Raw genomic sequence first — 57671 nt, forward strand, 5'->3', positions numbered from 1 at the left:
AGCCGGAACAGATGATGAGAGCGCGTGCTTGGGGGCCCCAAACGACCGAGGGGATGCCCGACGTAACGATCGAAAGTGCTCCTCTCCCGCGGGAGCCTCGTAACATAGAGAAGCGGAGTCCAGCGCGACCACGGATTCTATCAACCCTCCCCTATGACCGATCCGAGCAGTTCTCCGTGTGGAAATCGCGCATTAGCTCACTCAGCGATGTTGGCCTCCCCAACGATGCCAGCTCTGCGGAGGGGTTTGAAATCGAGTACATGCATTGCGACATGGGTGAGGTCGTTTTCAATTCCGGCTATTTCGCCACTCAGACGCTCAGGCATCTATCCCGCCGGCCGCGTAGCTCGGCCATCAATCAATGGTTTCTATTTCATTTGCGATTTGGTGAAGCCTGGTTCGATACTCGCGGGCGTCGGCTTCACGCTCGTCCGGGCGCGATGTTCCTGATTTCCCTCAATGAAGAATTTCAAGGCCAGATCATGGGCTATGAGGGCCAGCTCCTCATTCTGCCGCGTGAGGCTTTCGCGGGCGTTGCAGGAGACCTAGACGGCCTATCAAATACGCTTCTCTCCGGCAGTTTGGCGGAACTGCTCGCTACTTATCTGAACAGTCTGGAAACACACATTCTACGCATGTCTGTCGATGAACTCAGGGTAGCGGGACGTGCCACTGCCGAACTGATTGCAACTTGCCTCCGACCATCCCTCGACAAGCTTGGACAGACATCAGGCCAGGCTGAATCCGCCCTTTTCAGGCGCGCCCGCGCTTATATTCAACAGCATCTGAATGATATCGATCTCGGGCCGGAGCGCTTAATGTCCCAGTTACGGATTTCGCGTTCAAATCTTTATAGGGCATTTGAGGAGCTTGGGGGCGTCGCGGCCTATATCCAGCGCCAGCGCCTCCTCTCCGCCCATGCGGATCTTGTCGCCAGCCCGGAGATGCAGGTGCAAGCGATCGCCTACCGCTACGGTTTTAGTTCTGCCTCCGATTTTGCACGCGCATTCCGCCGCGAGTTTGGCCACAGCCCACGGCAATTGCGTCACCGCTGAGACCTTCGGGCGGCCGGCGCCTGCGGTACGTCAGGTCGAGTGCAGTGAATAGATTTTGTGCAAAATATACGGCTTTTGAGATAATAGTTTTCTTAAAGAGATACTTCTTTTGAGACTAAATGCATACAATTGGGACTATCTGCTCGGTGACTCTGGCGTGATCGTGGCTATTATCGAGCGGCATCATGACTAGGGTCGCTCTGTTAGGGCAACTGGACTGATCGCCACGAAGCGGCAGCCTTTAGCTCAATTCGAGACACCGATGGCTGGAATTTGCATGTGATCGTGCCTCGCACGCGCACGCTGTCTGGTTATGTCTCCGCGGCGGCGTGCCATTCACTCGCGACGCGGCGCAGCGCGGCCTTCGAACATGAGCAAAAGGGCATCAGCGAGGGGCGACATGGCGGTCGTACGGACTTCAACGGTTTCAACAATCTTAGGGTACCGCGTGGGTTTCATCCGAAATTGGTTGGCTAATGCCGATCCAGGCTGTCGCTCGCTTCGGCGCCGGTTGATGGCCTCGCTGCGACTTGCCCACCGCACGCTCGGTACCAAGCGTGGACAATTGGGGCTGGGGATACTGATAAGCGGTGGTGGAGCCGTCACGGCGACGCTCGGTGCGTTTGCGCTTCTTGGCGCTGTTGCTTCCGCCGCGAATGCAGCCCCTCTGAGCCTGGGCGGGGGAACCGTAGGCGGCAATGGTGAGCAAATCGCCATCGGAACCTTCTCTCAAGCTGTCGCAGGGGGGACCGGTGGTTCTCCGATCGCCATCGGTGTGGCCGCCAATGCAAGCGGGACGGCTCCTCCCGGCTTCACCTTCGAGGCAGTGGCAATCGGCAATTCGGCGATTGCGACCGGTCCGTGGGCAACGAGCGTTGGCACCAACGCCAGCGCGACGGGAACAGGTGGCAGTGCGTTTGGCACATTTGCCAATGCATCGGGAAACCAGGCGACGGCGATCGGTAATGGCGCGACCGCGACAAACACTCAGGCGACAGCCATGGGATATCTCGCCAATGCGAGCGCCGTCGATGCCACGGCGTTGGGCAGTGGCGCGACCGCGACTGCGACAGGCTCCACGGCTCTCGGGGCGCAGGCGAAAGCGAGTTTCAATTACTCGACAGCCCTCGGCGCCGCGGCCAATGCGAATGGCATGTATGCAACGGCATTGGGCATTAATAGTACAGCAACTGGCGATGGTTCGATTGCCGGTGGTTACTATAGTGTAAGCAATGGCCTCAATGCGATGACGCTGGGGGCGTTTGCGAAGGCAACCGGTATCAACACAGTTGCTATCGGGCCGGCCGCCAATGCTACCGGCCAATCGGCGACGGCCTTTGGCGTCAACAGCGTCGCAAATGGTGTCGGTGCCGTGGCTGTGGGTCCTGGGGCCAATGCCACAGGTACAAATGCCGCGGCCTTCGGACCTAACAGTCTCGCCAACGGCGTTAACACGACCGCACTCGGCAATGGCGCGAATGCCTCTGCTCAGGCAGGTGACGTGGCTCTGGGGGCGGGGTCGACAACGTCGACCGTAGTGAACACCACGGGAACAACCATCAACGGAACGACCTATACTTTTGCCGGGACGGATGCCAAGAGCACGGTCAGTGTTGGTTCGCTGGGCAATGAGCGCACGGTGACCAATGTTGCCGCCGGCCAGATTTCGGCGTCCTCGACGGATGCAATCAATGGTTCACAGCTCTACGCAACCAATCAGGCCGTCAGCTCGATCGGCAACAATGTCAACAATCTGGGTAATTCGGTGGCGAGCGGCCTCGGCGGTGGCTCGAGCTACGATCCCTCTACCGGCACGGTTATTACGAGCCTCAACTATGGCGGCGATACCTTCAACTCGGTGCAAGGGGTCATCGACAAGATCGGCGGCGCCATCAGCGGCGGCGGCATCAAGTATTTCCATGCCAATTCGACGGATCCGGACTCGATCGCCAGTGGCCAGAACGCCGTCGGCATCGGCCCCAATTCGGTAGCGAGCGGAGATAATTCCTTCGCGGCCGGCAACGGGGCACAGGCAAGTGGGGCCTCCTCGGTTGCCACGGGAAATGGCGCCACCGCCACTGGTAGCAACTCGATTGCGACCGGTACCGGCGCGAAGGCGAGTGGCAGCGGCTCGATCGCTTCGGGCAATGGCGCGCAGGCCGGCGGTAGCAACTCGGTTGCCGTGGGTACCAATGCCAATGCGGCGCAGGACAATGCGGTGGCTCTTGGCAATGGGGCGGATACCTCCGGCGGCCAGGCCGGCGACGTGGCACTGGGATCGGGGTCGAAGACCTCGACAGTGGTCAACACCACCGGCACGACGATCAACGGCACCAACTACACTTTCGCGGGTACCAACGCGACCAGCACGGTCAGCGTGGGGTCGGCTGGCAATGAGCGGACGGTGACCAATGTCGCGGCCGGCCAGATTTCGGGTAGCTCGACGGATGCGATCAACGGCTCGCAGCTCTATGCCACCAATCAGGCAGTCGCGGCAGCCAACCAGCAGGTCACCCAACTCGGTAACAACGTCAACAATCTGGGCACGTCGACGGCTTCGACGATCGGCGGCAATGCAAATTACGACCCCAATACGGGCAAAGTAACGATGCCGTCCTATACGCTCAACGGCTCCAACGCGACATATAACGACGTCATGTCAGGCGTCCAGGCTATTGCCAATGGCGGCGCAGGCCCTGTCCAATATTCCAATCCGGCAAGCCCCTCGACGCCAAACGGCGGTACACCAACCAATAGCCTCACGCTGGTTGGGACGGGCGGGCCGGTGACCATCAGCAATCTTGGGCCGGGCCAGGTCTCCGCAACCTCTACCCAAGCCATCAACGGATCGCAGCTCTATGGCACGGCCCAGTCCGTCGCCTCCGCGCTCGGTGGTGGATCGACCGTCAACAGCGCAGGCCAAGTCACGGCACCAAGCTATTCGGTCGGAGGCAATTCCTACAATAATGTCGGAGGCGCCGTTACCGCTCTCGACCAGCGCATCAATAACATTGGCGGCAACGTCGCCAATCTGCAGAGCCAGGTGTCCGACAATCTCAAGGAGGCCAGGAAGGGCATTGCCTCTGCCTTGGCGGCATCGGCACTACGCTATGACGACAGGCCGGGTAAGGTCTCGGTTGCAACAGGCATGTCTGTCTACCACCGGCAGGTTGGCCTGGCTGCGGGTCTCGGCTGGACGTCGGAGGATGCCAAGTGGCGAGCCAACGTGGCGGCTACCTTTTCGCCGGGTAGCGGTAAGTCCGATTTCGGTGTGATGGGTGGTCTGGCCTACACCTTCAATTAGTCTTAGCCGAACGGCGGAGGCCCGCCGATTGAAGCATCCGTCTCACCAAGTCATATCGTTGAGGCGGATGTATGCTCCTGGCACCGGGGTGTTCGTTGATGAAGAAGTTTGTGTTGATCGCCGTTCTCATGTTGGGACTCGTAGCGGAAGCTACGGCTGACGAGGCGAGAGTAACGAGATATGGTCAGGCTCAGCCGGAGGCTGCTACCACGACAAGTCGCGCGGTTTGGGGGGCGATCGCCTATTCACCGTCCCGTGGTAAAACTGGGATCTTCTACGGTGCGCCAACGCGCGATGAGGCGCGAGACACGGCCTTGCGCCATTGCCGAAATGCAGCAAATCAGCGTCAAAACGTAGCAACCGACTGCCAAGTTACGGTCATCGTTTATAATGATTGGGACGACCGTCGGATCGGCCGACGTTCTTCCCCGCAGGACAGGGCCCCGCATTGCGGAGCCGTCGCGGCGTCACGCGAGAAAAACTTTGCGTCCGTCCGGGCAAGTACGCTCGATGCAGCCCGAGATGGCGCTCTTTCCCAGTGTCAGCAAAAGGGACAGGAATGCAAGATCGTGACGGATCTTTGTACCTGAATCCAGCCGGATTAAGACTGCAACAACCGGTGTAGTTTGTCTATATGTGCGTTATACATAGATTTGAGGTGCATTTACGTTTTAAATTTTTGGATATATTGGCAAGGCATCCACCTCGCCGACGAGAGATGTGCGCGATCATCGAACCAATGGAGAAAAGAGTGAAGCCCTATGATCTCTTTGCCCTCTCAACTCGTGTCATGAGCGGGATTGGCTGGGATCGCGAACTTGAGACCGACATATTCCGAGCGACAGAAGTCAATATCCGAACGGTACGACCCCGTTACACTTTCTTGACGCGTTCACTTGATGCGGTCGAAGAGCTGCGTCGGCGCCTGTTACCGCAATGTCCTATCGCGGTTGGAACCTCCGCTGACATTGGCTGGGAGGCAGCCATCAACGGCCATACGGTTCACGCGTCTACCGAGCCGCGTGCTCGCCTGGCTGCGCTCCTGCGTGCCTATGCCATCGCAAAGGAGAGCCTGGAACGCCACCAAGAGTAACAATGTCTGCTCAACGATCAGATCGCTCCAAAGACTCATTTGTAAAATGCAGCTCCTTTGGAAGATGAGCAGCGTGCCGATCCCAACAAGAACCTGGAATCCATGAAAGTTCCTCCTTTACAGATAAGGCCGACTACTCTGCTCACTCTTGCTATGGCAGCAAGCCTGGCTCTACCGGCCATGGCGCAACAGCAACCGGCACAGGCCCCAGCATCGGCCGTACCTGCTCCGGCCAACGCGGCATCGGTTGGGCCACAGACGGCGAATCTTGAGCCTAAGACGGTGTTAGTGTTGGTGCGCTCCACTTTGATCGCGCTCGATCAGGCCAACAAGACCGGCAATTATTCCGTTTTGCGCGATCTCGGCGCGCCAGATTTTCAACGAGAGAACAGCAACGCCAAGCTGGCCGAGATTTTCGCCGCGCAGCGCAAAGGAAGACTCGATCTCGCGGCGGCGCTGGTGCTTGAGCCAGCGATCACCCTCGTACCCCAGGTCGAGAAGAACGGCCTGCTGCATCTTGCCGGCTTCTTTCCAGTGGATGCTGAAACGAAGCTGACCTTTGAGCTCTTTTTCCAAGGCGTTGATGGGCGTCTGCTGCTCTATGGTCTCACCGTGAATATTGCACAGGTCGGCGCCACACCGAACGACGGATCGCATGCTGCACCGATTCCTGCGCCGACTGCCTCGGCACCACCGGCCGCGCCCGTTGCAGCACCGATTCAAGCTGCGGCCTCTTCAACCAAGCCCAAACCTAAACCGAGGTCGACAGCCAAGCCGAAGATAGAGCCCGCACCGGCGCCAATTCAACGAAATCCCTGAAACCGATAGGAACGCGGCTGTGGACTCTACCACCGCGCTATCCGGTCTTCTTGCGCTGCCCGTCTGACCTTTGTCGTGATAACAAATCGTGAGCTGGCCGACGTATACGCCCATCTATTATACTGTAGGAGGCTGGCCTTATTTCTGCTGCGTGGCCGTTGGCAGGATCTCCGAGCTTGGAGGCATGACCGGAGCAGCATGCGGCACGATGGTGTCTGGCACAGGTGCGGGAGCCGACGGCATCTGAGCGATCGACCCGGGACCGGAGTTGGAATCGGCGGAGACGGCGATGCAGGTCTTGTTCACACCCGGCAGTAGGGAGATGCGCTTGCCGTTGCGGTTGATCATGATCTGGGACCGGGATCGGGCTAGCACCGGTTGAGCGCATATAGGTTTGCGCCGTGGAGCAATCGCTGGCGAGCGGGAAGACCTGCATGGTCACCCCGTCGCAGCCGCCCGATGGTGTCGGCGTAGCGATGATCGCGGCCAGGCCGTTGGCTGGCGATTCCAGCCCGACTGGACATCATATCTGGCATTGAGGGCGCCGCGTGACATCTGGTCGACAAGGCCGTGCATTGTGTCAATCCGAGCTGGTTGACCTGTTGGACGAGCAGAGGTGTTTCCGGCAATATCACCGGAGCCTGGGGAGCCGGCTTGCCTGGCAAAGTACCGCGCGGCTTTTTTTAGAAGATCGCGCTCCTCTTCGACCCTGCGTATCTCAGCGCGCAGCCGAAGGATCTCGCTTCTGGCTTCCAGCAACTCCTTCGATTGCTGCTCGGATCTGTCGGGTGAAGCGGCCTTGACCCACTTGTAAAGGCTGTACGCCGAGACGCCCAGGCGCGCCGCGACATCGGGCACGGAGTAACCCCGCTCGGCGACCTGTCTGACCGCCTCCTCCTTAAATTCCGGTGCAAATCTCTGCGAACTCATGACCAACCTCCTATGCTCAAAGGATAGGTCGGCTTTGTCTAACGGATCGGGGGCAGTCCACTCCTCGCGAATTCATTGCTGCCCGTTCACCCCCTAAGAGGTGTTCGTCTTTTGGGTGCCACACCACTTGCTGTGTGGATAGCGCGGGCGTTGCTTGGCTCCTCGAACGGTCATCGCCGCTGCACGACTATCATCAAATCGAAGAGTTGCGGCTCGGTACGCGTATGGTCGCGCGTAGACCATCCGACGATTTTTGGGTCACGAGATCGAAACGATACCAAAGTATGTAGTTTCGATACTTTGGTATAATCGAATTCGACGTGTCTTCTAATTCCCAGCTAATTTTCGATGGTGTATGTCATGCGCGCTCTCGCAGAAGAGCCGGAGGCCCGGATGACAACCTCAGCAAGGCGTCCTTCCCGGGCCTCCCCCCCAATATAGATATCCGTCAGTCCCACCGATTTGCCGTAGTTTAGCATAGTCTCAACGAACAGGTTCGACTTGTCCGGTCTTCATGGTGACGCGTTGTTCCTTGCTATGCACGTGGTTGTCCACACGGTCGGTCTTTGCGCCTTTGCCATCGGCCTTCTTCTTCAACAAGGGCGACCTGGCAGGCTGCTGAGCCGACAGCGGACCCGCCCGGTTTTGCCATCGATGCTGGCGGCCTTCGACCTCGGCGCTCATGCCTGCCGCTCGCCGCGTTGTAGCGCCAAATCTCGCGGGCTGCACTGGAAACCTGCTCTTTGCGGTAAGGTGTTCGACACTGGCGCCGTACAAGCAACTGCTTGCCATCCCGGTCCCAGCGCCCAGACCCAGCCGCTTATGGTCCATTCCTGGAGTGAATGAGATCGCTCGGATGGACGGTAGAAATATTTTGTTGCTGGCAGATGAAGGCACTACGGCATCCGGGATCGAATGGCCGTAGTGCCGTGGACGATAACCGCCTCTACTTCTTCCCGTAGGCCATGATCGTAAAGGTATTGGGATAGAAGGTGTTGGCGTAGAAGGGCGAGACCGCCGTCAGAATCTTCTTGGAGGCGTCGGCGCTGCCTTCGGCCGTGACCGCGTAGATCGTCTTGGTCGTGCGGTCGATCGCCATGGTGCGCATGCCGGCACGCGTACCCAGCGTCTCCAGCGGCTTGTAGCTGTCGGCGCCGCCGACCTCAAAGACGTTGAGGTTGGCGCTGATGCCATTGGCGGTGAAGATGCGCTTGAGATCGGCATCGTAGATGATGCTGTCGGTGCCGCCTCCGATTTCGGCGCTGTAAGCGACCTTGCCGTTGCTGCCGTCTAACACGATGAGGGAGGGCTTGATGGCATCGTGGCCGCGACAGCTGACATAGACCCGGTCATCGGCCCCATTCACGGTCACTGCCGTGGGACGGCCGCAGGCTGGCGTCGTGTCATAAGTGGCAGCGATCTTCCCAGCCTTGGTGTCGATCTTGTAGACCTTGTCGAGATCCTGGGCAGCGAGGAAAAAACCGGCCTTGCCATCGCTGTCGGCACCTTCCACCTTCTTGCTCGGCACTTTGAGGCGACCAACCTCCCTCAGGGACGGCATGTCCAGCATGATCAGTTCCGTGCCATCGGCTCCAGCGCCCATGTTCAAGACGAGGCGCTTGCTCGAAGGGTCATAGTGGCTGGTGTCGAGATCGCCGCCGACCTTGACCGGCGCCTGGGCCGCCAGGGTCGAAAGCTTGAACGGCGTGAGCGTGCCGTCCTCATTGTTGGAAATTCCCAGATCGAATTCCGGGATGAGCACCGCCCCGTTGGAACTGTCCTCCGCCGTCTTGTCGATGACCTTGATCACCTTGTCCGTTTTGGGATCGTAGACCTGGAGGCCTTCCTTGCGATGCCCCAGAAAGACGTGATGCGTGGCCGAATCGACGGAAACATAATCCCATCCCGAGGCCTTGCCCTCGATCATCGTGGCTTTTTGCAGATGCCAGCCGTCGAAAGCCAAAGCCGGCATCGCCCCCATACAAGCCAGCGTCGCGACGGAAATTGCCAAGCCGAGCCTAGTCATTCGTTACCTCCCTTTCAGCCCGCCCGCCCCGCAGGTTCTGTGCGTGGCGACCATAAGACACGAAGCTTTCAGGTGGCTTGCCTTTTCGCGAAACGTGTCAAATCGCATTCAAACGCAACCCTCTTTTCGCTTTGAATGCTGGGTCTGTCGCAACCTCGCTGACGCCTGGTGTCATTCAGCGCCGATCAAACGGGCTGGTGCGACTTCTTCATGACACAGGGGCTTCCTCCCATCTGTCCCTCTTTTTTTAAACCCAGAGGGGTCAGTTCTCAGATTCGACGGGGGGGCAGCTTCTCATTTCGCCTGACACTCCGAGCCAAGATGGGTTCTAATCAGGTCCTTGGTACGCTCTTCCTGCCAGGGGGCAAGTGTTCCTTTTGTTCGCTGGGCCGGCATTGCCTTGCCATATTTGGCAGTCACGTGGGTAGCCACGGCCGCCAGGATGTGATCGAGGGCGACAGGTTGGGAAGCGTTTTCTTCCTCCAGGACGGGCAGGATTGCCAAGCCCAGGTGACGTGCCGGCGGATTAAGAGATGTTAGCATCGAACTCGCGGCTGGCTTGGATATCGATTGGCATGGCACCCTCATCGGCATTTCAATGGTTTCGCGGGATTGTGATGCCCGAACGTCGATATCGATCCTTCATGAGGAGATCGATGGCTGGCTACGGCAAGAGATCGTTCGACTGTCGTCCGTAGGTCATTCCTCGCTGTTGCGAGACGGCCCACTGTTTGTGCTTCCACAAGGTGTTTGGACGGCCTGGTAGTAGATCGACGTTCAGTTGAAGTGATCGGTGGCGAACGTATATCAGTACATTCAATATTTGCTGAAGAAGTGATACGCTACGGCGCGCTGCCAATAACCACAAGTAATAACTAAGCCCTGCTTCTGAAACCAAATTACACTCAATAGCGCGATCTCGCCGCCAAAACGGTGATATGGTACGACAAAGGTGGGCTCAGTCATTCGCTTGGCGGAGCCCTGCTTCTAAGTCTCAGCTAATTCTGTACTTGGAGTATAGCACGCGGTCTCAAACGCGTGAACAAGGGTAGAACTAGTTGGTGCAACTCAAACATCCGTCCATATTTATGGACTCACTCACACACGAAGAGCCTCTTAATTCCGTGGTGTCAACGGTTGCAGGATGGGACAAGCCGACATCGGTCGTCACCGATGAGGAATGTCTCGCCGGCCCGTAGGCCTTCAACGCGCTTGTTGAGACCACGCGAATGATGAGGTCACTCACCTCAAGTCATGGGCCGCTGCGGCAGAGATGCAACCTGTAAGGTTCGTGCAACGGTACGGCTACCCCAAAACCCCGGCCTACAAACCGATGATGGTGGATCTGTGGACCTCCCCACCTCGTGGCACACGTTTCGCTATGACCTCAGTCGCAGCAAACCGGCGCCTCGTTTTTCTTGGTGGCCGCACGCGCCGCAGGATGAGTGTCAACAATGAGTACAGCAAACGCGCAGCGCAAGCCAATAGATAATCAAAGCAATAAATATAAAATATGGAATTTCATTCAAATATTAATTGAAATCTATCCATATTCAGAAATATTTTCAAATAATTTCAATTTAGGCGCAAATAATTCGAGAAATAATTTTATACGAGTGTTAGTATGCAAGAAGGTGTGCCAATAATGATGCTCCGGCAGATTGAGCGACAGGTTGCAGTGTCAATCATTGTGCCCACACTCGACGAAGTCGACAATGTCGATGCGGCAGTGTCATCGATATTGTCCCAGTCCTCGGACGGACTGGGGCTGGAGATTTTGGTGGCGGACGGTGGTTCTCGGGACGGCACCATCGCAAAGGTACGGGCGTGGGAGGGTATCGCCCCTGTTCGACTTGTGCTCTCGGACGGCAAGCGCGGCCTCGCCGGCGACGTGCTGGCGGCAGCACGCCAAGCGGCTGGACAGGTCGTCGTCGTCATGGATGCCGATTTGAGCCATCCCCCCGAGCACATCAACGACCTCGTACGACCCATTCTTGATGATGCCGCCGATTTGGTCGTTGGGAGCCGCTACGTGGCCGGCGGCGCAACCCATGGCTGGCCGGTCTCGCGGCAGATCCTGTCGCGCCTCGGTGGCTTGCTCGCGTGGCCGCTGACCGAATTGAAGGATCCGATGTCCGGCTACTTCGCCGTGCGCAAGGACCGGCTGCTGACGATCGACCCGCAAGCGGCCGGATTCAAGATCGGCCTGGAAATCATCGCCGAAGGAGGCGGCGCACTTCGTTTGAACGAGGTACCGATTGTCTTTCGCGACCGTGAGAACGGAGAGTCCAAAATTGGCTGGAGGCAGATGGCAACCTACGCCCGGCGCCTGGGGGTGTTAGCCGGCGGGGCAGTCTCACTGGGAAATATCTGGCGCTTCGCCGCTGTTGGATTGATCGGGGTCCTCGTCGACCTTCTCGTTTTCGAACTTCTCCTCAGCACCGGCCTTTCGCTGGCTGTCGCCCATGTTGCTAGCTTCGTCGTCGCGACATTATCCAACTATGTGCTCAACTTGAAATGGGCGTTCGCGGACCGCGCACATAGCCGGCCGGAAAAGAGTTGGGTGCTTTACCTTCGTTTTCTCGCGGTGTGCATCCTCGCGCTTTCCCTGCGCGGCGGCATGCTGGCGGGCGCCGTCGAACTCCTCGGCTGGCCTGCCCAGGCAGCCATCGTCCTTGGCATCGGTGTGGCCGCATTCGTCAACTATTTCGGCTGTGCCTTCTTCGTCTTCCCGTCTTTGAGTTCCCGCGTGCCCTCCGACATACGCTGGCGCGTTGCCGCAATGGGCCTGGTTGCCTACGTTCTCGTGCTGCGGTTGATCTATATGGGCCTCGTCAACCTCCTGCCGGAAGAAGCCTATTACTGGAACTATGCGCAGCATCTCGACATCGGCTATCTCGACCACCCACCGATGGTGGCCTGGCTGGTCTGGCTCGGTACAAATCTATTCGGCAACACTGAATTTGGCGTGCGCGTCGGCGCGACCCTTATGTGGCTTGCCACAGCCTTCTTCACCTTCCGGCTCACGCGTAATCTGTTCGGCAAGTCTCCGGCCTTCGTCGGCGTGCTCTTCATCGCCACGCTGCCCTTCTTCTTCACGATCGGCCTGACGATGACGCCCGATGCGCCCTTGACGGCAGCCTGGGCCGGTACGCTCTGCTTTCTGGAGCGAGCGCTCATCGCAGGACAGCGCCGCGCCTGGTGGGGCGTCGGTATCTGCATGGGACTGGGCCTGCTTTCGAAATATACGATTGCGTTGCTGGGGCCTGCGACGCTCCTGTTCATGCTCGTCGAACCCCAATCAAGGCGTTTGCTCGCACGGCCGGGACCTTACCTAGCTGGCATACTCGCGGCATTCCTATTTTCGCCGGTGATCGCCTGGAACGTGCAGCACGGCTGGGCATCCTTCGCATTTCAAAGTACGCGGCGCCTGCAGGGCGCGAATGACTTTGCCCTCCCGTCCCTGATCGTCGCGATGCTCGTACTTCTGACGCCGCTCGGCTTGCTTTCTATCGGGTTCGCGCTGCGCGCCGTCAGGCGGCTGACTGGAAACGCGTTGACGCCGGAGGCCGGGCGGCGCTCGCTCTTCGTCCTCATTTATACATTCGTTCCACTCTCGGTCCTCGTGGCCTTCAGCCTCTTCCACGCGGTTAAGCTCAATTGGACCGGTCCTCTGTGGCTCGCCGCGCTACCTGCCGTGGCAGCAGTGGTTACAGCGACGGGCAAAGTTGCCACGCGTTCCGACATTCGTTTGCAATGGTGGTGGGCTCCGACTGTACTGGTTCTCGTCGTCGTCTATGGTCTGAGCCTGCATTACCTTGTTCTGGGTTTTCCGTTGGTGGGGCATGGTGGTGGCTTGCGCCCCCTTCCAGTGGGTTGGAAGGAGTTTGGACAAAGGGCCGCCGCGTTGCGCAATGAGATCGGGCGCGACGAGGCCAAGGAACCGGTCCTTATCGGCACGGATGCTTACTTCCTCGCGAGTGAGATGGCTTTTTACAGCCGGAGCGACAGAGGAACTGCAAGCTCGGTTGGTCGCGGTGCGCTGGGTGGGCACAGTCTCATGTACAATTACTGGTACAAGCCAGAAGATCAGCGCGGCAAGACTGCCATATTATTCGCGCTGAAGCGCGAGCAGGTCGGGGATCCGACGCTCAATGGTCGATTTGCCCGTTTGGGAGATATTGTCGAGGAGAAAATCCTTAAGGACGGAAAAGGCATTGGTCGGTTCTTTTATCGGGTCGGATATGATCTTCGTCCGGTTACCGATGAAGAAGCCCAGTCGGGCGCTTTCGACGCGCCTTCCGATTGAGGGGAAGGCTGAGAGCTCATGCCTGTCGACGCCGTGAGCGCAAATCGCAGGTCACGTCGAAGGGAGGGATGGCTAAAACATCCTGCGGGACGCCGGGAATGACGGTCGAAGCGGTGGATTTGGCGGGAGCTGGCGACGCTTTTGGCGGGACGCTGACCTGGTGCTTGTCTCAGCGCTGGGCATTCGAGGATGAGCTGGGCCTCGCGCTGGCTGGCCGCGGCTTCCCTGTTGGTGACCATTCATTGGCCGCGCTGGGGAAAAGTCGCCTTGGTGTGGAGGCGTGTCGTTGACGCGGCTTTACACGTTTTATGCGGTCAGCTCGAAGATAATGGCAAGTCCATGGGCTTGCCGACGAGTTTTTCGCGGGTTTGATTGAGGGCCTCCAGGCTTGCCATCGTCTCGCTCGGACGCTGCTTGGCAAGGCAGACCAGCAAGGCCTCGAGCACGCCAAGTGTTCCGGTATGAAGGCTGAGCATGTCGGCCCGTCCCCTCGGGACCTGCAGGACCAGGCCGACCCGAGGCGCAAGCCTCGCCGCCAGCGTATCCGTCAGCAGTATGGATCGCAGTTCAAGTCGTTCAATCTCATCGAGCAGCGCAGAGAGTTCGGTATAAACTCGGCTATAGGCGAGCATTGCGATTAGGTCGCCCGATCGCAGTTTGCGTAGATCGTCGGCAAAGGTCAGCCCGGTATTGCACAGCCTTACAGAATCGAAGCCGAAGCGCGCCAACTGGAAGACGAAATACTCTGCGATCGCGCTCGATGGACCGATGCCGAACACCAGCACGCGCTTGGCACTTGCGAACTCGTCGATTGCCTGTTGCAGCAAGGTGGGAGTGACTGTCCGGCGAATCGCGCCAAGCGCTTCTATCTGTATAGTGATGGCCGCATCGAAGGCGTCCGAGAGCGTGTCGCCGATGCCGTCGAGTGTTCTGGCGAGCCGCTGGGCTGGCAGGAGAGACTGACGTAGTTCGTCAGCAAGGGCATGGCGGAGCTCATCCAGGCTGGCAAAGCCGAGCGCATGCGTTGCTCGCACGACTGTCGCATCGCTCGTACCAGCCTTCTGGGCAAGAGAGGCAGCCGAAGTGATCAGCACTTCTTCACGATGTGCCTGGAAGTAGTCGGCGACGCGTCGCTCGGCCGGACTCAAGCCAGCCAAGCGTGCCGCCATCCTCTCATCGAAGCTCAACCTTTGTGACATTCGCATCTCCAGTGTAAGTTTTGTCGTATATGCTACCACAAAAATGGCATAATGTAGTATACACTACGAACCCGCCGCCGCATGATTTTAGAGGTCGTCATGGATGTGAGTTCGTGGAGTGTTGCGACGCCTGCGGTCGCAGCCGCCTTCCTTGCTTCACTCGTGGAGGTCGTCGAGGCTTTTACCATTGTGCTTGCCGTCGGTACCCTACGCGGGTGGCGCCCGGCGGCAATTGGAGCCGGTGCAGCCATTGGTGCTTTGAGCCTGCTCGTCATTTTTCTGGGTCCAATGCTTGGGCGGGTGCCATTGGGCGATCTTCAATTGGTTGTCGGCGTCTTGCTCATGCTGTTCGGCTTGGGTTGGTTGCGCAAGGCCATCCTTCGCAGCGCCGGCGTGATTCCGCTGCACGATGAAGATGCCATCTTTGCCAACCAGACGGCGGGGCTCGCCGCGCAGGACTTAGCAAAATCCGTCGACTGGATCGCCGGCTTCACAGCCTTCAAGGCTGTTCTACTCGAGGGCCTTGAAGTTGTATTCATCGTCATCGCGGTGGGTTCTGCGCCGGGGATGCTGCTCCCAGCAGCTCTGGGAGCTCTGGCCGCATGCACGTTCGTCCTGGCCATTGGGGTTGCCGTCTACAAGCCGCTGGCCCATGTGCCGGAGAATGCCCTCAAATTCGGTGTCGGCGTGATGCTGTCGGCCTTTGGCGTGTTCTGGGTCGGGGAGGGGCTGGGCGTGCCCTGGCCGGGCGAGGATGTCGCTCTCATCGGGCTGGCTGCTGTGTTCCTATGCGCCGGTATCGCTCTGGTTTCCTTCTCCCGTTGGTCATTGCTACAGGTCAGATCATGAAGACGCTCATAGAAGTCGCCAAGGAACTTATTGGCATGTTCGTCGCCGACGCTCGCCTCACGGTGGCCGTTCTGACGCTGGTGACCTGCAGTGCCTCCCTTGTGATTGGACTGCGAATCGATCCGCTCTGGTGTGGTGCGCTTCTATTGCTGGGCAGCCTTGCCATTCTCGCCGAGGCGGTGCTCAGAGGTGCGCGAGGGCGCTGGAGGCCCTAGATGTTCCGTGATTTGACGGGGTACGCCATCGGCTGGCGACCCTCAGGATATTGGGAAGGCGACTCGCGCAAGATCGATGCCGATATCAGCTTAGCAAAGGCGAGATAGATCATCGGTGTGGTGAAAAGCGCGAGCATCTCGGAAAGGAGATGTCTCCGCCGATGGCGTGACGAAGGGAGCTCGCAGTTCAGATCCAGGTCCGGTGCCCAAGGCCGGGGGTAAGGCGCCGAACAACGCTGCAAGCCTCCTCATCATGATCGGACGAAGGCGCAGGTGCCAGGCTTGGCGTATCGCTTCCACGGGTAGCAGGCCTTATACGCGCTCAGCATCGAAAGCAGCGTGGAGATGATCGTGAGGGGAATGGGTCGTGCTCCCATTGAGGACCCCCAAGACGATGTATTTACGACACGATCACAGCCGCCAGGATCGGCCAGGTGTGGTCTGAGGAGGGATCAAAAAAACCTTGGCGGTGCCTGAAACGTCGTCGTCAGCGCGATCGGTGTGGGCGACTGAAGTCCGGCAGCATGGACCTCACCAGCCGTGATGCTGTGGCGCAATCATCGCGAAGGCCGTCGCCGAATCTGGTTTCGTGATATGTCCGCCTCGATGCGGCCGGCACTGAGCCGCCGATGTTGCCTCAGCCTTTCGGCCAGCAGCAAGCATGCCGCCAGCGAGGCCGCGCCGTAGGCGTAGATGGCAAAGCTTGAATCGTCCGAGCCGGACAGACCGCCGAGAACGGACAGGAGGATCAGACCACCCAAGGCAATCAGGGAAACAAGATTCTCGCGTGAGAAAAGTGCAGCCAGCAAGGATCCGACTGCCCTCCGAGTCACCAAGGTCATGACGAGATCCTTTGTCCTATTTTGTCGAATAGAGAAGAATATCTTCTCAGGCCATGGTTAGGTTGTGAGAATCAAGGATATACTGTAGGGTAACTAAAGCCGCGTCATCGTATCCATTGTCGATTGCAGATCGCCCATCGCCTGCTTGCAGGTTGCGGGATCGGGCGTATCTGCCCGGAGCGCCTCAAGAGCCTTGTCGATGGCTTTGTCAATCTTGTGCCAGTCGGCAGCCGCTCGGGGTTTGAGGCCGGCCTCCGCCTCGTCCCATTGGGCCTCGAGAACTCTGATGCGTGTTTTGGCCCCTGGGAGATCGCCCTTGTCGACTAGAGCCGATACATCCGCGACGATGGTCCGAAATGCGGCAAGGTCACCAAGCCTTGAAGCTGCCGAGGCTTGGGATAAGAACGGTGCACGGATGTTGCCGTTCACAAGCGACTCGCTGGCGACCATTGCCATGGCGCCGATGATCATTGCCCCAATCGTCTTCTTCATGAACAACTTCCTTTGCTGCCAAAATTAGTGCTGAAAATATCTAGAGAGCAGGTCATCATTCTGCGGGGCGAAGTCTCTCGCCGTTGTTGTCGGCGACGGTGATCCATGTGACGAGAGCCACGATCACAGCCAGGAAAACGACGCTGGTGTAAATGGTGCCAAGGCCCATCCCCCCATATTCGCGCGATTGGGAAAGCAGATCGCCAAGCGAGGCCCCAAGCGGGCGCGTGAGGATGTAGGCGAGCCAGAAGGTGAGCACCGGATTGGCGCCCAGGGCAAAGGACCCCGTGATCACGGCGATCAGCGTCCCGAACACGATCACGCCCAGCTGGAAGCCCATGCCCAGCGCTTCCGTCGCAAGGTCACCGGCCGCCGTCCCCAGAGCGAAGGTAAACAGAATGGCCGTCCAGTAGAACAGCTCTCGCCGGGTGGTAACGATGGTATGGATCGACAGCGTGCGCTCGACGGCATACCAGACGGCAAAGGTGAGCGTCAGCGCGCAGCCGAAGGCGATCGTGCTGTTGTAGAGGCTGACGTCGAGCTTGTCGGTGAGGAGATCCGTGATCTGGGTGCCGACGATGCTGACAAGCACCACCGTCAGCCAATAGATCCACGGGACATATCGGCGTGCCCGCACTTGCAAGAGCAGGGCTGCGATAAGGAATGCCGCCATGACGATGTCCGTTGTCGCCGTGCCCAGGCCAACATGGACGGCAAGGTAATCGGCGCCGGTCTCGCCAACGGTTGTCGAGAGGATCTTGATGATCCAGAAGATCAGCGTGACTGCCGGGACTTTGTTGAGCGTCGAAGGGTGGGATGTTGATGTTTGTGTCGTGACAGTCACTACGCAACCTTTCGCGTATCTAACCCGCCCGCCGAATTTTCCGGCCTCTAAATTAGCTGGGCCTTAGAAGGTGAGGAGGATCAGGGGGCAACGGTTGGGGGAGATGTGATCGAGGCCGAGGCCGGATCGCCGCAGGCGCGGCGCATGGTCGGAACAGGGGTTATTGTGCGGTCTTGATATTCGTCACTACCGTTCGTCCGTTCTTGGTTGAATAGACGATCGTCACCTTCTCGCCGACCCTGAGCGTTTCAGCCTCGATCCCTTCCGGAAGGGTGAATCTCTTGCCGTCGGCCAGCGTGACGGCATCGTGCTTCTTGTCGATCGTCCGGACAGTTCCAGTTGTTTGCCCGCCGAAAGCGGTCGTCGAGACAGCGATCATCGCCATCGTGAGGAGGGTGGTTGCATTTTTCATGCGAAGGCTCCCATTTGCTACGGCCACTGCGATGCGCGGGTGCTCCGAACCTGCAGGTGGCACCTGCGATTCTCCGCGTCGAGGAATGGCTGGACCTTGAAGGGCGCAATTTGCGGCCGCATTGCCGCGACTATACAAATTCGTAAGCTGACGGCGTTACTATGACGTCTGCCGGGTCTGTCAGAAGTCGAGCTTAGAGATCCCTCATATTCTTGGTCTCATGGCCCGATCGCGCTGCTGCAACCTGGACCGCCGTGGCGACAGCAGCGACGACAAATAAGAACACGACTACCAGGTAGCTCCAGGGGATCGCGAGAGCGGCAGGCGGTGGATCGAAAACGCCGGTGAGCAATTTCACCAGCATCCAGGCGATCGCGATGCCGAAGGTGACGCCGAAGGCCAGGCCGCCGAAGAGCATGACAATACCCTCGCTCCATAAGAATGCCGCGAGTTGCGCCTTTGTGGCTCCGATCGCGGCCAGGATCGCGGAATTTCTGCGCCGGTCGAGAAAGCCCAATGCCAGCACGAGGCCGCCCGAGGCGGCGGCCATGACAATCGCAAAAAAGAGCTCGATTGTCGTCAGGCCGGCAAGGTCGATCGCGGTCAGGCTTGATCCGATCAGATGGGCGGCCTGGCTGATATCGGAGACTTTCAGGCCGACATCGGCGGCAAGAGCCGACGAGACCTGCTGTGCCAGGGCGGCAGGATCACCCTTGGCTCGCATCAACACATATTCAGAGGTCGGCGAAGCCGTCATGTCGGCGATGTAGGCGGCGTTGGCGACAAGAAAGGAGTTTTTGGGTGCGGTCGGGAATTCCCGGACTACTCCCACGAAGGTGAAGGGCACCGGGTGATACTGGTGGTCACGCGCATTCAGGAGCCGAAGGTTGATGGTGTCACCCGGCTGGAGCTGAAAATCCTGGACTGTCTCTTCGGATACCAGCACGCCACCGCGGGTCGCCGCGAGTTTTGCGAGGCTTGCTTGCGTGTTGGCGCTGCCGAAATAGGCATCCGAAAGGCCTGTCGCGTTTCCGATGCGCAAGGGATCGATACCGTAGAGATCCTGCAGATCAGCGCCGACATAGGCGAAGCGGTGCTGCATTGGCTCGGCGTTGGCCACGGCCGGGAGCATCGCTAGCGTTGCTAAATGGGAGCCCGCCGGTCTTTCGGCGGTACCGGACACGGTCACGTCCGAGCCGATCGTCAGTTCGGCGTCAACCCGTGACTGCGCCTGATAGGTGGCATTGAAGACGGCCGTTGATGTTGCAAAGGAAATCGCCAGGGCCGTCATGGCGATACCAGCCGTCAAGCGCGGTGCTTGCCGGGACAGGGCCGCCGCCACCACGGGCGTCAGCGAGCCGGCAATCGGCCTAACGAAGGCGCGTAGGAGGCCGCCGCCTCGACCTATGACGATGTTCGAAAGCCGGCGTGTCAGAAGCGCCGTTCCCAACCAGAACAGTGCCGGGGCGATGAAGGCCTTGTAGTCCACCGCTGTTGCGGCTACGCCCTCCGGGGCAAGCACGATCTGATAGCCGGCGCTTGCAGTTTGCCAAAAAAACAAGGCGGCGGCGAGGAGCAGCAGCGCGTCCAGCCACAATCGCCGCCACAATGGGGCGAGGCCTGCCGCGATGGTGCGACGGCTCGCATTGACGGTGCTCCGTCGAACTGTGCGCCAGGCCGGGAAGATATAAGCACCGAAGCCGGCAAAGAGGCCGATAAGCGCCGCCAGTACCAACGGCAGGAGGGGCGCGCCCGGCGTCGTCGCCATTCCGGGCACTAACCGAGCAAATGCCACAGCCAGCCCAAGACCCGCTATCGCCCCGCCGGTTGCAGCAACAGCGGCCTCTTGGCCCGCCAATGTGAGGATGGTTCGAACGGACGCTCCGCGTACCCGCAGCAGTCCCTGCTCCTGGTCGCGCCTCGCGCCGCCCGACGCCGTAACGGCGAATGTCAGTGCCAGGGCCAGGGCAACGCCTGGAAGGCCCAGGAACAGGAACAGAACCGTGGCATAGAGGGCGTCTTCTCGAACGGCGCCGAGGCGGGAGGCGAGATTATCAGCGACCAGCACCTGCCCAGCCGCTCGGGCCTCGAAATTCCTTGCAGCGCTAGCTACAAACGCAAAAGCAGAGACAGGGTCGGCCGGAAGCGCCGCGCGGGTAAGCCGCGCATGCAATTGCAATTGTGTGCTGTCGGTCCTTGTCGATTGCTGAGGCGCAAACAGTTGTCGCCAGTCGGTCGGAGGAACGATAAGCACGTTGTCGGGCGGGGCTTGAGGTGCTGCCTGCGACGGTAGCCCGATCGCCTGGAAAAAGGCGTCTGCGTCAGGAAGGTCGACGACACCGCCGATCGGCACTATTATCGGCGCCTGGCCGATGCGCCGGATCACCACATGATCGCCAGGTGCGACGTGAAGATTGGCCGCGGTCTGTTGCGCGACGAGAACGCCCTCCAGGGTGCCTGACAGCAACCTTATCTCGGCGGAAAAATCCCGCCAATAGTGTTCATCGACGGCAACGACTTGGCCCGGGCCCGTTGTTTGAGTGGTGCCGCCTGCGGTGGCCTCGAAACCGTCGACGCCGGCATAGCGAACTTCGTGTATGGCCTGTATGGGGGCAGCCTTCTGCAAGGCTTGTCGGAGCGTCGCCGGGTCGGCGCCCGGGACGATTTTCACCTGCCAGTCGATCGGCACTGCAGAGACGGCGTGGGCCGTCATGCTGGTTTGCGCAGCCGAGAAAAACAATGCCAAGGCCGCCAACAGCGCGACGGTGAGGCAAATTCCCGCCATCGCACCCGCCACACGGGAGAAGCGGTGAACAAGAACCCCGCGGATCCACAACCAATACATGGGTATCATTCCGTCGCCAGATCAGCCGATTGCCAATCGTCCATGGTTGATGGTCCACCGCGTTGCCAGACGGCCGGCGACATTCTCGTCATGTGTCGCCAGGAGCAATGCGCAGCCGCTGCCTTCAAGATGGTTCAAGATCGCATCCATCACACTATCTGCGGTGGCGCTATCGAGTTGCCCGGTTGGTTCGTCGGCAAGAACAAGCCGGGGACGCAGAAGCAGCGCCCGCGCGATTGCAACCCTTTGGGCCTGGCCGCCCGATAGATCCTCTGGCAATTTCTCCGCCAGGCCTTGGAGGCCAAAGGCACGCAGCAGAGCAAGGCTCTTGTCGCGGTCCGGCGTCTCTCCGACGAGAAGAGTTGGTAACTCGACATTTTCCACCGCCGTAAGGGCTGGAAACAAACTCGGCGATTGGAACACCACGCCAATCCCTTGGGGCCTTAGCCGAGTGGCGTGGTTGAGACCAGGCCACTCGATGCTGCCACGGGTCGGTTTGTCGATCCCGCCAAGAATGTGCAACAGCGTGGTCTTGCCGGAGCCCGACGGACCGACGAGGCCGATGCGGGCACCTGATGAGATGTCGAAGTCAATGTCGTCCAAGACCTTGACTTGGCTCGCATTGCCGGCGAAGTCGTGGCCAAGCCCTCTGGCGATGGCCAGTACCTCAGACATCTACGACCCTCCCATCGTGCAACCGGATGATGCGATCCGCCTTTTGCGCCAACGCGGGGCTGTGCGTTGCAAGTAATGTCGCCAACCCAGCCCGGCGCCGGGCTTCGAAATGATCGATCAGCCGAATTTCGGTGTCTCGGTCGACCTCCGCCGTGGGTTCGTCGGCGACAAGGATCGGCGGATAGGCGGCCAAAGCCACCGCTAGACCGGCGCGGGCGGTCTCGCCGCCCGAAAGCTCCATCGGAAGGGCTCTGGTGCGGCGCTCCAGGCCGACCGTCTCGATCAACTGGCCGATGCGCGTCCTGCCGCCTTTGCCGGCCAAGAGCAATTGGAAGCGGATGTTCTGTTCCACGTTTAAATGTGGAAACAGAATGCTGGATTGGAGAAGAATGCCGAATTGCGTCGCCCGGATCTTTGCCCGCTGTGCCTCCGGCCGCCGCGTGAGTCGTTCCCCCGCAACGACGACGTGACCACCGTCCGGTTCGTCCAATCCCGTCAGACATGACAGCAACGTGGTCTTGCCGCTGCCCGATGGTCCGATCAGGGCAACGAACTCGCCCGATGACAAGTTAAGACTCACGCCCCGCAAGGCGAATATCTCTTCCTCGGCGGTATGGAAAAACCGGTACAGCTCATGGGCGACCAACGCCGACATGTCATCGCCATCCAAACGAACGCGACATCAACTGCCATTGGTCGACATTGTCGGCACCCTTAGGTGCGTAGAATTCGAGCGTGACGAGCTTGCCATCTTTGAAATAGAGATAGCGTTCATTCTCGAGGCGGACCTGCCTGCTACTGACAGCGTTTGGTTGGGAGTTTGATGTGTAGACGATACGAATGGCGCTGCCTGCTGGCAGCCTGACGGCACTTACACTGGCAACTTTCACCGCACGCTCGCTTGCTTCGAGCCTGGGCAAATAATCCTCCTTCGTGCTCTCGGCGGTGGGGGCGGTGTCCGCCTTGACGACGGAAAGGATAACGCCGTCGAGCTTGTCGACAAACTTGGCGCCGTCCGTCTGGTCCGTGCGTGCCCAGCCTTCTGGAACTTTGAGTGTGAAACCAGCGGGCGAAACATAGTCGATGAAGACCTGTGTATCGGGGATATCGCCCGGCGGATTTTTCTCAGCCGGAGCGGGCTTCTCCGCTGAGAAGGCCGCCGAAGCCGGGAGAGCAAGCGACGCCATGGCGAGGCCTGAAATGGCAACGCCGATCGCCAAGACGCCGTTCTTGAAGGCATTTGACGGGGCGGTTTTCATCGGTGCAATTCTCCATCAAGGACGGAATGCACCTAGCTTAGGCCGTGTTGTTTACCGGCACCTCGCCGCAACAATACGGATTGGTAAGCCCGATTTCGGATCACACCTCATGCACAGTCGGAAAGCTGATGATGACCGCCAGTCCCGGAGACATGTCCTTAAGCACAATCTTTGCGCCGTGAAGTTCGGCAATGGCATGGACCAGGCTCAGCCCGAGGCCGCTACCAAGCGTACTACGGCTCTTGTCGAGCCGATAGAGCCTGCGGAAGACCTTTCCATGTTCGGCCTGAGGGATACCAGGACCGTCGTCGGCTACCGTGGCAACGACGGTGTCACGATGTTGCATGAGCGTCAATTCGACGGACGTCCCCGATGGGCAATGGCGAAGCGCGTTTTCGACGAGATTGGCGAACATCTGGGTGAGGAGTTCGGCGTCACCATGGATGCGCCGGGCCGGACCCTGGAGGGTTTTGCGCAACAATAGTGACATGTCGCTGTCCTCGGCGACGCCGGTGTAGATTTCGGCGATCGTTTCGATGACCTCTTCGAGATTAATGATCGTGAAACGCGCCTTGCGGGCGCCGGCCTCGATTTGCGCGATGCGCAGCAAAGCGTCGAAGGTTTCGTTGATTTGTCCGCTTTCTGCTTGAGCGTCGAGCAGTTCGCGGACAGTGTTTTTTCCGGCTGCAGCCTTCTGCCTGGCATCTTCAAGAATCAACTGCAGGCGGTTGAGAGGCGTCTTCAAATCGTGGGCAATGTCGCTGGAGACCTGCCGCATCCCTTCTATCAGCGCAGAAAGCTGATCCAGCGCCAAGTTGATCTGGGCGGATACGCCATCAATATCGTCGCCGTTACCGATCAGCGGGATACGGGCCGCAAGCTTGCCCTGGGAGACATCCCCCATGGTGGCCGCTATCGCGTCAAGCCGGCGCTGAACCCTAAGAGCAAGCAATGCGCCCCCACCAAGAGCAAGGATCGCGACCAACAGCGTCGCCCAGCCGAACCCGATGAGGACGATGCGTTCCAAATCCCGTGTTTCCGACAAGGCCAAGGCAATCGCGAGATCGAAGGGGCCGACCTTGCCCGAATAGGCACGATACGCATTGCCCGAGGGAACACCGAGAGCGCCTTCCTCGATGACCGAAAAGCCGGCCGAAACGCCCTTTGCAAGGAAGTTGCCGGCAAGTTGAGCCCCATTTGCATCCGTCAGGGAGAATAGTTGGTCTTTTGCGGAAGCCAGCCTGGCGTGGCTGTTCACGGTTGCGATAAGATCCTCCAGATCGGCACCGGCATAAGTGGCGGCAACGACGGTGAACGTCTCCTTCGCCGATTGGTCCAGACGGTCAGCCAGATTGGCGCGCATGAGTTGGTAAACGACAGCCCCCGACAGGATGAAGGCGATGATGAACAACACTGCAAAAGTGAGGGCCAGACGAAAAGGCGTGCTGCGCAGCAGGCTAAGTTGGCGCATGCAGACTATAGCCCATATTGCGAATAGTGTGGAGGAGCGGTATCGCGAAAGGCTTGTCGATTTTCGTTCGCAGCCGGCTGATATGGGTCTCGACGACACTGGTCTTGGGGTCGAAATTGAAATCCCAGACTTGTTCCAGAAGCATGGTTCGCGTGATGACCCTTCCTTCCGCCCACATCAGCACCTCGAGCAATCTGAATTCGCGCGGCTGGAGTTCGATCACCTGCCCCTGCCGAACCACCCGTCGCTTGATCAGGTCCATCTCAAGGTCGCCGACGCGTAGGACACTTTTCTGACTGTAAGCTTGAGGGCGCCGGCTGAGCGCGTTGAGGCGTGCCAGGAATTCGGAAAAAGCGAAAGGCTTGACCAGATAGTCGTCCCCGCCTGCCTCAAGACCTTCAACCCGGTCGTCGATGCCGCCAATAGCTGTTAGAAACAGCACCGGTGTGCGCACGCCAGCTGCTCGGATTGCCTTTACCAGCGCCAAGCCATCGAGCCCGGGGATCATCCGATCGGCGACTATGATGTCATAGATTTCGCGGGTTGCTGCGAACAGAGCATCGCGGCCGTCGGTGAGGCCGTCGCAAACGTGACCGGCTTCCGTTAGCCCACGAATGACGAATTCTGCCGTTCTTTGGTCATCCTCGACGATAAGAAGTCGCATCTACGAGTACAGCCTTTCCAGTCGATCTTCCGCCCGCAGGCTATCACACTGGCGGCGGAGCAGGGAGGCGGGGGGCAACTAGGGCCGCCACGGCCTCCACCGCATGAATATGAACAATCTCGGTTCATCGAGGGTCTCATCATGTCCATAACAGCGACATCGCTTGCCTGGCCGCGGCCAAGAGGTTGTTAGACCGTCCTTCGTAGGTCATTGCTCTCTGCAGTTCGATGACCCGAATTTGTGCTTCCATTGGATGTTTGGAGGAGCCAAACAATCGTAGTCGTACAGTTGAGGTAATCGATGGCGAAGAAGCATCGGTACATTCAATGCCAGCAAACGAGGAAGCTACGCCGCAGTTCGAAATAATCCGCTACGATCATCGACAAGCAGAGTTTCCAGTACGCTACGGTGCGCCTGCAGTGATCGCAAGTAATGATTAAATCCTGCCCCCGCAACCAATTCTGTCATAAATCAATTACCGTCCTGATATGAACGTCAGGGCGGTTTTTGCGTTTGGAGGGCGCTCGTAGCAGCGACGGGGCCCTCGATGTAGAAGTTCGAACCTTTTCCGGTACGGCCTGACGACCGGCCATGGCAATCGCGGGACACGACAGGTCACACCATAGAATCCCTGTCTTCCGGCCGGCGCCGGACGGGAACGAACCATGGCTCAACCTGAACAACGCAGCTCGCCTTCTCGGCGTTGCACCCAAGACCCTTAGGCTCGCCGCTGAAGCCGGCGAGATCGAAGGCGTTCACCCCCTCCCGGATGGTCCGTGGATCTTCAGCCGATCCGAATTCGACAAACCACATGCTCTACAGGTCGCGCACCGCGCGCGACAGAACCCAAAATACCCCACGGGATCGCATCCCGATCAGCAAAACGTGTTCCCGTCAACGACATAGACAGATGGGTGTTATGAAGCAGAATTGTAGTCCCTTCGCCAAGCCTTCGCTCGGGCGTCGTCAAGGGGCATGTGAAAACGCTCTTGGCAATGGCCTGCTCCGATTCGTCGGGGCGCACTTTGTTGCATCTTACGAGAGCTGGCAATCAAGTCATTCCTACCAAGGCAAATACGTTTGTCCTAAGGAGCTTTTGAACCGCATTTCTCTAGCCACGATGTGCGCAAACCAAGGGCCGTGAAAACCATCTACCGCGAAGCGGAACACCTCACCATTATTGTTGTCAAATAGGCGCTGGCGCACTTCGTCCGGCAACGTCTCCGGTGAAGGCTTAGAGAAGACCTCCTTGCCCGTGTCGGTCTTCCAACTGATTGGGCAGTCGATGTAGTCCACGCCGATGAACTCAATGTGCAGATGGTAGCCATAAGTTATATCCAGCGTGCCCCTGACCAGTGCGCCGGTCTCGTCAAGACTCACAAGATAGAAATCCATCCATGGGTGCTCCATGATGGCTACGTTCAGCGCCTGCCCGTCAGTTCTATAGTCCATGGCTATCTCCAAATCGAAGCCTTGAACAAAACAGAGCTGCCCAGTCAACCTTTCTCCACGAGCGTTAGCCTTGAGGTGGGCAGATCGCTAATCGCCTCTATCGTAGCATGTCGAGGTAAATCGTGAATTCGAGCACTGTGGCGTGCCGCGGAGCAAGGCTTGGTTGCTGTCCCCCGCAACCAATTTTGTCATAAATTAATTACCGTCCAGGTTTGATCACCTGGGCGGTTTTTGCGGGTGCCGGAGCTCACCAACAGGGCCGAGAATTCGCGTTTGTCGCTGCGAAAATGAGAACTGGCGATGTAAGATTTTCGGTCCTCACAGTTCCGCAACGGCTCGTCACCATCTTTTCCGTCGTCCCGCTTGGTCTTGTCACTCCGCCCTTGCCACCCGTCTTCATCGTCTGGCTGTCATGGCGCAGCGTAAAGCCGTCACCGCCGCTTAAAAAGATACGAGGAGGTGCACAATTCGTTCTCGGTGCACATCGACGGTAACGTGGCGACGCCGTCTTGAAGGGGTATTACTCGGGGATATATTACATGAGTATGTTTCGGTGCGGTTTGATCGCGGCGGGAAGGTCATCATTTCCGAGGAGTGCGAGCATTTCCCGTTCGATCGTCCGCTTCAAGGCATCTAGCGGCAATGCGTTCGGCTCCAGGCCGAACGGGTCCTCGAGTTGGTGGCCGAGAGCGTCAAGGCCGAAGAAGGTGTAGGCGACGAGCAGAACGGGAAGTAATGCCCACCAATCCAGCGTACCGGCAAGGGCGAATGGCAGTGTCACACAAAAGACGAGAGCCGTTCGGTGCAGCAGCAAGGAATACGCAAAAGGAACTGGTGTGTAGGCGATGCGCTCGCACCCACCCTGCACCTCGGTCAGTGCGCTGATCTGCTGTTCGATGACCGAGTAGTGAATCGGATCTATCCGCCCCCTATGCATGAGTGTCAGGCAATATTTGCCGATTTGGTCAAGGACGGCATTTGTCAGATTGGGATTGTTTGAGGCGGTGCCGATATCGAACCAGTGCGTGATGGCCTTCCACACATCTTGACCCCGCAGATGGGCGGCAAGCCCCGCGGAGAAAGCGCATAGTCCCCGGAGCAGGAAGCGCCGGTCATCCGCCTCCAGGGTGGATGTCTGGCGCGCGAGCGACCGGCAGGCGATGATCAATTCGCCCCAGAGCCTTCGTCCCTCCCACCAGCGGGCATAACAGGCATTGTTTCGAAAGCTCATGAACACCGAGAGTGCGATGCCGATCAGCGTGAAGGGAATGGCGCTGATCCGTGTGAAGATGCCCGGATGCTCCTGCGCCGCATAAATCGCCAGCACGCTGATGAGCGCGATTGCGATGAGATGGGGCGCGATGCGAGGCAGGATTGAGCCGTTGACGGCAAATACGATGTCCCTGAAGCTGGGCTTTGAACGCAGGATCATGCAGCCGTCCGTGTCATCGCGGTCTCCCCTCAGCGCAGGCCCTGACCCGCAGAAATGGATGCCGTCGATCTCGGATGAGTTCGGCGCTTCGAGACCATTGCCGTGGTCGAGATGACCATTGCTGCTGGGGAGGCCTGCGACTTTACCGATCTAGGGCGAGGTTCTGCAAGCATCATTCGTGCCATCTCCGGTCCGGACGAAACATCAATGGCTTGGTACCCAAGGCCTCCGGTTTCCCGGACATTTTGTCCGACAGAAATGGACAAAATGTCTATAGATTTCAAATAGATAGCGTGTTTTACTATGTGCTCGATGGTTCTTTCGGAGCGGTTGAGAGCATGGCCGACAATAAGCCTCAATATAAGACGTACCATCATCCGGCAGGGGGCTGGGGCGCTGCTGCAGCGACTGCCAAGGTACTGCTGGAGCAGAGCGTCATCACCAAGGGGTCGCGCGCGTTGCTCGCCATGAACCAGCCTGGCGGCTTCAAATGCCCCAGTTGCGCCTTTCCCGATCCCGACCACAAGAAGACTCTCGAATTCTGCGAGAACGGCGCCAAGGCGCTGGCCTTCGAGGCGACCAAAAGAAGGATCACGCGGGAGTTCTTCGAAAGGCACAGCGTGTCGGAACTCATGGAGCAGTCGGATTACTGGCTCGAAATGCAGGGCCGGCTGACCGAACCCATGCGCTACGATGCGGCCTCCGACCGATATGTCCCCTGTAACTGGGAAGCTGCCTTTGCGCTGATCGGCCATCACCTGAAAGCGCTCGAAAGCCCTCACCAAGCGGAGTTCTATACATCGGGGCGCACGCCCAACGAGGCCGCCTTCCTGTATTCCATCTTCGTTCGGGAATTCGGCACCAACAACTTTCCCGACTGTTCGAACATGTGCCATGAGCCGACGAGCCGTGGGCTGCCTGCCTCCATCGGGGTCGGGAAAGGGACGGTGGTGATGGAGGACTTCGAGCATGCCGAAGCCATTTTCGTCATCGGCCAGAACACCGGCACCAACTCGCCGCGCATGATGACCAATCTGGTCGAAGCCCGAAAACGCGGCGTGCCGATTGTAGCCGTCAACCCGATGCCGGAACGAGCGCTCATACGCTTCACCGAGCCGCAGGATGTCGTGCAAATGGCGACATTCGGGTCGACGCCGATAGCGAGCGAATTCGTCCATATCCGCATCGGGGGAGATCTGGCCCTGTTCAAGGGCATGATGAAGGTGATCTTCGAGCGCGAGGCGCAAGGCGAAAACGTCATCGATACCGATTTCGTCAACCGGCATACCGTTGGCCTGGAGGCGATCCGCGCCGATGTCATGGCACAGGAGTGGACGGACATCGTGGCGATCTCCGGACTGGAGGAGGACCAGATACGCCGCTGCGCCGAGATCTACATTCGTTCGCGCGCAACCATGATCTGCTACGGCATGGGCCTCACCCAGCATCAGGAGGGATCGCGCCTGCTCCAGCAGGTCGTCAATCTGCTCCTGCTCCGGGGTAATTTCGGCAAGCCGGGAGCGGGGATTTCACCCATTCGCGGCCATTCGAACGTGCAGGGAGACCGCACCGTCGGCATCGACGAGAAACCCTCACAGGAGTACTTGGACCGCGTGCGCGATGTGTTCGGCTTCGAGCCGCCCCGTCATCACGGGCATCACACGGTCGAGTCCGTGGAGGCGATGGAAAAAGGTACCGCCAAGGTCTTCATCGGGATGGGCGGGAATTTCGTTCGCGCCATCCCCGATACCGACAGATCCTATGCGGCGATGCGCAAACTGGCCCTGACGGTCGGCATCGCCACCAAGCTCAATCGAGGCCATCTCGTTCACGGACGCGATGCGCTGATCCTGCCTGTGATCTCTCGATCCGAGGTGATCCATACGGCGGCCGGCGAGCAGTTCGTGACGATCGAAGACTCCATGTCGAACGTCACCGCCTCGCGCGGTGTCCTGACGCCCGCCAGCGCCCATCTCTTGCCGGAAGTGGAGATCGTCTGCCGGATGGCTCTGGCGAGCCTGCCCAACAGCAAGGTCGCCTGGGCGAGCTACATCCACGACTACAATCTCATTCGTGACAAGATCACCGAGGTCTATCCGGACATCTACGCCGGCTTCTCGGAAAAGGTGAAGAACCCCAAGGGTTTTCATCTCGATGTGCCACCGCGGCGCCTTGTCTGGCCAACACCGAATGGCAAGGCGAATTTTCTGCTGCTGCCTGGTCTCGATGTGAACGTGCCGGTCGCTGACCCGTCGATGTTGCGGCTGGCCACGGTCCGTTCGCACGACCAGTTCAATACGACCATCTACAGCAACAATGATCGTTATCGCGGCGTCTACAACGACCGCATGATCCTGTTCATGAATGCCGAGGACCGTGCGGCGCGAGGCCTGGACGCAGGCTCCCGCATTGCGCTGGAAACGATCAGCGACGATGGCGTCATGCGTCGCGTGGAGGGCCTGACAGTGTTGGACTATCCGATGCCCCGAGGGGCGGTCGCGGGATATTACCCTGAGCTCAATCCGCTGCTGCCCCTCGAATATTACGACAAGATCAGCGGGACTCCGGCCGCCAAATCGATACCGGTGCGCGTCGTCGGGGCCTAGAGCAAAGTGCGATTTCTCCGAACCGAACTTTGCTCTAACTCTTTGTTTTTAAAGCGTTTTATTGAACGAAAAGTCTATCGACTTTTCTGGAAAACGCTTCGGCCGTCCCGCATCATTGGGAAAAGGATCCCCGGCGTCAGCCAATTCCGAGGACGGTATCTTTCGGCTTGTTTGAGAGGAGGGGACGTTGCTAGGGCAACTGGATGCGGTGATCTTGGCGCGTGCGCAGTTCGCCTTCACGGTGTCGTTCCACTTCATCTTTCCGGCGTTTTCCATCGGGCTTGCGAGCTATCTGATGGTGCTGGAAGGGCTGTGGCTCAAGACGGGCAAGGGCGTCTATGCCAATCTCTATCGCTATTGGCTGAAGATCTTCGCCGTCGTGTTCGGCATGGGCGTCGTGTCGGGCCTAGTCATGTCCTACCAGTTCGGCACGAACTGGTCGGTCTTCTCGACCAAGGCGGGCCCGATCATCGGCCCGCTGATGGCTTATGAGGTGCTGACCGCCTTCTTCCTGGAGGCCGGCTTCCTCGGCGTGATGCTGTTCGGCATGAGCAAGGTCGGCAAGGGGTTGCATTTCTTTGCCACCTGCATGGTTGCGCTCGGCACGCTGATCTCGGCGACCTGGATCATCGCCGTCAACAGCTGGATGCAGACGCCGGCAGGGTTTGCCGTCAATGCCAATGGTCAGTTCGTACCGGCGGGGTCCTGGCTGGCGATCATCTTCACGGCCAGCTTTCCCTACCGTTTGGTCCACACCGTGATCGCCGCCTATCTCACCACAGCCTTCGTGGTGGGAGGCGTCGGCGCCTGGCACCTGCTCAAGGACGGCGGCAATGCCGGCGCGCGCAAGATGTTCTCGATGGCCATGTGGATGGCGGCGATCGTGGCGCCCATCCAGATCCTGGCCGGTGACGCCCACGGGCTGAACACACTGGAGCATCAGCCTGCCAAGGTGCTGGCCATGGAGGGCGACTACCAGCCCAGCCCTAATGGCGCACCGCTTGTGCTGTTCGGCCTGCCGGACAATGTGGAGGGGCGGGTGCGCTATGAAGTGACGATACCGCATATCGGCTCGCTGATCCTCAAGCACGATCCCTATGCACCGCTTCCGGGTCTCACCGATTTTCCGCGAGACCAATGGCCTCCCACGCCGATCATCTTCTGGTCGTTCCGGATCATGGTTGCGCTCGGCTTCGCCATGCTCGGCATCGGCCTGTGGAGCCTGCTCGCACGCATGCGGGGCAGGCTCTATGACTGGCGCTGGCTGCATCGCGCAGCCGTTGCCATGGGACCGGCAGGCTTCGTCGCCGTGATTGCGGGCTGGGTGACGACGGAAGTCGGGCGGCAACCCTTCACGGTCTATGGCTTGCTGCGAACGGCCGAATCCCATTCGCCGCTCGCTGCGCCGGCCGTTGCCGCCTCGCTCATCGCCTTCGTGCTGGTCTATTTCAGCGCGTTCGGGGCCGGCACCTATTATCTCCTGCGCCTGATGGAGAAGGCGCCCGGGCGTAGCGAGAGCCAGCCACCGAACCTGCCGCAACGCGCGGCCGGTATCACGCCCGCAGCAAGCGTCGGCGTTCCCGTGCCGGCGAAGGATTGACCGTGATGGGCAGCATCGATCTCACCATCTTCTGGGCGGCGGTCATCGGCTTTGCTGTGATGGCCTATGTCGTCATGGACGGTTTCGACCTCGGTATCGGCATCCTGTTCCCCACCTTTGCGGTGGGCGAGGAGCGCGACCAGGCGATGAACTCGATCGCGCCGGTGTGGGACGGCAACGAGACCTGGCTGGTGATGGGCGGCGGCGGCCTGCTTGCGGCCTTCCCGCTTGCCTATGCCATCATCCTTCCGGCGACCTATCCGCTGATCATCGCCATGCTGCTCGGGCTCGTCTTTCGCGGCGTCGCCTTCGAGTTTCGCTGGCGCGATCCGCGCCACCGTCCGTTATGGGACGCGGCTTTCAGTCTTGGCTCGTTCGTCGCGGCGTCGGCACAGGGCGTGACGCTCGGTGCGATCCTGCAAGGCGTCCACGTCGAGAACAATGCCTATGCCGGCGGATGGCTCGATTGGCTGAGCCCCTTCAGCCTGTTGACGGGGCTGGCCGTGGTGACCGGCTATGCCTTGCTGGGAGCCTGCTGGCTGATCTGGAAGACGGAAGGGACGAGCCAGCGCCATGCCCGCCGCCTGGCGTTCTGGCTGGGCTTGGCCACGCTCCTCGCGCTCGGCGCTGTCAGCGCTGCAACGCCGTTCCTACATTATGATTATTGGCGACGCTGGTTTGCCATGCCCGGCGTGCTGCTCACGGCCCAGGTGCCCCTGCTCGTGGCGATCTGCACCGCGACCTTCTTCTGGAGCCTGCGGCGCGAGCGGGAGCAGTTGCCCTTTCTGATGGCCCTGGCACTGTTCCTGCTCGGCTTCATCGGGCTCGGGATCAGCATCTATCCCTATGTGGTGCCGCGCGCCGTGACGATCTGGGAGGCGGCGGCACCGCCCGAGAGCCAGGCCTTCATGCTGGTCGGGGCCCTCGTCATCATCCCCCTCATCCTCGTCTATACCGGCTGGGCCTATTGGGTATTTCGCGGCAAGGCCGGCATCCATGGCTATCATTGATGGCGTCGAGAACACCCTTCTGGAAACGGCTCGCCTGGATGGTCGTGATCTGGGCCGCCAGCATCGGCGTGCTCGGGATGGTGGCGGCCGCGATCCGGCTATGCCTTCTGCGCTAGTCCGGGATGGATCTTCTCGAGCCGGATCGGCGTTGGACGATCAGGCATGGGCTCGCGCAGCCCACAAGTCTCTGCCTTCGGGGATTACAGCATAGCGGCATTCATCTGAAAGCATCCGACAGGGAGGCGAAATGACCAGAAGAGCCAAACCCGAGAACGACATTCATGGGGCACCGGAGCCGACAAATGCGCCGGGGCCGACAGCGAAGGCGACGGAGCAGTCCGATCCATCTCCGGCCGGATCAGCCGACGATGCCGCTGCGATCATCGCTAGGCTCGAGGCTGACAATGCCGCGTTGAAGGATCGCTTGTTGCGGGCGCTGGCCGAAACAGAGAATGTGCGCCGCCGTGCCGAGCGTGAGCTGAATGATGCGCGCCAATATGCTGTCGCGAAATTTGCCGGCGACATGCTGGGGGTGGCTGACAATATCGAGCGCGCCATCGCCAACGTGCCGGCGCAAGTCCGCGAAGGCGACGAGGCGGTCAGGACGCTGATCGAAGGGGTAGAGCTCACGGAAAAGGAGCTGCTGCGTTCCCTGGAAAGACATGGCGTCAGGAAGCTCGATCCCCTGGGAGAGCGCTTCGATCCCAATTTCCATGAAGCGCTGTTCGAGGTGCTCGATCCTTCGGTGCCGAGCGGCACCGTCAGCAAGGTCATCGGCGCCGGGTATTCGATCGGAACGCGCTCCTTGCGCCCGGCCAGGGTCGGCGTTTCCAGCGGTGGGCCGAGGCAACCCGCGGAATCCGGGGTCGGAAGGCAGCCCTGACGGCGCGACTGGCAGCGATAGCCGGCCATCGAACCTGTCGGTTTCTGGCTCAGCCGGCTCTGCCTGCGGACACTTTGTCTGCGGTTGCACGGACATGTTGTCCTGATCAACCGGGAACTCTCGCATAAGCCTTTGATATCGCTGTGTATCCAGTCTGGCACGTCTGTTGCTGTCACATCGAGGCCGGCGCTCGGCGGCAGCGCCACAAACAGACGGGACATCATGGCATCGTACTCGACGATATCCGGCCGCCCGCATGGCCATCCGGAACAGCCAAGTCAGGGCTGGTCCTGGGCGAGCCAAAACGCCCAATGCCGTCTCTCGGAAGAGAGGCGAACTGCCCGCTGTCGGGCAGCAAATCCTCCGCCTGAGACATCTCGACCGCGGCAATCACAACAAAAGCGGCAACACATATTCCAGCAATCAAGTAACAGGGAGCATCTTCATGGCTACGATCATCGGAATTGACCTGGGAACGACCAATTCATGCGTTGCAGTCATGGATGGCAAGAATACGCGCATCATCGAGAATGCCGAGGGTGCGAGGACCACACCGTCGATCGTTGCGTTTACAGGTGATGGCGAGCGTCTCGTCGGGCAGCCTGCCAGGCGGCAGGCGGTGACTAACCCGACCAACACGATCTTTGCGGTCAAGCGGTTGATCGGCCGACGCTACGACGACCCCACCGTCGAGAAGGACAAGGCCCTCGTCCCCTACAAGATCGTCAAGGCGGCCAATGGTGATGCCTGGGTGGAAGCCCAGGGCAAGGCCTATTCGCCTTCGCAGATCTCGGCGTTCATCCTGCAGAAGATGAAGGAAACCGCCGAAGCCAATCTCCGTGAGAAGGTCACGCAGGCCGTCATCACGGTTCCCGCCTATTTCAATGATGCGCAGCGGCAGGCGACGAAGGACGCCGGCAAGATTGCGGGCCTCGAGGTTCTGCGCATCATCAACGAGCCGACGGCAGCGGCGCTTGCCTATGGTCTCGACAAGAAGAAGCAGGCCAAGATCGCGGTCTACGATCTGGGCGGCGGCACGTTCGACATCTCCATCCTCGACATCGGCGACGGGGTCTTCGAGGTCAAGTCGACCAATGGCGACACCTTCCTCGGCGGCGAGGACTTCGATATGCGCCTGGTGAATTACCTTGCCGACGAATTCCAGCGCGAGCAGGGCATCGACCTGAGAAAGGACAAGCTGGCCCTGCAGCGATTGAAGGAGGCGGCGGAGAAGGCCAAGATCGAGCTCTCCACCATCACCCAGACTGAAATCAACCTGCCCTACATCACGGCCGATGCCAGCGGTCCCAAGCATTTCCAGATCAAGCTGACGCGGGCGAAATTCGAGTCCCTGGTCGAAGATCTCGTGCAGCGAACCATCGAGCCATGCCTCAATGCGTTGAAGGATGCGGGACTGGCGGCCAAGGACATCGATGAGGTCGTGCTGGTCGGCGGCATGACCCGGATGCCGAAGATCCAGGAGATTGTGCGCAAGATCTTCGACAAGGAGCCGCACAAGGGCGTCAATCCAGACGAGGTGGTTGCGGTCGGGGCGGCAATCCAGGCGGGCGTGCTGCAGGGCGACGTCAAGGACGTCCTGCTGCTCGACGTCACCCCCCTCTCGCTCGGGCTGGAGACGCTGGGCGGTGTGTTCACGCGCCTCATCGAACGCAACACCACCGTTCCAGCCAAGAAGAGCCAGGTGTTCTCGACCGCCGAGGACAATCAGAACGCCGTCACCATCCGTGTCTTTCAGGGTGAGCGTGAGATGGCGGCGGACAACAAATTGCTCGGCCAGTTCGATCTGATGGGTATCGCGCCGGCCCCGCGTGGCGTGCCCCAGATCGATGTGACCTTCGACATCGACGCCAACGGCATCGTCAACGTCTCCGCCAAGGACAAGGGGACCGGCAAGGAGCAGCGCATCCAGATCCAGGCGTCCGGTGGCCTCTCCGAAGCCGACATCGAGCGGATGGTCAAGGATGCCGAAGCCCATGCCGCCGAGGACAAAAAGCGCAGGGAGACGGTGGAAGCGAGGAATACCGCCGAAGCGCTTCTGCATGCGACCGAGAAGGCGGTTGCCGAGCATGGTGGCAAGGTGGCCGAGGCGGATCGCCGGGCGATCGAGAATGCCATGGCCGATCTGCGCGAGGCGGCGAAAGGCGAGGATGCGGCCGCTATCGCCGCAAAGACGGGCACCCTGCAGCAACTCTCGCATAAACTGGCGGAGGCGGCCTCTGCGCAGCCGGGCGCGTCGCCCGATACGGGCTCTCGTGCCGGCGGCGATGATGTGGTCGATGCCGAATTCAGCGAGGTGGATGACAATGATGCGAAGAGATCGAGCTGATCCGGCGGCAGAGCCTGTCACGAAAGGCATTTTGACCGAGACGCGGAGCCTTCCTGACTGACCGCGAAAAATGATCTAGCATCGAGGGCCTGCGCCGGGTTGAGGTCCCGGCGCTTTCAGCATCGACCGGAGGCGCGATGGGGCGCCCCCTTGAAACCTATGAGCCAAACCGCAAAACGCCGTGGAAATGCTATCGGAGTAGGTTGTGAGAAATCCTTACGAGGTTCTAGGTGTTGCCCCGACGGCATCTTCGGCCGAGATCCAGAGCGCCTATCGCAAGCTTGCGAAGAAACTGCATCCGGATCTCAATCCGGGTGACAAGAGCGCCGAGGAGAAGTTCAAGGAAGTCGCTGGCGCCTATGACCTGCTCAGCGACGCCGACAAGCGCAAGCGCTTCGACAATGGCGAGATCGACGCGAGCGGTGCGGAACGCCCGCCGCAGCATTTCTACCGTGAATATACAGAAGCCGATCACGACCATCCCTACGCCGATACTTCCGGTTTCGCCGACTTCATGGACGGGGAAGATGCGTTTGCCGAGCTGCTGAGGCGCGGCCAGCGGGCGCGCGCGAACCGGCGCGGACAGGATCTGCACTATCGGCTGCCGATCGAGTTCGTCGAGTCGGTCATGGGGGCGAACAAGCGCCTGACCCTGCCGGATGGCGGCACGCTCGACGTGAAGATTCCCCCCGGCCTGGTGGATGGACAGACCCTGCGCCTGAAAGGCAAGGGAGCGCCGGGCGCCGGTACGGGCGGTCCCGGCGACGCCTTGATCGAAGTGGAGGTCCTGCCGGATCGGCGCTTCACGCGCGAGGGCGACGACATCACGCTGGAATTGCCGGTTTCGCTGTCGGAGGCCGTGCTCGGAGGACGCGTGCGTGTTCCAACCCCTACCGGCGACGTGACGATGTCCGTGCCGAAAGGGTCGAACACTGGCACGACCCTGCGTCTCAAGGGAAAGGGGGCGCCCCGCCGGGGCGGAGGGCAGGGCGACCAGTTCGTCAAGCTGAAGATCGTCCTGCCGAAAGCGCCCGATCCGGAACTCGAAGCCTTTGTTTCGAACTGGGCCAAGGGCAAGGACTTCAATCCCCGTGAGGATAGAGCATCATGAGCATGAACAAGCAGGAATTTCTGGCGAGTTCCGGCATCCAGGTGCAGACGCTGGAAGTGTGGCTCGAGCAGCGCTGGCTTATTCCTCGACCGACCCCGACTGGCGTGCAATTCACCGAAATCGACATTGCCCGCGCACGCCTGATCCACGAGCTGAAGAACGATATCGGAGCCAATGACGAGGGTATCGACGTCATCCTGCATCTGATGGATCAGCTTCATGGGCTGCGTCAGGCTCTGGCGCAACTGCGCGGGGATATACAGGAGCGTTCGTAGCTAGAGGGGGAGAGTGGAATGAGTGAAAGTCCAATCGCGTCCGAGCAGGGGATCGATGTCCTCATCCTGCAGGCCCTGGTGCGCAAGCTCGTGGCCAAAAGCATCCTTTCGCCGGACGATGTGCGTGCCTTGCTGTTCGAGGCAGCAACCCGCCTCGACATCGACGGCAGCCAGCAGACGCCTCAGGCGGCCCGGGAGATGGTGGAAGAGAGTTTGGCACCGGCGTTTCTGGGCGGCTGACGGTTCTCCGCGTCTGGCCAGGGTGAGGTTGGGAAGGAGTGTTGATGTCTGAGGATCCAGCTCGCGATGCTGCCGGCCCTGCCGCAGATCCACAGTTCGGGCCGTGGCTCGCCCAGGCCTCGATCCTGGTCGTCGACGACGAGCCGGGCATGCGCAATTTCCTGGTCAAGATCCTGGGGCCGCGCTGCAAGCTGATCGCCGAGGCTGCGGATACCAAACAGGCGTCCCAGAAACTCGACCAGCAGCATTTCGACGTGGTCATTCTCGACAATATCATGCCGGGACAGAACGGCCTGGATTGGCTTGCCGAACAGCGTGCCGTCGGGTTCTTTGCCGATGTCATCCTGATGACGGCCTATGCCGATCTGGACACCGCGATCGGTGCCTTGCGGGCCGGCGCCGTCGACTTCGTGCTCAAGCCATTCCGCTCCAACCAGCTTCTCAATGCGGTCGCCCGCTGTCTCGACCGGATCAGGCTGCAGCGCGAGAACGACGTTCTGCATCATGAACTGAAATCGCCGGGCCACCAGATCTTCCTGCGGAACAAGTTGCTCGGCGACTCCAGGGCGATCCAGAATGTGCGCCAGACCATTGCACGCGTTGCGCCCTTGCCGACTTCGGTCCTGCTGACCGGCAAGTCGGGGACCGGAAAGGAAGTCGCGGCGCGCTCGCTTCATTTGCTTTCCGGTCGCTCCGACAAGCTTTTCGTGCCGATCAATTGCGCTGCCATCCCGGCGGACATGATCGAAAGCGAACTGTTCGGCCATTTGAAAGGGGCCTTCACCGGGGCGGGCAGGGCTCGGGAAGGGCTTTTCATGCATGCGCAGGGTGGTACCGTGTTCCTCGATGAAATCGGGGACCTGCCCTTTTCGCTGCAGACCAAGCTGCTGCGCGTCCTGGAAGATCGACGTGTCAGACCGGTCGGCTCGGAGCGCGAAGTTCCCTTCGACGCCCGCTTCATCTTTGCCACCAATGCCGATCTTCCCAAGCGCGTCGAGGCCGGCAGCTTTCGCGCCGATCTCTATTTCCGCATCAATGTCATGCAGATCCATCTACCGCTGCTGAAGGATCGCGGCGACGACGTGCAGGAACTCGCGGCTCTGTTCATGCGCGAATTCGCCCAGCAGCTCGGCATGCCTCCCGTCACCATCGACGACAGGGTGCGCGCTGCGCTCGCACGCTATGATTGGCCGGGAAATATCCGGGAGTTGCGTAACCTGATCGAGCGGACCGTGATCCTCGGCGGTTTTCCGGAAGATATCGAACGCATTGCCAGTGACGGCGATGACGACAGGGGCGGCCAGAGCCTGGCCGAGGTGGAACGGCGCCACATCCTGTCGGTGCTGCGCGAGGTCAAGGGCGATCGCGAGGAGGCTGCCCGCCGCCTCGGCATCTCGCGCAAGACCATCGATCGCAAATGCGTCAGCTGGAATGTCTAGGGACCAAGCCTCGAAGGCCGGACGAAGAAGAAGATCGGTGCGCTATCGCTTGCTGGCGATTGCGCTCGTACCCATGCTCGTGATCTTGCCATTGCTGTTGGGTATCAGCCTCTACCGTTGGAATGCCCGGTTCGATGCCCTGGCAATCTCCAAGGTCAATGACGACTTGACGATTGCCCATCAATATCTGGCCCGCATTCTCGAGAACACGGATTCTCGACTGGCCTCGGTGAGTGAATCGGCACGTTTCCACGACCTCCTTCAGAAAAACGACTATCCAAGTTCGGCGTTTACCTTGCTCCTCAAGGAGACTGCACAGGCACGCCAGTTTGATTTCCTCTACATCGTCGGCGAAGACGGCAGGATCCTCACGAGTGCCTATGCCACGGCGTCTTCCTCCGTGCGCTCGAGCTGGCCGATCGTCCGGTCGGCTCTCGAAGGGCATTCGAAGACGGCTATCGATGTTTTCGAGGCCGAAGAGCTTGGTGCCTTCTCTCCCGATCTCGCCGCACGCGCGCGCATCGAGATCGTACCCACCATTGGCAGTACTGCCGCTACGCTCTCCCAGGAAACTCGCGGCCTGGTGCTCCAGTCGGCCACCGCTTTGACATTGCCGGATGGTCGGCGGGCGGCCCTGGTCGGCGGCACGCTCCTCAACCAGAACCTAGCCTTCGTCGATACGATCAACGACCTGATCTACCATGAGGCTGGCTTGCCCGAGGGAAGCCAGGGTACGGCTACCTTGTTCCTGGGGGACGTGCGTATCAGCACCAATGTGGGGTTGTTCGAAGGGCGGCGGGCGATCGGAACCCGCGTTTCGGAAGTCGTTCGCAACGCCGTGCTCGGTCAGGGGCGGACATGGCGGGGTAGCGCCTTCGTCGTCAGCGACTGGTTCATCTCCGCCTATGAGCCCATCATCGACAGCTATGGCCGCCGGGTCGGCATGCTCTATGTGGGTTTTCTGCAAAAACCGTTCACACAGGCCAAATATGAGACCTTGCTGACGATTGCCGGGGCGTTCCTGGTGGCGGTGGCGGCTACGGTTCCCCTGTTCCTGATCTGGGCAACCAACATTTTCAGGCCCTTGGAGCGGATGACGGGCGCGATTAGCCGCGTCGAAGGCGGTGACCTGTCCGCGCGAACCGGTCATGTGAAGACGAAGGACGAGATCGGCCAGGTGGCTTTTCACCTCGACCATCTCCTCGACTTGCTCCAACAACGCGATGCGCAATTGCGCCGCTGGAACGACGAGCTCAATCGCCGTGTCGAGGAGCGGGCCCACCAACTGCACCAGGCCACCCTGCAGCTGGAAAACACGACCAGGCAGCTCGTCATGTCGGAGAAGCTTGCCGCGATCGGGGAGATCAGTGCCGGCATTGCCCATGAAATCAACAATCCGATCGCCGTGATGCAGGGCAATCTCGAGGTGATCCGCGAGTTGATGGGCTCCGACGCCGAAAAGGCCAAGGTCGAGTTCCGTCTTATCGACCAGCAGATGGCGCGTATCGGCGAAATCATCACCAAATTGTTGCAGTTTGCCAAACCCCAGGAATATGCCGGCTACACCGAGCATTATGCCGTCGCCACCATCGTCTCCGATACGCTGCCGCTTGTTCAGCATCTCATCAGGAAGACGACGATTACCCTGGAGCGGGAGGATCGCGCATCCCGCCTCATCGCGATGAACCGCACCGAGTTGCAGCAGGTCCTGGTCAACCTACTGGTGAATGCCATCCATGCCATGCCGCATGGGGGGCGACTTTCCCTGCGAAACCACGACAGCGACATGGATGGTTGGGCAGGGGTAGCCATCAAGGTTGCGGATACCGGTGCCGGCATTTCGGCCGACGTGATCGAAAAGATCTTCGACCCGTTCTTCACCACCAAGACGCGCGATGGCACCGGACTTGGCCTCTCGATCAGCCAGATGCTGGTGACACGACAGGGCGGCAGGATTTCCGTGTCGAGCGAACCGGGTAAGGGCACGTCATTCCTCGTCTGGCTGCCCGAAGCAAGCTGACGCCGCCGCAGTGATGCGGACATTTTGTCCGCCAGGGCTTCGACATAGTGTCCGCCGCCGTTGGATGCGAAGTTCTATCTGATTGATTTCGCTTTCCTTTCAAATTGGCACGCCAGTTGCTCCTGGAACTGGGCAGCCGTGCCGGACATTCGCGCCGGCGGGTGTGCGGCGGCAGTGAGGAAGAGCAGAGCTATGAGGAGGACGCCGTGCCACGGCATATGGGATCTGCATGCGACCTTCATGCTCGTGGCCCGTCGAGGAGAGGCGCGTGCATTTCGACCGCTTTCGTTTTGACCGGATATCGTTGCCGTGAGGGATGGCTCGATGAACGTTGATAAATACACCGATCGCGCCAGCGGCTTCATCCAGTCGGCGCAGTTCCTCGCCTCGCGCGAGGGAAATCCGCAGCTGACGCCACTCCACCTCCTGAAAGTCCTGCTCGACGACAAGGAAGGCCTCGTTTCGGGACTGATCGACCGATCGGGCGGCAATTCGCGTGCGATTCTGCAGGCGACCGAAGAGGCTTTGGCAAAATTGCCGAAGGTTTCCGGTACGGGCGCTGGACAGATCCATCTGGCCCCCGAGACGGCGCGCCTTCTGGCTGCCGCGCAGAGCACCGCGGAAAAGGCCGGCGACAGTTTCGTGACGGTTGAACGCTTGTTGCAGGCGCTTGTCGCGGACAAGAGCGGTGAGGTCGGCAAACTGCTCGCCGAGGGTGGTGTCGACCCCCGTAACCTCGGTGCGGCCATCGATGCACTGCGCAAGGGCCGGCCTGCCGACACTGCCTCGGCCGAGAATGCCTATGATGCCTTGAAGAAATATGCCCGCGACCTGACCAGGGCGGCGCGGGATGGCAAGCTCGACCCGGTCATCGGCCGCGACGAGGAAATCCGTCGTACCATCCAGGTATTGTCGCGGCGCACCAAGAACAACCCGGTGCTGATCGGCGAGCCGGGGGTCGGCAAGACGGCGATCGTCGAAGGCCTGGCGCTGCGTATCATCAACGGCGACGTGCCCGAGAGCCTGCAGGACAAGAAGCTGCTCGCGCTCGATCTCGGCGCCCTGATTGCAGGCGCGAAATATCGCGGGGAGTTCGAGGAGCGGCTCAAGGCCGTGCTGCAGGAGGTGACGAGCGCCGAGGGCGGCATCATCTTGTTCATCGACGAGATGCATACCTTGATCGGGGCCGGCAAGACCGATGGCGCCATGGATGCTTCCAATCTGCTCAAGCCGGCCCTGGCGCGCGGCGAGCTGCATTGCGTCGGCGCGACCACACTCGATGAATATCGCAAGCATGTGGAGAAGGACGCCGCGCTGGCACGGCGCTTCCAGCCGGTCTTCGTTCCTGAGCCAACGGTCGAGGACACGATTTCGATTTTGCGGGGCCTGAAGGAAAAATACGAACTTCATCATGGCGTAAGGATCGCCGACTCGGCTTTGGTCGCGGCAGCCACGCTGTCGAACCGGTACATCACCGATCGCTTCCTGCCGGACAAGGCGATCGACCTCATCGACGAGGCCTCGGCTCGCCTGAAGATGCAGGTGGATTCCAAGCCGGAGGAGTTGGACTCGCTCGATCGCGAGATCGTTCGCCTCAAGATCGAACAGGAAGCGCTCAAGAAGGAGAAGGACGCCGGCTCCAGGAGCAGGCTGCAGACGCTCGACAAGGACCTGGTCGAGCTCGAAAAGAAGTCGGCCGACCTGACTTCGCAATGGCAGGCCGAAAAGAGCAAGCTTTCCGACGCCCAGAAGATGAAGAGCGAGCTGGAACGATTGCGCACGGAACTCGCCAATGCCCAACGCAAGGGCGAGTTTCAGCGGGCCGGCGAACTCACCTATGGCAGAATTCCGGAGTTGGAGAAAAAGCTGGCTGTCGTCGAAGCCAGCGAGAATTCGTCGATCAGCGAAACCGTGACTGCGGACAACATCGCGCAGGTGGTTTCGCGCTGGACGGGCGTACCCGTCGACAAGATGCTGGAAGGCGAGAAGGACAAGCTGCTCCATATGGAGGACATGCTCGCCAAGCGTGTCGTCGGGCAGGCGCAGGCCGTACGTGCCGTCTCGACGGCCGTGCGGCGCGCGAGGGCGGGCCTGCAGGATCCCAACCGGCCGATCGGGAGCTTCATGTTCCTGGGGCCGACCGGTGTCGGCAAGACCGAACTCGCCAAGGCACTCGCGGAGTTCTTGTTCGATGACGAAACAGCGATGATCCGTATCGACATGTCCGAATTCATGGAGAAGCATTCGGTGAGCAGGCTCATCGGCGCGCCTCCGGGCTATGTCGGCTATGACGAAGGCGGTGCGTTGACCGAAGCCGTGCGGCGGCGGCCCTACCAGGTCGTGCTGTTCGACGAGATCGAGAAGGCCCATCCCGACGTCTTCAACGTGCTGCTGCAGGTGCTGGATGACGGGCGCCTGACGGACGGGCAGGGCCGCACGGTCGACTTCCGCAACACCCTGATCATCATGACCTCCAACATCGGCGCGGAATATCTGGTGAACCAGGCCGAAGGCGAGAAGACGAGTGCTGTGCGCGAACAGGTGATGGCGATGGTGCGCAGCCACTTCCGTCCCGAGTTTCTCAACCGGGTCGATGCCGTCATCCTGTTCCACCGCCTGCAGAAGAGCGAAATGGGACGGATCGTCGAGATCCAGTTTGCCCGCCTGCGCAGGCTCCTGGACGATCGCAAGATCGAGCTTTCGCTCGATGCCAAGGGGCGGAACTGGCTGGCCGACAAGGGGTGGGACCCCGCCTATGGCGCCCGTCCGCTCAAGCGCGCAATCCAGCGCTACGTCCAGGATCCACTTGCCGAGATGATCCTGGCGGGCGAGATCGGCGACGATATGAAGGTGAAGATCTCCGCAGGCAAGAAGAGCCTCATCTTCAATGGCAAGGCTCCGGAAATCATGGATGAGGACGAATTCGAGGCAGCCTAAAGCAGCGCAATGTCATCCGATCGATAGCTGTATGGCGCATGGGATCAACAAGGGAGAAGTGTGATGAAGGACCAGATCAAGGCACATATGGACGTAATCGGAGCCGATGGCGTGCATGTCGGGACGGTCGATCGCGTTGTGGGCGATCGTATCGAGCTCAAATTGAGCGACAGCTTCGGGGCGCATCGAGGCCACCACCACTATATCGAGATCGGTTTCGTGGCTGGGGTTGAAGGTGAGAAAGTCAGGTTGTCCGCCAATGCCGACATTGCCGTGACCCTCGAAGAAGAAAAATCCGGGCGTCCGGTCGATTTGGGCTGAGGCCGGCAACCGGATGGATAGCCGTATGGAGTCGAGTTTGCCCTCTACCGTTTCGCAGCCGGTCGTTGCGCCCCTCTCGCGTTCAGCCATTTTCCTGGTGGTAACCGTCAAGCCCGGCGGGGAGTCGGAGGCGGCGGTCCGGGCGCTGTGCGCGGATCTGTCGGGGCTTTTGCGGGCGGTGGGGTTCCGGGATCTCGAGGGGCGGCTGTCCTGCGTGATGGGCTTCGGCTCGGATCTATGGGACCGGCTGTTCGGAGCGCCCCGGCCGAAGGATCTGCATCCCTTCCGCGAGATCCGCGGCGTCCATCATGCGGTCTCGACCCCGGGGGACATCCTGTTTCACATCCGCGCCCGGCGCATGGACCTTTGCTTCGAACTGGCGACGCAGATCATGGCGCGGATCGGGCACGCCGTCGCCGGCAGCGACGAGGTTCATGGCTTCAAATATTTCGACGACCGCGACCTGATCGGCTTCGTCGACGGTACCGAGAACCCGGTCGACCAGGCGGCGGTGGATGCCACCCTCATCGGCGAGGAGGACGGCGCCTTCGCCGGTGGAAGCTATGTGATCGTGCAGAAATATCTGCATGATCTGACCGGATGGAACCAGGTGCCCGTCGAGCAGCAGGAGAAGATCATCGGGCGCGCCAAGCTGTCCGACATCGAGCAGGACGATGCGCTCAAGGCGCCGTACGCGCATAACGTCCTGACCTCGATCGAGGAGAATGGCGAGGCCTTGGAGATCCTGCGCGACAACATGCCGTTTGGCGACGTCGGCAAGGGCGAGTTCGGCACCTATTTCATCGGCTATGCCCGCTCGCCCAGCCGGATCGAGCGGATGCTGGAGAACATGTTCATCGGCCGGCCGCCGGGCAATTACGACCGGCTGCTCGATTTCAGCCGGGCGGTGACCGGCTCCTTGTTCTTCGTGCCGTCGGCGACGTTCCTGGACGATGTGGCGGCCGATGCTGCCGCGCCGGCGACGGCCGAACCGGTTCCCGCAGATATCGAGCCTGCGCAAAGCTCTGGTTCGCGGCCGGCTGGCGGTGACGGCTCGCTCGGTATTGGATCGCTCAAGAAGGAAGCAGGCCATGAATAATCTTCATCGGGAGCTGGCACCGATCTCCGACGGCGCCTGGGCGCAGATCGAGGAGGAGGCGACGCGCACCCTCAAGCGCCATCTGGCCGGCCGTCGTGTGGTGGACGTCGAGGGCCCGCAGGGCCTGGCGACATCGGCGGTGGGAACCGGTCATATCCTTCCGCTTGCAGGGCCGGGCGAGGGGGTCCAAGCCGCCCAGCGGGAGGTGAAGGCCTTGGTGGAACTGCGCGTTCCCTTCGAGCTGGCACGCCAGGCCATCGACGATGTGGAGCGGGGTGCGGCGGATTCGGACTGGTCGCCGGTGAAGGAAGCGGCGCGCAAGCTCGCCTTTGCCGAGGATCGCGCGGTCTTCGATGGCTTTGCCGCGGCCGGGATCGAGGGCATCCGTCAGGGCCTTTCCAATCCGGCCCTGACGCTTCCGGCCCAGGTGAAAAGCTATCCGGACATTGTCGCACAGGCAGTGAGCCAGTTGCGGCTGGCGGGGGTGGATGGGCCCTATGCGCTGGTGCTGGGAGCCGATGCCTATACGGCTGCCACCGGCGGCAGCGACGACGGCTATCCGGTCTTCGAGCATGTCGAGCGCCTGGTGGAGGGGGGAATCATCTGGGCCCCGGCGATCGAGGGCGGGTTGGTGCTGACGACGCGAGGCGGTGATTTCGAATTGTCCGTGGGCCAGGACATCTCGATCGGCTATGCCAGCCATTCGGCGACATCGGTCCAGCTCTACTTCCAGGAAAGCCTGACCTTCCGCCTGTTGACGACGGAGGCAGCCGTCGCGCTCCTGCCCGCCAAGAAATAGGACGTTGTCGGCATGAGGCGCGCGCTGCCTGCGGGCGCGACCAGGCGACATATTCGGCGAGCCGGGTTTTTGCGTAAACGACCCGGCTGTCAAAAATGCGCAAAATCATCGCCAGCGCGTATGTAGATCCAATCAATACCTGCATGGTCGGCCCACTTGATCGTGCAGGCGAGCAAGTCGTTCAATAGATGGAAGGCACCGATCGGAACGGACAGTACGCTGTCGCCGGTGGATGTGGCGCTGTTGATCGACCAGACGGGGCCTTCCCTGGTGAGCAAGACCCAGTCTCCCCGCTGCGTGGGGTATTCGTTGTCCTTCAACCATTTGATCTCTGCCATGCCGAGTTCCTCGATGGGGGAGGCCCGATGCCGGCCTGACCGTTGCAGATAGTCTGTTTGGGCACAGACCATTTTGGCCGGATGCGGGAACTGCTCGGCCCGCGCAACCTGCCGATCCTGCGGATTGGAAGGCCGTGATCTTCCACTCCTATAGTGCGGTCGCCACGGCGGCGACCGAGGATGCTGCCAGGCATCAGAACAATGCAATGACGCTTTTGAGCGTGACCCAAAGGCCCCAGAAAATCGGAATGGCGACGGCGGCCCAGGCGAACAGGGCCTTGCCCTCCAAGCCGCCCTTGCCGATCCCGAAAGTCCCGATCGTGCCGTCCTGGGCAGAGGCGGGCGCGTCCTGAAGGGCTGCGACCTCGGCTTCGGACATGAACCACTTGTCGGCCAATGGCCGTATCAATGCGTTGGCGATCAGGCCGAGCGCCAGCATGCCGGCAAGAATATACATCGTGAAATCATAGACTTGTGCGCGCGATACCCCGGCAGCCAACTGGAATTCGCGTATGTAATTGACGATCACCGGTCCGAATATGCCGGCCGTTGCCCAGGCCGTCAGCAGGCGACCATGGATGGCACCGACGAATTGTGTCCCGAAGATGTCGGCGAGATAGGCCGGTACGGCCGCAAATCCTCCGCCATACATGGAAACGATGACGCAGAAGATCGCCACGAACAGGAGCTGGCTGCCCGAATGGGCCGCGGATGGCGCGGCCGCATAAAGCGCGATGCCAAGCAGGAAAAAAACGTAATAGGTGTTCTTTCGGCCGATCTTGTCCGAAAGCGAGGCCCAGAAGAAACGGCCACCGATGTTGAACAGGGATAGCAGCCCGGCAAATCCGGCTGCTATCGCCGCAATCGCGACCTTCTGGTCGGGTGAGAGCTTGTCGAAGCTCAGGTCCGGCAGACCGAGCAGCCGGCCGCCGAAGATCTCCTGCAGCATGGGGGAGGCCATGCCGATCACCCCGATGCCCGCCGATACGTTGAGGCAGAGGACCAGCCAGATCAGCCAGAACTGCCTGGTCTTGTGAGCGTTCCTCAGGTGGACATGCCGGGTCGTGATCATGGAGCGCCCGGCCGCGGACGGCGGGGACCAACCCTCGGGGCGCCATCCCGGCGGCGGAATCCGGTAGCCCAGCGCCCCAGCCATCATGAAGGCAAAATAGATCGTGGCCATGACGACGAAGGTCTGCCAGACACCGATGCTGTCCGTTGTCTTGAAAGTTCCCATCAGGAGATTGGCGAGGGGAGCGCCAATCATGGCGCCACCGCCGAAACCCATGATCGCCATGCCGGTTGCCATGCCGCGCCGGTCCGGGAACCATTTGATGAGGGTCGAGACGGGCGAGATATAGCCAAGGCCCAGGCCGATGCCGCCAATGACGCCCGCACCGAGCCACATGAGCCACAATTGGTGGAGCATGACGCCGACCGCGGCCAGCAGCATGCCGCCACACCAGCACAGGGCGGACACCACCCCGGCCTTGCGAGGGCCGGCTTTTTCCAGCCAACCGCCCCAGATGGCCGCTGAGCAGCCGAGCAGCACGAAGAACAGCGTGTAGATCCAACCCAGATCCGACACGCGCCAGTTGCAACTCGTGGTGAACAAGGCTGCCATGAGGCTCAGGTCGGGACATCGAGCCGACGGGGCGGGACCGAGAGCTTGAGAAAGCGGCAGCCAGAACACGCTGAAGCCGTAGGCCATGCCGATACACAGGTGAATGGCCAGTGCGGCGGGAGGCACCATCCAGCGATTGAAGCCGGGCTTGGCGATGATCCTTTGACGATCGAGAAATCCGGTCCTTCGTGGCGCAGACAATACGTCATCTTGTGTGTCCACATCCGTTGTCATGACAATTCCGCCCTGTCTTCTCAGCATTCCGTCGGCTGCATCCGTCGATGTGATCCGGCCCATCGTTCGGCGGGGCCGATGCTCGGCCCAAGGCCGTTGGCAAGGCGTTAGCAAGACGCATGCCATTCGACATGGTGAGAAATATCAATGGATTACGAGATTGGCAGATGGCGGCAGCGGGCAATATGTCCGAGGCGGCGAACAAAATGTCCGGCCAGGCTGGGTTCGCACGAGGCCGCAAACCATGGCGGCCCGAGCGCGAATACAAAGCCACGAACCAGTGCCAGGCGCCGTCGCGCGATGCGGCGCGTCATGCGCTCATGCGCCGGCGGCGAGCGTCGTCATCTGGATGTGCCGGGACGTTTTGTCCGGCCGGGGCTGACAACTTGTCCGAAATTCAAAGGATCAGCCTGGCGAAAGCCCGGATCTTTCCCTGTTTCGCCTTGGCATGCGGGTTGCTTTCTGATCGGCAAGGCGACAACGCCGCCTTTGTCGACCACTCCGCCTGCACTCGCTGCGCGGTTGAGGCTCGGCAACAGTAGTGGAGTGGCGGCAGGCGCGACCTACATTCCAGCGAGCAGGGGAAGACGATGAAATTGCAACGGCTCCAAAGCAAGGCAAACCTCGACAACTTCATCATCCAGAATGGAGATATCGATCGCTCATATGATCCGCTGAAGTCCCCGCCTGGAGGTTTGGCCTGGACGTTGTGCGTCATAAATATCACCGATGCCGAATATGAATATGCTGCGTTTTCCGAGCAGGGCGGTTCCTACGGCAAGTGGTTCAGGATTCCGGTGACCGGCAAGACCTGCCAAACAGATTACGACGAGTGTCTGCGAACGGGAGGATGGAAGGTCATTTTGAGCCTGCCGAGGGCTACAGCGCCTTTTGACCTTCGGCTGGCGACTGGCCGCGACGAAATCGGCAATGCGACGGGAGCGGAATTTCTCGGGATCGAGCCGGATGGCGCCTACGATGGCGGCGTGGTCGGAATTGACCTCCTATTCTGACGCGGGATCGATGAGCATCCGACCACATAACCATGGGTTGATGCTCAACATCTTGTCATCGATGTCAGAACCGAGTGAGCGAAAATCTTAGTATGCACAAGACCCTTTTGCTTAAGTTATTGCTCGGTGCAGTACGATGATCTGGCTTCGATATGAGCTGTTTGGTCGTTCATCTACATCGTATTCCGTCGCGGGAAAACGCGGTTAGGGGCATCGTGGCGTGCTGCCGCGTAGGACTTGGTTGTGGGCCCCCGCAACCAATTCTGTCATAAATCGATAACCGTCCAGGTCTGATCACCTGGGCGGTTTTTGCGTTTGAGCACAGAAGGTCGAGATGGCGCTTGGGGCCTCCTGCGGCCGCGTCGATTTGTGTGATCTGGTACGAATGCACGACGAACTCTTAGTTAAATCATACTGCTTTGCGCAGCCCTATGCCTTTCCTCCGCTTGAATCATTCAAGCAGCAACGGCGCAAGCCATGCCACACAGCGGTAGATGTTGAAATAATCGACGCAAGTGCCGCGCTCGGTCATCTTCACTTGCAGATCTCTGAGGCCGGTTTGTAAGCGAGATACCAGCGACCGAGCAGTCAAAATGACGGTGTAAACATGGTGACGGGGTAGCCGAAAGTAGATCGGCCCAGACGATGTGTTTGCGACAGAGCTGTTTCGACGTGCCCCGACGCTGGGCCTGCTGAGCGGACTTCCTCGACCTCTCGAACCCACCGGATGGGCGGCCCTAGCTTAGCCGGCGGTCCATCCACCATCCACCATCAATGAGGCCCCGGTGATCATGGCCGCCGCATCCGAGGCGAGGAAGACGACCGGTCCCATCAGGTCCTGCAGGCGGGCGAGGCGGCCCAGCTTGATCTTGGCCATCACCCAATCGTGGAATTCCCGATCGGCCAGGCTGGAGCGGGTCAGTTCGGTCTCGACGAAGGTCGGGCAGATGGTGTTGACGCGAATATCGTGCGGCCCCAGCTCGATCGCCATGGCGCGGGTCATGCCCTCCACGGCAAATTTCGAAGCGGAATAGACCGAGCGTTTGGGGCCGCTGACATGGCCCATCTGCGACGACATGGTGATGATGGAGCCGCCCCGGCCACGTTCGGACATCCGCCGCGCCACGGCCTGGGCGAGGAAGAAGGCCGCGCGGACATTGGTGGACATCACGGTATCGAAATCGCCGGCTTTTGTGTCCAGGAAGGCGGATGGCCTGGAGATGCCGGCATTGTTGACGAGGATGTCGAAGGCGCCTAGCGCGGCGAGGCGTGGGGCGGCCTCCGCCGCCGCGATGTCGGCGGCATGCCAGTCGGCCGTGCCGCCGAACGCGCGGATCGCCGCGCCGGCTTCGGCAAGCGCGGTTTCGTTGCGGGCGACCAGGGTCACCGCCGCGCCGGCCTGGGCGAGGGCGGCGGCAGCGGCAAGCCCGATGCCCTTCGACGCGCCGGTGACGAGCGCCCGCCGTCCGTCGAGCCGAAAGGAGGGCGTGAGGGGCAGGGTGCTCATTCGGCGGCTACCGCGCTGCCATAGGGTACCGGCCTGCCGCCGAAGCGCCGTACCCTGACATTGGCCTGCTCGGCATGGCCGACGAAGCCCTCCATCATCGACAGGCGCGAGCAATAGGCGCCGATCGTCCCGGCGGCGTGATCCGTCGATATGCGCTGCCAGGTTGCCGTCTTGATGAATTTGCCGACCCACAGGCCGCCGGTGTAGCGGGCTGCCTTCATGGTCGGCAGGGTATGGTTGGTGCCGATCGCCTTGTCACCGAAGGCGACATTGGTGCGGGCGCCGAGGAACAGGGCACCGAAATTGGTGAGGTTGTCGCGGAACCAATCGTCGCGATCGGTCATCACCTGCACATGTTCGGAAGCGATACCGTCGGCGAGTTCGAGCATCTCCTGATGCGACTCGCAGACGATCACTTCGCCGAAATCCTGCCAGGCGATCGCGGCAATCGCCGCAGTCGGCAGGATGGCGAGCAGGCGCTCGATCTCTCCCAGCGTGTCCTGCGCCAGCTTGCGCGAGGTGGTGAGCAGGATGGCGGGGGAGGTCGGCCCATGCTCGGCCTGGCCGAGCAGGTCGGTGGCGCAGATCTCGCCGTCGACGGTATCGTCGGCGATCACCAGTGTCTCGGTGGGACCGGCGAAGAGATCGATGCCGACGCGCCCGAAGAGCTGGCGCTTGGCTTCGGCGACATAGGCGTTGCCGGGGCCGACCACCATGTCGACCGGGCGGATCGCCGTGGTGCCGATCGCCATCGCGCCGATCGCCTGTACGCCGCCGAGCACATAGATCTCGTCCGCGCCGGCCAAAGCCTGCGCCGCCACGATGGCGGGGGCCGGCGCGCCGTTGAAGGGCGGCGCGGCGGTGACGATACGCTTCACACCCGCCACCTTGGCCGTCACCACCGACATATGGGCCGAGGCGAGCAGGGGATATTTGCCGCCCGGCACGTAGCAGCCGACGGAGGAGACGGGGATGTTGCGGTGGCCGAGCGTGATGCCCGGCAGGGTCTCGACTTCGAGCTCCTGCAGGCTTGCCTTCTGCTTTTCAGCGAAATTCCGCACCTGGGCCTGCGCAAATTCGATATCGCGCAGTTCCTGCGGCGTAAGGCGGGCGATGCAGGCCTCGATTTCCGCGGGCGAGAGGCGAAAATCGTCGCGGACAAGGCCGTCGAAGCGGCTCGAATAATCGCGCAGGGCAGCTTCGCCACGCGCCTCGATGTCGGCCAGGATGGTCTCGACGGTGTCGCGGACCTTCCTGTCGTTCTGGGGCCGGGCTTCGCCGCCGCGGCTTTGCTTGAGCCATTCAGCCATGGATGGTGTCCTTGCGTTGGGTATCGTTTGCGATGGCGATCAGGATCTTGAGCTGGTCATTGCCGGGGCGTGCCAGTTCCGCCAGCCCGCGCTCGACGGCCTCGGCAAGGCCGATACGGCCCGTGATGATCTTCTCGACCGGAAGCTGGCCGGCCGCGATCATGCCGATGACGCGCGGCCCGATGGTGATCGGAAAGCCGAAGCTGGTGGTGAGCGTGATGCTCTTGGAAGTCAGCAGGCGCATGTCGACGCGCGGCGGGTGCACGAAGATGCCGACCTGGACCACCGTGCCGCCGCGCCGGACATGGCCGATGCAATCGGCTAGGGCGCGCTCGTGGCCGGCGCACTCGATGGCGACGTCGACGCCGAGGCCCTCCTCGGTCAGCCGGTTTGCCGCTTCAGCCAGCTCGGTTCCGGCCGGATCGCAGATCGTGACGTCCAGCCCGAGGGATGCGAGCCTGTGGCGGCGCCCCGGATTGGCTTCGGAGACCAGCACGCGGGTGACGCCGGCGGCCCGGGCGGCCATGGCCACGAGGATGCCGATCGGTCCGGCGCCGGTGACGAGCACGCTCGCGCCGGCAAAGACGCCTCCTCGGTCGACGGCATTGACGGCGACGGCCGCCGGTTCGAACAATGCGCCCTGTTCGTCGCTGACACCGTCGGGCAGGCGCACCACATTGGCTTGCGGCAGCACCGCGAACTCGCCCATGCCGCCATAGGCCGAGGACAGGCCGACGATCGCGGTGGTGTCGCTGATATGGCCGAGGCCGCGCCGGACAAAATAGTCCCCGGGCTTATTGAGATGCGGCAGGATGGCGACCCGGTCGCCCGGCTTGACCCGTCCGACCTTGGCGCCGGCCTGCGTCACCACGGCCGAGAATTCGTGGCCGAGCACCAGAGGTGCCGAAGCGCCGGTGAGCGGATGCGGCGTGGCCGCCACGAAGATCGGCCCTTCGAGATATTCATGCACGTCGGTGCCGCAGATGCCGCATTGGCGCACTGCGACGACGACTTCGTCGGGATCGGGCGCCGGGGGAGCGGGAATGTCGTCGAGCCGGACATTGCCGGCGGCATGGAAGCGCAGCGCTTTCATCGGGTTTCTCCGCAATGTTGAGGGCGAGAAGGCTTATTGGGCGAGATAGCCGCCATCGATGGCGAGCTCGGCGCCGGTGATGAAGGCCGCCTCGTCGCTGGCCAGAAACAGGCAGCCCTGCGCGATATCGTCGGGACGGCCCATGCGGCCCATCGGTGTCATCGCCACGATGGCCTCGTTCATTGCCTCGGGCTGGGCCGAAATCAGCGGCGTCCAGATGATGCCGGGATGCACCGAATTGGCCCTGATGTTCTCCTTGGCGTAGGAGATCGCGGCGTTCTTGGTCAGGTTGCGCACGGCGCCCTTGGCCGCCTGATAGGCGGCGGCACCCGGCGCGCCGACACTGCCCCAGATCGAGCATAGATTGACGATCGAGCCTCCGCCTGCGGCCCGCATATGCGGGATGACGCTGCGCATGCCCAGAAAAGTGCCGGTCTGGTTGACGGCGACAACCCGGTCCCATCCGGCGTCGTCGGTGGCATCGATGGTCTCATAGGCGAGTACGATGCCGGCATTGTTGATGAGGATATCGAGCTTGCCGAAACGCGCCACTGCCGTGTCGATGACGCGTGTCCAGTCGTCCTGCCTGGAAACGTCGAGCACCTCGAAGTCCAATTCGGCCCCGACGCCTTCGGGCGGGTGGCGAATATCGGTGGCGATCACGTCGGCTCCCTCAGCCGCGAACAGCTCGGCGATGGCGCGGCCGATGCCCTGCGCCGCGCCCGTGACGAGCGCGACCCTTCCTTGTAGTCGATTCATTGGTGGTCCTCCCTGGCCGGCTGTGACCGGCCCGTGTCGAACGCACGGGCCGGTGGCCGTCCTTCCGCCGCAACGCCTCGGCGTGCCGCTTGTCGGATCGAGTAGCCCTCAATAGCGGTGACGTCAACAAAAATCTATTTTTCATTGACATATCATTTTTTATAGAGAATGTACGAGCAAGAATAGAATTTCACAGTGAGGAGATCCGATGCGTTTCGTCAGTTTCGAAAGGGGAGGCCGCAAGGGTCTCGCCGTGGAGACCGCAGGGGAGCTGCGTGGCGTGGTCGAGGGCGAGGCCGCACATCCGGTCGAGCTTGAAAAGCTTATCGCCGCCGGCGAGGACGACTTGCGCGGGGTCGGCCGCGCCCTGGCATCGGCGCCGGTGATCGATCCGGAAGCGATCCGCTACCGGCCGCCGCTCGCCCGGCCGCCGAAGATCATCTGCGTCGGCCTGAATTATGCCGACCACACCAAGGAATCGCCCTATGAGCAGCCGGACTACCCCACGCTGTTCGCGCGCTTCGCCACGACCCTGATCGGGCATGGCCAGCCGCTGATGCGCCCGCTGGTGTCCGACAGTTTCGACTTCGAAGGCGAGATGGTGGCGGTGATCGGCAAGGGCGGGCGCCACATCCCCCGCGCCCGTGCCCTCGATCACGTCATCGGCTATTCGATCTTCAACGAAGGCTCGGTGCGCGAATATCAGTTCAAGGCGCCGCAATGGACGGTGGGCAAGAATTTCGACCAGACGGGCGCTTTCGGCCCGGCCTTCGTCACTGCGGACGAGGTGCCCGCCGGCGGCAAGGGCCTGCGGCTGGAGACCCGGCTGAACGGGGCGGTGGTGCAGTCGGCGGTGACCGACGACATGTTGTTCGACGTCGCCACCATCATCACCACCATCAGCGAGGCGATCACCCTGGAGCCGGGCGACGTCTTGGTAACGGGCACGCCTGCCGGCATCGGCTGGGCCCGTACGCCACGCCTGCTGATGCGCGCCGGCGATGTCTGCGAAGTGGAGATCGAAGGCCTCGGCCTGCTCGCCAATCCGGTGCGCGACGAGATATCCTCGGCGGAATCGGAGGGGGCGGACCTTGCCGTGGCGGCAGGGGCCGCGAACGCCTGACGCGCCCAAAAATCCTCGGGAGGAGAACATGACCGGCATTCGCACCGGGGACTTCGTCCCTGCCGAGCGAAGGGGCAATCTCGGCGTCCATTCGCTCGATCACTTCGTGCTGCAGGTGCCCGATGGCACCAAGGCGCGCGAATTCTATGAATTGTTCGGCCTGGAGGTGCGCGAGGAGGGCAATGCCCTCCAGCTTCGCACCTTCGGCAATGATCATGTCTGGGGCACGGTGATCGAGGGGAGCGCCCAGAAGAAGCTGCATCATCTGTCTTTCGGGGCCTATGCCGAGGACATGCCACGCTTCAAGGCGCATCTGGAAGGGCTCGGCATCCGCCTCATGGATAGTCCGCCCGGCTTCGCCAGCAACGGTTTCTGGTTTGTCGGCCATGACGAGGTGCTGATCGAGATCAAGGCTGCACCCAAGACCTCGCTCGACCAGAAGAGCGCCGGAACCTTCGTCTCCGTACCCGCGGGGCAGCGCGGCTCGGGCCTGGGGCACGCCGATCTCAAGCGTATACGCCCATCCCGGCTCGCCCATTGCCTGGTGTTCAGCAGCGATGTCGATGGCGCCATCCGCTATTATGAGCGGGTGGCGGGCCTGCGCCTGTCCGACCGTTCGGGCGGCATCGTCGCCTTCCTGCACGGCATTCACGGCTCCGATCATCATCTCATCGCCTTTGCCAAGTCGAATGGGCCCGGCCTCCATCATTGTTCCTGGGATGTCGGGGCCATCGAACAGATCGGTCGCGGCGCGCTGTTCATGGCGGACAAGGGCTATGAGCGCGGCTGGGGCGTGGGGCGGCATACCATCGGCTCCAACTACTTCCATTATGTCCAGGATCCCTGGGGCGGCTTTTCCGAATATTCCTGCGACATCGATTACATCCCCAAGGGCACGGAGTGGGATACGCGCGAATTCGCGCCCGAGGACGCGCTCATGCTGTGGGGGCCGACGCCGCCGGACGATTTCGTCCACAATTACGAGATGGATCGCTGATCCATCCCAGGCAATGAGGAAGGCCTGCACGCCGCCGACAGACGGCCGGGCGGTGCCTGTTGACGCAGACAGGGAACTGGAATGGACACCGGACTTCAAGACAAGCACGTCCTGATCACGGGCGCGGGCAGCGGCATCGGCCGGGCAACGGCCCTGGCCTTCGCCAGGGAGGGCGCCCGCCTGAAGCTCATCGATCGCGATGCGGGCGGGCTCGAGGCGACGGCCGTCGCCATCCGCGGTATCGGTGCCACGGTCGCGACCGCCGTGGCGGACCTGTCGACGGGGCAGGGGGTGGAGGCCGGGCTTGCGGCGATTTTCGCCGGAGGCGAGGGCCGGCTCGATGTGCTCGTCAACAATGTCGGCATCGTGGACGGCCATCCCTTCGAGGAGCTTACGGATGCGCATTGGGAGCGCACTTTCGCCGTCAACTTCATGAGCAATATCCGCGTCACGCGCGTCTTGCTGCCGAGGCTGCGTGAAAGTGGCGGGGCGATCATCAACAACACCTCCGACCTTGCCCGCCAGCCGGAGGCGATCCCGGCCGATTACGGTGCTCTGAAGGCGGCGTTGCTCTCCGTCACCAAGAGCCTGGCTCGGGCCGAAGCGCCGCGCGTGCGCGTCAACGCGGTGGCGCCCGGTCCGATCTGGACGCCGCTCTGGTCGGCGCCGGGCGGCTTTGCCGAGGCGCTGTCGGCCCATCACAAATTGCCGCCGCGCGAGGCGGTCGACTACGAAATGAAGCTCAGGCAATTGCCGCTCGAGCGCATGGGCGAGCCCGAGGAGGTCGCCAATGTCATCG

51 protein-coding genes and 1 pseudogene (1 of these 52 running past the window's edge) are annotated in these 57671 nt (G+C 60.9%); 29 read left to right on the top strand and 23 right to left on the bottom strand.

The window, feature by feature from the left end; all coding sequences use genetic code 11:
- Positions 1-176: 176 nt before the first annotated feature.
- From ACN6KF_RS28410 to ACN6KF_RS28430, 5 genes are all read left to right on the top strand, one after another.
- A complete protein-coding gene (locus ACN6KF_RS28410; protein ID WP_434960249.1) occupies positions 177-1055 on the top strand; it encodes a helix-turn-helix domain-containing protein in 879 nt (292 codons plus the stop codon).
- A 514-nt stretch (positions 1056-1569) separates the two neighbouring features.
- On the top strand, positions 1570-4359 hold the full coding sequence (locus ACN6KF_RS28415; RefSeq protein ID WP_434960250.1) for a hypothetical protein: 2790 nt from the start codon (positions 1570-1572) through the stop codon (positions 4357-4359).
- A 128-nt stretch (positions 4360-4487) separates the two neighbouring features.
- Positions 4488-4949: a DUF4189 domain-containing protein gene (locus tag ACN6KF_RS28420; protein WP_434961328.1), complete on the top strand. Its 462-nt coding sequence runs from the start codon at positions 4488-4490 to the stop codon at positions 4947-4949.
- A 161-nt stretch (positions 4950-5110) separates the two neighbouring features.
- Positions 5111-5452 (top strand): hypothetical protein, encoded by a 342-nt coding sequence (locus ACN6KF_RS28425; RefSeq protein ID WP_434960251.1) that lies wholly within the window; start codon positions 5111-5113, stop codon positions 5450-5452.
- Positions 5453-5509: 57 nt separating this feature from the next.
- Positions 5510-6271 (top strand): hypothetical protein, encoded by a 762-nt coding sequence (locus tag ACN6KF_RS28430; RefSeq protein WP_434960252.1) that lies wholly within the window; start codon positions 5510-5512, stop codon positions 6269-6271.
- Between the two features lie 138 nt (positions 6272-6409).
- Here ACN6KF_RS28430 and ACN6KF_RS28435 read toward each other — a convergent pair whose 3' ends face one another.
- The 4 genes and pseudogenes from ACN6KF_RS28435 to ACN6KF_RS28450 all read right to left on the bottom strand — a co-directional run bounded on the left by ACN6KF_RS28435 (position 6410) and on the right by ACN6KF_RS28450 (position 9227).
- Complete coding sequence (locus tag ACN6KF_RS28435) at positions 6410-6619, bottom strand: hypothetical protein (RefSeq protein ID WP_434960253.1); 210 nt, start codon at positions 6617-6619, stop codon at positions 6410-6412.
- 298 nt (positions 6620-6917) lie between these two features.
- Positions 6918-7201: pseudogene (locus ACN6KF_RS28440) on the bottom strand (transposase); the annotation flags it as partial.
- 483 nt (positions 7202-7684) lie between these two features.
- On the bottom strand, positions 7685-7885 hold the full coding sequence (locus ACN6KF_RS28445) for a hypothetical protein (RefSeq protein ID WP_434960254.1): 201 nt from the start codon (positions 7883-7885) through the stop codon (positions 7685-7687).
- A gap of 262 nt (positions 7886-8147) precedes the next feature.
- The gene (locus ACN6KF_RS28450) at positions 8148-9227 is read right to left on the bottom strand and encodes a YncE family protein (RefSeq protein WP_434960255.1); all 1080 of its coding nucleotides are present in this window, start codon (positions 9225-9227) and stop codon (positions 8148-8150) included.
- Between the two features lie 1624 nt (positions 9228-10851).
- On the opposite strand from ACN6KF_RS28450, the gene ACN6KF_RS28455 reads away from it, so the two are divergent.
- Positions 10852-13536, top strand: coding sequence for a glycosyltransferase family 39 protein (locus ACN6KF_RS28455; protein WP_434960256.1), 2685 nt, complete (start codon positions 10852-10854; stop codon positions 13534-13536).
- Between the two features lie 98 nt (positions 13537-13634).
- Positions 13635-13826, top strand: coding sequence for a hypothetical protein (locus ACN6KF_RS28460; RefSeq protein WP_434960257.1), 192 nt, complete (start codon positions 13635-13637; stop codon positions 13824-13826).
- Positions 13827-13850: 24 nt separating this feature from the next.
- Here the strand turns inward: ACN6KF_RS28460 and ACN6KF_RS28465 are convergent, their stop codons facing one another.
- Positions 13851-14705 carry a MurR/RpiR family transcriptional regulator gene (locus ACN6KF_RS28465; RefSeq protein ID WP_434960258.1) on the bottom strand — a complete coding sequence of 285 codons (855 nt, stop codon included), beginning with the start codon at positions 14703-14705 and terminating at the stop codon, positions 13851-13853.
- Between the two features lie 135 nt (positions 14706-14840).
- Between ACN6KF_RS28465 and ACN6KF_RS28470 the strand changes: the two genes are divergently transcribed.
- A complete protein-coding gene (locus tag ACN6KF_RS28470; protein WP_434961329.1) occupies positions 14841-15584 on the top strand; it encodes a COG4280 domain-containing protein in 744 nt (247 codons plus the stop codon).
- Positions 15581-15799: a hypothetical protein gene (locus ACN6KF_RS28475; RefSeq protein WP_434960259.1), complete on the top strand. Its 219-nt coding sequence runs from the start codon at positions 15581-15583 to the stop codon at positions 15797-15799. Before ACN6KF_RS28470 ends, ACN6KF_RS28475 begins: the two co-directional genes overlap by 4 nt.
- 90 nt (positions 15800-15889) lie before the next feature.
- Here ACN6KF_RS28475 and ACN6KF_RS28480 read toward each other — a convergent pair whose 3' ends face one another.
- The 12 genes from ACN6KF_RS28480 to ACN6KF_RS28535 form a co-directional block, all read right to left on the bottom strand.
- Positions 15890-16054 (bottom strand): hypothetical protein, encoded by a 165-nt coding sequence (locus tag ACN6KF_RS28480; protein ID WP_434961330.1) that lies wholly within the window; start codon positions 16052-16054, stop codon positions 15890-15892.
- Positions 16055-16734: 680 nt separating this feature from the next.
- Positions 16735-17133 carry a hypothetical protein gene (locus ACN6KF_RS28485; RefSeq protein ID WP_434960260.1) on the bottom strand — a complete coding sequence of 133 codons (399 nt, stop codon included), beginning with the start codon at positions 17131-17133 and terminating at the stop codon, positions 16735-16737.
- Between the two features lie 55 nt (positions 17134-17188).
- Positions 17189-17977 (bottom strand): COG4705 family protein, encoded by a 789-nt coding sequence (locus ACN6KF_RS28490; RefSeq protein ID WP_434960261.1) that lies wholly within the window; start codon positions 17975-17977, stop codon positions 17189-17191.
- 160 nt (positions 17978-18137) lie between these two features.
- Positions 18138-18389, bottom strand: a complete 252-nt coding sequence (locus ACN6KF_RS28495; protein WP_434960262.1) for a DUF1344 domain-containing protein — start codon at positions 18387-18389, stop codon at positions 18138-18140.
- Positions 18390-18582: 193 nt separating this feature from the next.
- The gene (locus tag ACN6KF_RS28500) at positions 18583-21234 is read right to left on the bottom strand and encodes an FtsX-like permease family protein (RefSeq protein ID WP_434960263.1); all 2652 of its coding nucleotides are present in this window, start codon (positions 21232-21234) and stop codon (positions 18583-18585) included.
- A 21-nt stretch (positions 21235-21255) separates the two neighbouring features.
- A complete protein-coding gene (locus ACN6KF_RS28505) occupies positions 21256-21909 on the bottom strand; it encodes an ABC transporter ATP-binding protein (RefSeq protein WP_434960264.1) in 654 nt (217 codons plus the stop codon).
- Positions 21902-22564 carry an ABC transporter ATP-binding protein gene (locus ACN6KF_RS28510; RefSeq protein ID WP_434960265.1) on the bottom strand — a complete coding sequence of 221 codons (663 nt, stop codon included), beginning with the start codon at positions 22562-22564 and terminating at the stop codon, positions 21902-21904. Before ACN6KF_RS28510 ends, ACN6KF_RS28505 begins: the two co-directional genes overlap by 8 nt.
- A gap of 1 nt (position 22565) precedes the next feature.
- A complete protein-coding gene (locus ACN6KF_RS28515; RefSeq protein ID WP_434960266.1) occupies positions 22566-23168 on the bottom strand; it encodes a hypothetical protein in 603 nt (200 codons plus the stop codon).
- 100 nt (positions 23169-23268) lie between these two features.
- Complete coding sequence (locus ACN6KF_RS28520; protein ID WP_434960267.1) at positions 23269-24639, bottom strand: sensor histidine kinase; 1371 nt, start codon at positions 24637-24639, stop codon at positions 23269-23271.
- Positions 24626-25303, bottom strand: a complete 678-nt coding sequence (locus tag ACN6KF_RS28525; RefSeq protein WP_434960268.1) for a winged helix-turn-helix domain-containing protein — start codon at positions 25301-25303, stop codon at positions 24626-24628. The genes ACN6KF_RS28520 and ACN6KF_RS28525 overlap by 14 nt, the downstream gene beginning before the upstream one ends.
- Positions 25304-26365: 1062 nt before the next feature.
- Positions 26366-26755 (bottom strand): hypothetical protein, encoded by a 390-nt coding sequence (locus ACN6KF_RS28530; RefSeq protein WP_434960269.1) that lies wholly within the window; start codon positions 26753-26755, stop codon positions 26366-26368.
- A 535-nt stretch (positions 26756-27290) separates the two neighbouring features.
- Entirely contained in the window at positions 27291-28187 is an 897-nt protein-coding gene (locus ACN6KF_RS28535; RefSeq protein WP_434960270.1) for a bestrophin family protein, read from the bottom strand.
- Between the two features lie 338 nt (positions 28188-28525).
- On the opposite strand from ACN6KF_RS28535, the gene ACN6KF_RS28540 reads away from it, so the two are divergent.
- The 15 genes from ACN6KF_RS28540 to ACN6KF_RS28610 all read left to right on the top strand — a co-directional run bounded on the left by ACN6KF_RS28540 (position 28526) and on the right by ACN6KF_RS28610 (position 46874).
- Entirely contained in the window at positions 28526-30793 is a 2268-nt protein-coding gene (locus tag ACN6KF_RS28540; protein ID WP_434960271.1) for an FdhF/YdeP family oxidoreductase, read from the top strand.
- A gap of 187 nt (positions 30794-30980) precedes the next feature.
- Entirely contained in the window at positions 30981-32393 is a 1413-nt protein-coding gene (locus tag ACN6KF_RS28545; protein WP_434960272.1) for a cytochrome ubiquinol oxidase subunit I, read from the top strand.
- Between the two features lie 2 nt (positions 32394-32395).
- Positions 32396-33403, top strand: a complete 1008-nt coding sequence (cydB, locus tag ACN6KF_RS28550; protein ID WP_434960273.1) for a cytochrome d ubiquinol oxidase subunit II — start codon at positions 32396-32398, stop codon at positions 33401-33403.
- On the top strand, positions 33403-33519 hold the full coding sequence (locus ACN6KF_RS28555) for a DUF2474 family protein (protein ID WP_434960274.1): 117 nt from the start codon (positions 33403-33405) through the stop codon (positions 33517-33519). The genes cydB and ACN6KF_RS28555 overlap by 1 nt, the downstream gene beginning before the upstream one ends.
- A 131-nt stretch (positions 33520-33650) precedes the next feature.
- Complete coding sequence (gene grpE / locus ACN6KF_RS28560; RefSeq protein WP_434960275.1) at positions 33651-34286, top strand: nucleotide exchange factor GrpE; 636 nt, start codon at positions 33651-33653, stop codon at positions 34284-34286.
- 445 nt (positions 34287-34731) lie between these two features.
- Positions 34732-36633 (top strand): molecular chaperone DnaK, encoded by a 1902-nt coding sequence (dnaK, locus tag ACN6KF_RS28565; protein ID WP_434960276.1) that lies wholly within the window; start codon positions 34732-34734, stop codon positions 36631-36633.
- A gap of 205 nt (positions 36634-36838) precedes the next feature.
- Positions 36839-37744, top strand: a complete 906-nt coding sequence (locus ACN6KF_RS28570) for a DnaJ C-terminal domain-containing protein (protein WP_434960277.1) — start codon at positions 36839-36841, stop codon at positions 37742-37744.
- Positions 37745-37746: 2 nt separating this feature from the next.
- On the top strand, positions 37747-38019 hold the full coding sequence (locus ACN6KF_RS28575; RefSeq protein ID WP_434961331.1) for a chaperone modulator CbpM: 273 nt from the start codon (positions 37747-37749) through the stop codon (positions 38017-38019).
- An 18-nt stretch (positions 38020-38037) separates the two neighbouring features.
- Positions 38038-38259 carry a hypothetical protein gene (locus tag ACN6KF_RS28580; protein ID WP_434960278.1) on the top strand — a complete coding sequence of 74 codons (222 nt, stop codon included), beginning with the start codon at positions 38038-38040 and terminating at the stop codon, positions 38257-38259.
- A 44-nt stretch (positions 38260-38303) separates the two neighbouring features.
- Positions 38304-39698, top strand: coding sequence for a sigma-54-dependent transcriptional regulator (locus ACN6KF_RS28585; RefSeq protein ID WP_434960279.1), 1395 nt, complete (start codon positions 38304-38306; stop codon positions 39696-39698).
- A complete protein-coding gene (locus tag ACN6KF_RS28590; protein WP_434960280.1) occupies positions 39691-41718 on the top strand; it encodes a sensor histidine kinase in 2028 nt (675 codons plus the stop codon). Before ACN6KF_RS28585 ends, ACN6KF_RS28590 begins: the two co-directional genes overlap by 8 nt.
- A 324-nt stretch (positions 41719-42042) precedes the next feature.
- On the top strand, positions 42043-44655 hold the full coding sequence (gene clpB / locus ACN6KF_RS28595; RefSeq protein ID WP_434960281.1) for an ATP-dependent chaperone ClpB: 2613 nt from the start codon (positions 42043-42045) through the stop codon (positions 44653-44655).
- 63 nt (positions 44656-44718) lie between these two features.
- The gene (locus ACN6KF_RS28600) at positions 44719-44976 is read left to right on the top strand and encodes a DUF2171 domain-containing protein (RefSeq protein WP_434960282.1); all 258 of its coding nucleotides are present in this window, start codon (positions 44719-44721) and stop codon (positions 44974-44976) included.
- 25 nt (positions 44977-45001) lie between these two features.
- The gene (locus tag ACN6KF_RS28605; RefSeq protein ID WP_434960283.1) at positions 45002-46075 is read left to right on the top strand and encodes a Dyp-type peroxidase; all 1074 of its coding nucleotides are present in this window, start codon (positions 45002-45004) and stop codon (positions 46073-46075) included.
- On the top strand, positions 46068-46874 hold the full coding sequence (locus ACN6KF_RS28610; protein WP_434960284.1) for a family 1 encapsulin nanocompartment shell protein: 807 nt from the start codon (positions 46068-46070) through the stop codon (positions 46872-46874). Before ACN6KF_RS28605 ends, ACN6KF_RS28610 begins: the two co-directional genes overlap by 8 nt.
- An 89-nt stretch (positions 46875-46963) precedes the next feature.
- On the opposite strand, the gene ACN6KF_RS28615 is transcribed toward ACN6KF_RS28610, so the two are convergent.
- Together ACN6KF_RS28615 and ACN6KF_RS28620 are read right to left on the bottom strand one after the other, a co-directional pair.
- Positions 46964-47212: a hypothetical protein gene (locus ACN6KF_RS28615; protein WP_434960285.1), complete on the bottom strand. Its 249-nt coding sequence runs from the start codon at positions 47210-47212 to the stop codon at positions 46964-46966.
- 193 nt (positions 47213-47405) lie between these two features.
- Positions 47406-49070 carry an OFA family MFS transporter gene (locus ACN6KF_RS28620; protein ID WP_434960286.1) on the bottom strand — a complete coding sequence of 555 codons (1665 nt, stop codon included), beginning with the start codon at positions 49068-49070 and terminating at the stop codon, positions 47406-47408.
- A gap of 119 nt (positions 49071-49189) precedes the next feature.
- Between ACN6KF_RS28620 and ACN6KF_RS28625 the strand changes: the two genes are divergently transcribed.
- A complete protein-coding gene (locus tag ACN6KF_RS28625; RefSeq protein WP_434960287.1) occupies positions 49190-49612 on the top strand; it encodes a hypothetical protein in 423 nt (140 codons plus the stop codon).
- Between the two features lie 48 nt (positions 49613-49660).
- Positions 49661-50083 carry a hypothetical protein gene (locus tag ACN6KF_RS28630; protein ID WP_434960288.1) on the top strand — a complete coding sequence of 141 codons (423 nt, stop codon included), beginning with the start codon at positions 49661-49663 and terminating at the stop codon, positions 50081-50083.
- Between the two features lie 742 nt (positions 50084-50825).
- On the opposite strand, the gene ACN6KF_RS28635 is transcribed toward ACN6KF_RS28630, so the two are convergent.
- Genes ACN6KF_RS28635 through ACN6KF_RS28650 form a run of 4 tightly spaced genes read right to left on the bottom strand, consistent with a single transcriptional unit; the run spans position 50826 to position 54752 of the window.
- Positions 50826-51590 carry an SDR family NAD(P)-dependent oxidoreductase gene (locus ACN6KF_RS28635; protein ID WP_434960289.1) on the bottom strand — a complete coding sequence of 255 codons (765 nt, stop codon included), beginning with the start codon at positions 51588-51590 and terminating at the stop codon, positions 50826-50828.
- Complete coding sequence (hisD, locus tag ACN6KF_RS28640; RefSeq protein WP_434960290.1) at positions 51587-52900, bottom strand: histidinol dehydrogenase; 1314 nt, start codon at positions 52898-52900, stop codon at positions 51587-51589. The genes ACN6KF_RS28635 and hisD overlap by 4 nt, the downstream gene beginning before the upstream one ends.
- On the bottom strand, positions 52893-53993 hold the full coding sequence (locus ACN6KF_RS28645) for a zinc-binding dehydrogenase (RefSeq protein ID WP_434960291.1): 1101 nt from the start codon (positions 53991-53993) through the stop codon (positions 52893-52895). Before ACN6KF_RS28645 ends, hisD begins: the two co-directional genes overlap by 8 nt.
- Positions 53994-54026: 33 nt before the next feature.
- Positions 54027-54752 (bottom strand): SDR family NAD(P)-dependent oxidoreductase, encoded by a 726-nt coding sequence (locus tag ACN6KF_RS28650; protein WP_434960292.1) that lies wholly within the window; start codon positions 54750-54752, stop codon positions 54027-54029.
- Between the two features lie 208 nt (positions 54753-54960).
- On the opposite strand from ACN6KF_RS28650, the gene ACN6KF_RS28655 reads away from it, so the two are divergent.
- From ACN6KF_RS28655 to ACN6KF_RS28665, 3 genes are all read left to right on the top strand, one after another.
- Positions 54961-55875 (top strand): fumarylacetoacetate hydrolase family protein, encoded by a 915-nt coding sequence (locus ACN6KF_RS28655; RefSeq protein ID WP_434960293.1) that lies wholly within the window; start codon positions 54961-54963, stop codon positions 55873-55875.
- A gap of 28 nt (positions 55876-55903) precedes the next feature.
- Positions 55904-56872 (top strand): VOC family protein, encoded by a 969-nt coding sequence (locus ACN6KF_RS28660; protein ID WP_434960294.1) that lies wholly within the window; start codon positions 55904-55906, stop codon positions 56870-56872.
- An 81-nt stretch (positions 56873-56953) separates the two neighbouring features.
- Positions 56954-57671, top strand: partial view of an SDR family NAD(P)-dependent oxidoreductase gene (locus tag ACN6KF_RS28665; RefSeq protein ID WP_434960295.1) — the 5' portion only. It continues 83 nt past the right edge of the window; the window shows 718 of its 801 coding nt (coding positions 1-718); it begins with the start codon at positions 56954-56956; the stop codon falls past the right edge of the window.

The organism is Labrys methylaminiphilus subsp. lupini (genome assembly GCF_051161885.1).
Lineage (GTDB): Bacteria > Pseudomonadota > Alphaproteobacteria > Rhizobiales > Labraceae > Labrys.

Bases quoted from the DNA above. Each gene is read 5' to 3' on its own strand.
- ACN6KF_RS28415 (WP_434960250.1), top strand. From the start codon at position 1,570: ATGGCCTCGCTGCGACTTGCCCACCGCACGCTCGGTACCAAGCGTGGA.
- ACN6KF_RS28420 (WP_434961328.1), top strand. From the start codon at position 4,488: ATGTTGGGACTCGTAGCGGAAGCTACGGCTGACGAGGCGAGAGTAACG.
- ACN6KF_RS28435 (WP_434960253.1), bottom strand. From the start codon at position 6,619: ATGATCAACCGCAACGGCAAGCGCATCTCCCTACTGCCGGGTGTGAAC.
- ACN6KF_RS28445 (WP_434960254.1), bottom strand. From the start codon at position 7,885: ATGAGCGCCGAGGTCGAAGGCCGCCAGCATCGATGGCAAAACCGGGCG.
- ACN6KF_RS28450 (WP_434960255.1), bottom strand. From the start codon at position 9,227: ATGACTAGGCTCGGCTTGGCAATTTCCGTCGCGACGCTGGCTTGTATG.
- ACN6KF_RS28455 (WP_434960256.1), top strand. From the start codon at position 10,852: ATGCAAGAAGGTGTGCCAATAATGATGCTCCGGCAGATTGAGCGACAG.
- ACN6KF_RS28460 (WP_434960257.1), top strand. From the start codon at position 13,635: ATGACGGTCGAAGCGGTGGATTTGGCGGGAGCTGGCGACGCTTTTGGC.
- ACN6KF_RS28465 (WP_434960258.1), bottom strand. From the start codon at position 14,705: ATGGCGGCACGCTTGGCTGGCTTGAGTCCGGCCGAGCGACGCGTCGCC.
- ACN6KF_RS28475 (WP_434960259.1), top strand. From the start codon at position 15,581: ATGAAGACGCTCATAGAAGTCGCCAAGGAACTTATTGGCATGTTCGTC.
- ACN6KF_RS28480 (WP_434961330.1), bottom strand. From the start codon at position 16,054: ATGATGAGGAGGCTTGCAGCGTTGTTCGGCGCCTTACCCCCGGCCTTG.
- ACN6KF_RS28485 (WP_434960260.1), bottom strand. From the start codon at position 17,133: ATGAAGAAGACGATTGGGGCAATGATCATCGGCGCCATGGCAATGGTC.
- ACN6KF_RS28495 (WP_434960262.1), bottom strand. From the start codon at position 18,389: ATGAAAAATGCAACCACCCTCCTCACGATGGCGATGATCGCTGTCTCG.
- ACN6KF_RS28500 (WP_434960263.1), bottom strand. From the start codon at position 21,234: ATGTATTGGTTGTGGATCCGCGGGGTTCTTGTTCACCGCTTCTCCCGT.
- ACN6KF_RS28505 (WP_434960264.1), bottom strand. From the start codon at position 21,909: ATGTCTGAGGTACTGGCCATCGCCAGAGGGCTTGGCCACGACTTCGCC.
- ACN6KF_RS28510 (WP_434960265.1), bottom strand. From the start codon at position 22,564: ATGTCGGCGTTGGTCGCCCATGAGCTGTACCGGTTTTTCCATACCGCC.
- ACN6KF_RS28515 (WP_434960266.1), bottom strand. From the start codon at position 23,168: ATGAAAACCGCCCCGTCAAATGCCTTCAAGAACGGCGTCTTGGCGATC.
- ACN6KF_RS28520 (WP_434960267.1), bottom strand. From the start codon at position 24,639: ATGCGCCAACTTAGCCTGCTGCGCAGCACGCCTTTTCGTCTGGCCCTC.
- ACN6KF_RS28525 (WP_434960268.1), bottom strand. From the start codon at position 25,303: ATGCGACTTCTTATCGTCGAGGATGACCAAAGAACGGCAGAATTCGTC.
- ACN6KF_RS28530 (WP_434960269.1), bottom strand. From the start codon at position 26,755: ATGGACTATAGAACTGACGGGCAGGCGCTGAACGTAGCCATCATGGAG.
- ACN6KF_RS28535 (WP_434960270.1), bottom strand. From the start codon at position 28,187: ATGATCCTGCGTTCAAAGCCCAGCTTCAGGGACATCGTATTTGCCGTC.
- ACN6KF_RS28540 (WP_434960271.1), top strand. From the start codon at position 28,526: ATGGCCGACAATAAGCCTCAATATAAGACGTACCATCATCCGGCAGGG.
- ACN6KF_RS28555 (WP_434960274.1), top strand. From the start codon at position 33,403: ATGGCGTCGAGAACACCCTTCTGGAAACGGCTCGCCTGGATGGTCGTG.
- grpE (WP_434960275.1), top strand. From the start codon at position 33,651: ATGACCAGAAGAGCCAAACCCGAGAACGACATTCATGGGGCACCGGAG.
- dnaK (WP_434960276.1), top strand. From the start codon at position 34,732: ATGGCTACGATCATCGGAATTGACCTGGGAACGACCAATTCATGCGTT.
- ACN6KF_RS28575 (WP_434961331.1), top strand. From the start codon at position 37,747: ATGAACAAGCAGGAATTTCTGGCGAGTTCCGGCATCCAGGTGCAGACG.
- ACN6KF_RS28580 (WP_434960278.1), top strand. From the start codon at position 38,038: ATGAGTGAAAGTCCAATCGCGTCCGAGCAGGGGATCGATGTCCTCATC.
- ACN6KF_RS28585 (WP_434960279.1), top strand. From the start codon at position 38,304: ATGTCTGAGGATCCAGCTCGCGATGCTGCCGGCCCTGCCGCAGATCCA.
- ACN6KF_RS28590 (WP_434960280.1), top strand. From the start codon at position 39,691: ATGTCTAGGGACCAAGCCTCGAAGGCCGGACGAAGAAGAAGATCGGTG.
- clpB (WP_434960281.1), top strand. From the start codon at position 42,043: ATGAACGTTGATAAATACACCGATCGCGCCAGCGGCTTCATCCAGTCG.
- ACN6KF_RS28600 (WP_434960282.1), top strand. From the start codon at position 44,719: ATGAAGGACCAGATCAAGGCACATATGGACGTAATCGGAGCCGATGGC.
- ACN6KF_RS28605 (WP_434960283.1), top strand. From the start codon at position 45,002: ATGGAGTCGAGTTTGCCCTCTACCGTTTCGCAGCCGGTCGTTGCGCCC.
- ACN6KF_RS28610 (WP_434960284.1), top strand. From the start codon at position 46,068: ATGAATAATCTTCATCGGGAGCTGGCACCGATCTCCGACGGCGCCTGG.
- ACN6KF_RS28615 (WP_434960285.1), bottom strand. From the start codon at position 47,212: ATGGCAGAGATCAAATGGTTGAAGGACAACGAATACCCCACGCAGCGG.
- ACN6KF_RS28620 (WP_434960286.1), bottom strand. From the start codon at position 49,070: ATGACAACGGATGTGGACACACAAGATGACGTATTGTCTGCGCCACGA.
- ACN6KF_RS28625 (WP_434960287.1), top strand. From the start codon at position 49,190: ATGCCATTCGACATGGTGAGAAATATCAATGGATTACGAGATTGGCAG.
- ACN6KF_RS28630 (WP_434960288.1), top strand. From the start codon at position 49,661: ATGAAATTGCAACGGCTCCAAAGCAAGGCAAACCTCGACAACTTCATC.
- ACN6KF_RS28635 (WP_434960289.1), bottom strand. From the start codon at position 51,590: ATGAGCACCCTGCCCCTCACGCCCTCCTTTCGGCTCGACGGACGGCGG.
- hisD (WP_434960290.1), bottom strand. From the start codon at position 52,900: ATGGCTGAATGGCTCAAGCAAAGCCGCGGCGGCGAAGCCCGGCCCCAG.
- ACN6KF_RS28645 (WP_434960291.1), bottom strand. From the start codon at position 53,993: ATGAAAGCGCTGCGCTTCCATGCCGCCGGCAATGTCCGGCTCGACGAC.
- ACN6KF_RS28650 (WP_434960292.1), bottom strand. From the start codon at position 54,752: ATGAATCGACTACAAGGAAGGGTCGCGCTCGTCACGGGCGCGGCGCAG.
- ACN6KF_RS28655 (WP_434960293.1), top strand. From the start codon at position 54,961: ATGCGTTTCGTCAGTTTCGAAAGGGGAGGCCGCAAGGGTCTCGCCGTG.
- ACN6KF_RS28660 (WP_434960294.1), top strand. From the start codon at position 55,904: ATGACCGGCATTCGCACCGGGGACTTCGTCCCTGCCGAGCGAAGGGGC.